Raw genomic sequence first — 57671 nt, forward strand, 5'->3', positions numbered from 1 at the left:
GCAGGATCATGACGCAGGATGCGTGGTTTTGGCATTCCAAGCGGGTCTGCTTTGTCCACGACTTAGCAGGCGTGATTGGATGTCAGCGGTATGAGCGTTTGGCCCTCCAACGCTTACGGACCCAAATAGACGCTATGAACCTGCCTCAACCGTCAGGTTCGCGGCTGAATCTAAAAATAATGAGGAACGGTCATGAGCACCGACGCGAAAACCATATCCCCGGTCGAGAAGGCTGCCGTGCGCAAAATGATGCTGCGGCTTTTGCCTTTCTTGATGTTCTGCTACTTCATTGCCTACATTGACCGCGTCAACATTGGCTTCGCCGCACTGACAATGAACAAAGACGTTGGTCTGACCGCGAGCATTTTCGGTTTCGGAGCCACATTGTTTTTCGTGGCATACGTGCTGTTTGAAATGCCTAGCAACGTCGCCATGGAGAAATTTGGCGCGCGGCGCTGGATCGCTCGGATCATGATCACCTGGGGCATCGTCGGTTTTTGTACTGCGTTCATCACCGGTCCGATTTCCTTTGGTATTTCTCGCTTCCTGCTCGGTGCCGCTGAGGCCGGTTTCTTTCCAGGCGTACTCCTTTACCTCACTACTTGGTTCCCCAAGGCTTACATGGCGCGAATCGTGGCTGTGTTTATGGTCGCGGTACCGCTATCCAATTTCATCGGCTCGCCCCTGTCAGTTCTTTTACTGAAATTGGATGGCCTCTGGGGCTACCGTGGCTGGCAGTGGTTACTCATGCTGGAGGCACTGCCTGCTGTAATCATGGGCATTGCTACGCTGTTCTTTCTTCCTAGCAAACCATCCGAAGCTCGCTGGCTAACCGATGACGAGAAAAACTGGCTTTCAGGCCGTCTTGAAGATGAAAGAAAAGAGCGCGAGCACAGCGAGAAAAACAAGCCACACAAACACGGTGCAAGCAAGATCTGGGCTGCTATGAGCAATAAGTGGGTACTGCTGCTCGCCGTGATCTATATGAGCATATCGGCAACCAGCAATACTCTGTCACTCTGGATGCCTCAGATCCTTAAGTCGTTCCACCTGACTGATACGCAGACCGGTCTGTTGAACATGATTCCATTCGGGCTGGGCGCTGCCTTCATGATTTTCTGGGGTATGCGTGCTGACAAAACTGGCGACCGAATCTTCAGCACTGCGGTTCCTATGGCGATCATGGGATTGAGCTTCGTCGCCACCCTGATGACTGACTCCCTTGTAATCACTCTGATCTTGCTGTCCATGGTACTGATCAGCAATTTTGCCTTGAAAGGGCCTTTTTGGGCCCTTACAGGTGAAACGCTTCCTCCGGGGGTTTTGGCTGTGGGTATTGCAGCAGTCAACACCTTGGGGCATTTGGGTACTGGTACGCTGAACTACTTCGTGGGCGTTATTCGGGACAAAACGGGTAGCTTCCCGCTGGCGTTGTTGCCAATCGCCGGGATGTGCTTTGTGGGCGTGATATTGGTGTTCTACATCGGTAGCCAAAACGCAAAGTCTCAGAAGCTCGCTGAAGCCATTAGATAAACAGCAAGCGCTAAAAAAAGCCCGGGTACGGTCTCCAGTTCCCCGGGCTTTTTGCTGCATATTGAAAAGAGACAGAGATATAGAGAGAGAGGTAAAAGTCGGCATGGTATGGCGATCCACCAAGAGCGCAACATGCTAGGGGCCTTGGCGTAGGTTGCATCGTCCGAAATGAAAGTGGTGTTCATCCACGAGGTTCTTGGTGCTCTCGCGGATGAACGGGTGATGCTTACACTGCCAGAGCTCGCTCACGCAGTTCGTAGTTCAGGATACGGTCGTTATCGCTGTAGTCGATAGGGCAATCGATCACGTGCACGCCAGGAGTCTTGATGCAGTGCTCAAGCAACGGCAGAAATCCTGCGGCGCTTTCCACACGGTGACCATTGGCACCGTAAGCTTCGGCATATTTGACAAAGTCCGGGTTACCGTAGTCCAGGCCATAGTCAGCGAAGCCCATATTGGCCTGCTTCCAACGGATCATGCCGTACCCGTCGTCACGCAGGATCACTACAGTAATGTGCATGCCCAGACGGACTGCGGTTTCCAGCTCTTGGCTGTTCATCATGAAGCCACCATCGCCACATACCGAGATCACCGAACGGTCTGGGTATACCAAGTGCGCGGCCATGGCTGAGGGTAGACCCGCTCCCATGGTCGCCAGGGCGTTGTCGAGCAGCACAGTGTTGGGCTTGTGCGCCTTGTAGTTGCGCGCAAACCAGATCTTGTAGATCCCGTTATCAAGCGCAACGATGCCTTCGGACGGCAGGGCGCGACGAACGTCGGCTACCAGACGTTGCGGGTAAACCGGGAAACGGTCGTCGTCGGCGCCTTCGACGATCTGCGCCTCGTTGGCTTCGCGTATGGCCAGGAGCCGAGTGAAGTCCCAGTGGCTGACGTCGGTCAGGGCTTCGCCGATCTGCCAGACGGCATTGGCGATATCGCCGATGACTTCGATCTGTGGGAAGTACACAGCATCAACTTCGGCAGAGCGGAAGTTGATGTGAATTACTTCGGTGCCGCCTCGGACCATAAAGAACGGCGGCTTCTCGATGACGTCGTGGCCGATGTTGATGATCAGGTCAGCAGCCTCGACGGCACGGTGCACGAAGTCGCCGGACGACAGCGCAGCATTGCCTAGGAAACGTGGGTGACGCTCATCGACGACGCCCTTACCCATTTGAGTCGTGATGAACGGAATCCCCGTCTGGTCGATCAGCTGCTTGAGGACTTTAGCGGTCATTTTGCGATTTGCACCGGCGCCAATCACCAAAATCGGGCTACGCGCGATATTAAGTTTTGCGACTGCAGCTTCGACGGCCTTGTGCTCGGCCAGCGGACGACGTGCGAGGCTCGGCGGGATCGGTAGGCTGTCGGTCTGCTCAGCAGCGATGTCTTCCGGCAGTTCCAAATGTACAGCACCTGGCTTCTCTTCTTCGGCAAGGCGGAAGGCCTCACGCATGCGGGCCGGGATGTTGTCCGCCGAGGCAAACTGGTGCGTGTATTTGGTGATAGGACTCATCATGTCGCAGACATCAATGATCTGGAACCGACCCTGTTTGGACTTCTTGATCGGCTTTTGCCCTGTGATCATGAGCATTGGCATCCCGCCCAGATAAGCGTAGGCGCCGGCGGTCACGAGGTTGGTTGCACCTGGTCCAAGGGTAGAGAGGCTAACCCCGGTCTTGCCTGTCAGACGGCCATAGGTCGCTGCCATGAACCCGGCAGACTGTTCATGGCGGGTCAGCACCAGCTTAATTGGTGATTTGCGCAGGGACTCCAGGAGGTCCAGGTTTTCTTCGCCGGGAATACCGAAAACGTATTCAACGCCTTCGTTCTCCAGACATTGCACAACGACATCTGCGGCCTTGGCCATGGGTGTAAACCTCTTGGGGGGGAGAAGACAGAAACGCCTGTCCTGGGGGGCCAGCGCTGCCACAGTGGAGCCTGCCAGCTCCACCACAAGCGCCGGCGACTATCGACAAGAATGCAGCCATGAAACAACACTGGGTAATCATGGACTACCCATTGTAGTTATGACGATGCAGAGCTGCGCCCCTGGGGACGCAGTGGGTAACTTTGTCAGGGAACAGTCACGCCAGTAATGGAGTGCCGTAAAAGTGCGTCATGAATAAAGCCTTCGGCAATCAGGTTCCTAATAAAATCGTCGAGCCACACGGATGCTTGCTGCCCTCGCGCTTTGGGCACGCCCATGGCCTGCCGGATCTGCATGAAAGGCTCTTGGATCAGCCTAAGGCCAGGATTCGAGTTCCGGTCGGTCTCCAATTGCTGGCGAACGCCGGCAGCAACCTCTAAATCGTGCTTGATGAAGGTATTGACCACGGCGGGTGAAGACGTGGCGCGAACCAGCGTCGCGTGCTGTATTTCACGAGTCAGGAATAGGTCATACGCGCTACCTTCACCCACCGCGATGCGATTGCCAGCCACATCGATATCGCTCAGTGCGTGTGCAGGAAAGCTATCGCGCACCAGGTAGCAGCCCTCGATGATGACGTAGGGGGAGGTGAATGCGATCTGAGCACCTCTCACAGGATCAATGGCAAAAAAGCCAACGTCAGCCTCACCGTTCTCGACGGCCTTGACTGCGAATCCTGCTGTGTCGACCGTTACCAGATGCAAGCGCAGGTTCAATGCCTGAGCCAGACGCCGAGCGATATCCACAGAAACTCCCTGGGGTTCATCGCCCGATAACGGGCGATGAGCCAAAATAGGGTTTCCATAGTTGATCACCACCCGTAGCTCTTCTGTGAGGGCAAAGGACCGACGCAACTCAGAGCTGATCGCTTTCATATTGATAACGTGTCCGAGGGAACGAGAACGCTACCTTCCATGAGCCGGCGTGCCGAACGGCTCATGACCGCCTTTGAAACTACCCATGTGCCTTCAACCTGCCGAGCTTCTGCACCGACAGCAAGGCTCCCGGACGGATGCCCGAAGCGAATTTGGCGGCCGGCGGAATCTGGCACCAGACGATTGATGACTGTGCCAGGAATGACCGCTGCAACAGCGATTGCAACAGCGCCGGTTCCGGTCATGGCGTGATGCAGTTTGCCCATGGAAAAAATACGCGCATTGATATCGAGCGTTGCCGGATCCACAACCTTGCCATTAGACGCGGTGTAACCTTCTGGTGCTGCAACGAAAGCCAGTTTTGGGGTGTGGGGGCGTAACTGTGTTGCTTGTTCGGGAGACTGCGCCAGCCCCATTTTCACAGCTGCGTGAGAGCGGATCGCCTCGGCTTTAGCCAGCAACTCGGGATTGCTGTTGAGGTGCTGCTGCAGCTCGTTGCCTCGCAGGCCCAGAACATCCGCATGTACGAAGATGGCTGGGTTTCCGGCATTGATCATGGTGAGTTCAACGTCGCCCACGCCGGGCACAGATAGAGTATCTATCGCATTCCCTGTGGGAAACATGCCACTCACCCCTTCTTCTTCGGCGTCGCCACTTGGGTCGAGAAATTCGATTTTTATCTCCGCTGCCGGGAAGGTCACACCATCAAGTTCGAAGTCACCTTCTTCAATCACCTGTCCGTCGCGCATTGGGACGTAGGCAATGATCTTTGCATTGATATTGGCTTGCCAGATTCTTACTACTGCGATGCCATCCGCCGGCGCGGCCACAAGACCTTGTGCGATCGCGAAGGGGCCCACGGCAGAGGTCAGGTTACCGCAGTTGCCGGACCAGTCGACGATCGGCCGGTCTATCGCAACCTGGCCAAAGCGATAGTCCACATCGCAGTCAGGCTCGTTTGATTTACTGACCAATACGACTTTGCTGGTACTGGACGTAGCCCCGCCCATGCCATCGATTTGCTGACCATAAGGGTCCGGACTGCCAATCACGCGAAGCAAAATGCGATCTCGGGTTTCAGGATCGTCAGGCAGCCAATCAGTACAGAAAAAGACCCCCTTACTGGTGCCGCCACGCATGTAAATGGCTTTGAAGGACTTTTGTGGCATGGGAACCTCAGCGAACTGTCAGGGATTTATGCGTTTATTCGACAACAAACGCAAAAATACCGCAAGGGCAAATTTTGTTAACATTTGCGCTTTATCCCTGCATCAGTTCGCCGGGTGTATATTCCACGCTCTGCCAAGCCTTTTAAGCTCATAAGACATGACCCAGGACCTGACCAAAAGCCAGCGCAAGGCGTTGCGCGAGATCATCAGCTACGTTCGTCGAGAGCGGTTGCCCATGGGCACCCATCTACCGGAGTGGACGTTAGCCAAACTTATCGGAACGTCTCGCTCACCCGTTAAGGTGGCATTAGAGTGTCTAGTGGGAGCCGGATTGATGCGGTTCGACAGAAACCGTGGCTATCATCTACACGGGGACGTGGACAATCTGCCACCGGAGTTGCAGGTTCATTTTCAGGAAATTGACGATCCGCTTTACCTTCGTTTGGCAGACGCGCGCTTTGATCGTTTGGTTGCTGATTCTGTAACGGAGGCTGATCTGACTCGCCTTCTGGGCGTGTCGAGAAGCGAGATTGGCAAAGTGCTTTCGCGAGCACAAAGCGAAGGATGGGTTGAAAAGGAAGTAGGCTACGGTTGGCGTTTTCTTCCGATGATTGACTCGCTGGAAGCCTACGAGGACATGTACTCGCTGCGATTGGCTATTGAGCCAGCCGGCATTTTGAATAGCAAGTTCAGGCCTGACTTGGCGCAGCTGGGCTTGCTACGCGAAGAGCAGCAGGCGATTTTAGACGGCGGTTATCTGACCATGACCGCCATTGAGCGGTTTGAGTCCAATGCGCGTTTCCATGAAACGATAGCCGAATGGTCGGGTAATCGATTCGCGCTCCAGACGCTTCGTCGGCTTGACCAGGTGCGCCGATTGGCCGAATACCGCCAAACGCAGCTGGATCTGCCGCGCCAGGCGCTCGCGGTAGAGCATCTACAAATTCTGGATGCTATCGAAGCCGGTGATAACCTCGGTGCGGCCAGCTATATGCGTCAGCATATCGAAGGCGCTTGGCGCAAGAAGGCGGTTTCCGCTGTATTCCAGTCGCCTTCAAAGGCTCAGCCGGAAACTGACGCGAGCTGACTCTCAGCGCGTATCGCCTGTTTAGCTAAAGCCACCGCATGGTGGTTTTTTTATAGGTTGGATCTCTGGTTGCGTTTTTTGTTTGACAAGCGCAATTAGGCGGATTTAGTCTGGCTGTGCTTTCGGCATAAAATAAACAATGTCCAGTTGTCATGGACTCAACGTCGCCGGACGACAGGTGCCCTGATGAGCTCTGAAAACCTTCGTTTTATCGATACGCATGCCTATGTTTTTCATCGACAGCTGCCCTTCATTGAAAGCCGCAGATTCACACCTGCGTCCGATACAGCGTACGAGTCTTTTATCGACAAACTCGACAGCCACGCAATAGACAGAGCTGAACTGAGCGCCGTGAGCATCGCAGCTTCATTGCTGTCATCGGCCTTCGGCCCTGAACGCCTGCTTTGGGCCAGCGACTGGCCTTTTATCCAACATGAAAGCACTCAGCATAATTCAACCCAGCTGGCGCATCTGGAGCGCTGGCTGCCGGATGTCGCTGACCGAAAAAAAGTGCTGGTGGACACCCCGACCGAATTGTTCGAGTTCTAAACGTGCACCTGATGAGTTGCCCTAGAGAGAATTACATGACCGACGCCAACAAGCTTTCCAAAACAAGTCTGCGGTCGTTCAAGACGTCCGATGGCCGTGAACACCACTACTATTCATTGCCTGCGCTCCAGACAGCGGCCTATCCGAACTTGAGCCGTCTGCCTGTAGTGATTCGGATCCTGTTGGAGTCGGTATTGCGCAACTGCGATGGCAGCAAGGTGCTCCAATCTCATATCGAAGATCTCGCAAACTGGCAGCCACACGGCAGCAGGGAGCGGGAAATTCCGTTTGTAGTCGGTCGCGTCCTTCTTCAGGACTTCACGGGCATCCCGTTATTGACCGACCTGGCCGCCATGCGCAGCCAGGCAAAGAAACGTGGTGGTAACCCCAAAGCTATCGAGCCGCTCGTACCCGTTCACATGGTGGTAGATCATTCTGTACAGACAGAGTTTTCGAACGTGCCTGGCGCGCTTCGCAAGAACATGGAGGTCGAATTCCAGCGTAACCGTGAACGCTATGAGCTGATGAAGTGGGGCATGCAAGCGTTCGAGACATTCAAGGTCATTCCGCCAGGCATCGGTATCTGCCACCAGATCAATCTGGAGTATCTGGCTCAAGGTGTGATCGAGAAGGACTCAGTCGTATACCCAGATACGCTCGTGGGCACCGATAGCCACACGACGATGATCAATGGCATCGGCGTGCTGGGTTGGGGTGTGGGTGGTATCGAAGCCGAAGCCGGCATGCTCGGTCAGCCTGTTTACATGTTGATGCCGGACGTTGTCGGGGTTGAGCTCAAAGGCAGTCTGCGTCCTGGCGTCACGGCGACAGATGCTGTGCTGCAGATCACCCAGACGCTGCGTGCTGCCAAAGTGGTCGGCAAGCTTGTCGAGTTCTTTGGCGAGGGAGCAAGCTCCCTGAGTGCGACTGACCGTGCAACTATCGCCAACATGGCGCCTGAATATGGCGCAACGACTGGCTTCTTCCCGGTCGACGACAAGACGCTCGACTACTACCGCCAGACCGGGCGTAGTGCTGAGCAGGTTGAGCTGATCCGCAAGTACTTTGAAGCCCAGGACATGTTCGGCACACCTGCTGCTGGCAGTGTTGATTACTCGACCGTGATCACGATCAACCTCGATCAGATTGTTCCGTGTGTATCCGGCCCCAAGCGTCCTCAGGATCGCGTTGACCTCACCGGGCTCGCGCGCCGGTTCGATGAGGTCATGGTTCAGGATGCCAAGAGCGGCGGCTACGCCAAGAGCAAGGGTCAGCTTGAAGAGTTGTACCCAGTCACTGCTAAACCTGCTGGCGCGGCTGGCCCGGAACAGACTTACGAAGTAGGTCACGGTCACGTGCTGGTCGCAGCGATTACCTCGTGCACCAACACCTCAAATCCCGAACTCTTGATCGCCGCTGGCTTGCTGGCCAAAAAAGCAGTCGAGAAGGGGTTGGTCGCCAAGCCATGGGTGAAGACGCTTTTTACCCCTGGCTCCCGAGTCGTAACGGCGTACCTGCAGGATGCCGGACTTACGGAACCCCTCAGCCAGCTCGGCTTTGACATCGCGGCCTATGGCTGCGGTGCTTGTGTCGGCAATATCGGCCCGCTTGATCCTGCTTTGGAAAAGGTAGTCGTCGGTGAGGACCTGGTCTGCAGCGCAGTGCTGTCAGGCAACCGGAATTTTGAAGCGCGCATCCACGGCAACCTGCGTGCGAACTTCCTTGCCAGCCCACCTTTGGTGGTTGCTTTTGCGCTGGCAGGCTCCACGCGGTGTGACCTGACCACCGAACCGCTGGGCTATGACCACGACGGGAAGCCGGTACTGCTGGCCGATCTTTGGCCAACCAACGATGAAATCAAAGCGCTGAGCGTAAAGGCTGCAAACGCCCAGCTGTACAAAGATCTCTATGCTGATTTGACCAAGGATCATGACCTCTGGAACTCGATCAAGACCAGCGAGGGCGAGGTGTATGACTGGCCTCAGTCAACTTACGCCGCTGAGCCCGATTTCTTCGACACCACCCAGGCTGCTCGCCCTATCCTTGGCGCGCGTGCGCTGGCCATTCTGGGCGACTCCATCACCACCGACCACATCAGCCCGGCCGGCTCGATCACCCCTGATTCAAGTGCCGGAAAATGGCTCGCTGAGCATGGGGTAGAGCGCAAGGACTTCAACACCTATGGTGCTCGCCGAGGTCACTTTGAGGTCATGGTACGTGGCACCTTTGCCAACGTGCGCCTGAAGAACCTGATGCTTGCGACAAAGGCAGATGGATCGGCAGACGAAGGCCCATACACGCTACTTCAACCTTCCGGCACTCGGACAACCTTGTTCGATGCGTCGCGCAGCTACATCGCTGCACAAACCCCGACATTGATCTTCGCAGGCGAGGAGTACGGGTCGGGTTCCAGTAGGGACTGGGCGGCGAAGGGCACACGCTTGCTGGGGGTACGCGCTGTTATTGCCAAAAGCTTCGAGCGTATTCACCGCAGCAATCTGGCCGGGCTAGGAGTGCTTCCATTGCAATTCAAGGACTCTGATGATGTGAGATCTCTCGCGTTGGATGGCACCGAAACCTTCGACATTCTTGGCGTGGAAAGCGGCGTAATGCCTACTCAGGATGTAACGCTTCGGATCACGCGCCGGAACGGTAGCCAGCAAGACGTTACCCTATTGGCCCGTATCGATACCGCGATCGAAGCGACCTACTTCGCTAACGGAGGAATTCTGCCTTTCGTATTGGCAGGCCTGCTTTCTTCCGAGAACAGGCACCCAGTCAAACAACGAACGCCAACGGAGGCTTAATAATCTAAGAGTCGACTAGTTTCAAAATTAATCAATATTCCGTAACTATTACAAGTAAAAAAGCGAGCCTGACGACAGCCAGGTTCGCCGCAGGAGACGGAAATGAGCCTGACTGTAGTAGATGCTGTGGCATTGATATAACCAATCAACAAGCCTTACAACGGAGTACGGTTAACAATGCGCATAGCAACTGATGCCCATCCTTATCTTGGCTTTTGTTTTCAATTACATCTATCGTACCAGTGCAGGGTTTGTGGCTCTGACCATAAATGCCGATCTGGGCATGACCGCGACGCAGTTAGTCGGGGGTATGAATCCTCTATGCGAGTTTCCATTGCTGCACTGGGTGCAACGTCCGTTCGGACAAACTTCTGCGACATTCCTACCAGGCCTATTTTGCATGGCTGTTATGCTGCTCTTATCCGCAGTTATGACATTGATTCTGACTTTTCCTTAAAGCCGAATAAATAGATACGCTTAACATCTAGGCATTCAATATCCTGCTGACGGCCTCCCTATGATAAAAATAATGAATGAGGAGGTTTTGCTGCTCGCGCTAAAACTTTGCGAAATGCTAGATCGCCGGGGAGGGGGAATAGATTTTATCTTTGGGGGTGAGCGTTCTAGCACTCACCTGTGTAGTCAACATTGCGAGCGGGATCATAAACATCTAGCCATGGGGAGGCCCTACCGCGCGGGCAGTTGCAGCGCTGCACGTCGGTGCGCTGGATATCTTCATGCCAATGATTCCGGCCGTGCTCCTGGCTTATGCTGTGCTGACTCTCACCGCAGTCATCAGGCTTGAAACCGTTGGCGAGGTTGATCGGTTATGCCCATGCTGGAGTCGATCCTGGTTATATGGGCATAGGCTCATTGGCCGCGACGCCGCTGTTGCTTCATCGAACGGGTCTGAAAAAAATCGATCTGGATGTGATCGAAGCCAATGAAGCCTTTGCTGCGCAAGCGTGTGCGGTTAATCAGGATCTGGGACTGGAGCCGCAAAAGGTCAATCCCAACGGTTCCGGCATATTCCTGGGGCACCCGTTCGGCATCACTGGAGCACTAATCTCCACCAAGCTATCCACGAGTTGCAGCGCATCGGTGGACGCTGCACGCTGGTGACCCCGTGTATTGGTGGCGGGCATGCCCACGGCTCCACAGTCATGACGTCGAGCAAAGTTATTTACAGCAATCGGTTTTGAGTACACAATTCAGTCCATCAATGAAATTTAATCTTATGAAAAACGTAGAATTTCAAAGACTTGGAAGGTGAGTTATGATCCCGTCCGCTGCGCCATATTCCGCTTCAAGGCCCTTGAACTCCTTGAAGCAACAGAAAGCCCGCCTAGTGCGGGCTTTTTGTTGTATGGGTTTTTTGCTTCTGCGATTTGGTCAGGCGTCAGCCCGGGAATCTGCAGGAGCTGCCGAAGGCTGCGATGGCGGTGTGTCAGGATGAATGCTTCGCAGCCTTCGGTAGCTCCTACAAAGTAAACAGCAGGTAGAGCCTTTTACGATTACTCGCGCGTCAATTTTCGTATTGGTTCGTCTATTGCTGGATTGTGTCCCCCATCCTTGGTGCAAACGCCGGATCCGTGTAGCCTGAACGCCGCAGATGAACAGAAAGTCGTCGACCAGTGTCTGCTCTCAAGAGAATGGGGCGGCTCGTCCTGACGACCCGATTAAACTTCCCAGCCTTAGTGTCGGCCCACCAGGTTACGTCGGCGAGCGGTATTGGATAAAGGCAGGATGTAGGTCCTGAGCAGGACCAGGAGAATCTACGATGTTTGCCAGGCAGGATTTATTAGAGTCTTTTGATGTAGTCGATGAAGACAGTTCTGGGCATCTTTTTTTTCAGTATGATTTTCCAAAGAAAACTTTTCGATACTGTTTGAAAAGCTGTGCTCATCATTATGCTGTCGTTGGGTCTGAAGATGTAGATGACCGCAAGTTTGCATCTGCTGTATTGGATCAATTGCCAGAGCTTCTGTCTCCCGTTAAGCCTACCCTATATAGTCTGCAAGAAAACAGTTATGGCTTTACTCATGCGATAGCGGTTCCAAAGGATTATCACGGGCATTTGAAAGGGGATTTGCGGGATAAACGTGATGGGCTATTTCTCTGCGTTCCGATTTTCAAGTGTGAATTTTCCGGGAGTGAGAGTGAAGTTGAATTCAAGCAATTGGTACGTATGCTGCCGATTTTTGAATGGAATAGAGACGTTTTTCCCAAATTAAATGTTTACTTTGATAATCCTTCGACAGGGGCAGGGACGGATGAAGAGGGTGCGCTGTTTAAATTTTCGACATTGGTTTTGGAAATTGAAAACTTAAATGGTGTCGTCAGTGGTTTTATTGAAATAACGAACTATAAGGCCGATGTGATAGAAGTTTTGTCACCTGCTATCGATGCGTATACGTTGATAAGAAATCGTTGTGATGATGAGGCTGAGACACCATTGAGTTTTTCCGTGCTTATGAAAAAGATTGCCGAGTTCTCCCAGCTTTAGTTGAGCTGTTGATGACACCGGACCGGAAGCAAAGTCGAACTTGATTGTGGGTGGTGACGCCTGTTTTCAGGTTCCACCTCCTCAAGGCCCTTGAACTCCTTGAAGCAACAGAAAGCCCGCCTGGTGCGGGCTTTGTTGTCTGGCTTTTAGTGATATGCCCGGCCGGTCCTACGAGATCCCGCCAAAGCCCTTGAGATGAGCGTACGGATGGCGGGGCCGGCATTGCCCGTTGATGCCTCGACACCGGAACTGGCTCGTGAGCGGGTGGCGCGCTTGCGCGGCACGCTGCGCTGACTGTCCGTCGCAACAACACCCGCAACACCCGCAGCACGGTGCAATGCCGGCTGCGGCACAGGCTGAAACAATCTCTCACTTAATCATAATTATTCTCATCCCCCCTTCGTCTTATTGGAAAGCAGGTAAGAAGGCTGACGTAAAAGGCCTTCTACCGATCTATTCGCTGGCGACAGGAGAGTAAGTCCGATGGCATTTGATCGCGAAGACGCGCTGTACAAGGTTCTGATCAATCAGCAAGAACAGTATTCGCTGTGGCCCGACTACAAGGCCGTGCCGGCCGGCTGGCGTGAGGCGGGCAAGCAGGGCAGCAAGGCTGACTGCCTGGCCTACGTCGAGCAGGTCTGGACCGACATGCGGCCCCTGAGCCTGCGGCAAAAGATGGACGGGCAGACGGAGGCGCGTTAAGCCATGCAGCGTCCTGCCCTGCGACTGTTCTGTCTACCTTACTCCGGTGCCAGCGCCATGGTTTATCTGCGCTGGCGTCGCTCGCTGCCAGCATGGATAGAGGTCTGTCCGCTTGAGTTGCCCGGTCGTGGCCGACGTTTTAACGAGCCGCTGCAAACCGATATGCCAGCGCTGGTGGCGCAGCTTGCCGTCGAACTGGAAGGTCGCCTTGATCTGCCTTACGTCCTGTTCGGTCACAGCCTGGGAGCGTTGCTCGCTTTTGAGTTGGCTCACGCCTTGCGGCGCAAGGGTGCACCGCCTGCGCGCACGCTGTTCGTCTCCGGCGCACCGGCTCCCGCCCACCGTGAATACCACACTGACTTGCAGGCAGAGCAGAGCGATGAGCAGTTGCTGGCCCGTTTGCGTCAGTTGGGCGGAACCGACGAGGCGGTGTTCGCGGACCCGGAAATGCTGCTCCTGACTCTGCCGGTACTGCGCGCCGATTTTCTCTTGTGTGGCCGTTATCGCTATGACCGCCGGGCATTGCTCAGTAGCCCGATTCATGTGTTTGGCGGCAAGCAGGACCGCATGTCGGTAGAGGCTTTGTCGGCGTGGCAGAACGAAACCGCTGAAGGCTTCTCCCTGGAGATGTTTGACGGCGACCACTTTTTTATCAATGCCCATGAAGCGCACCTGCTCGAGCTGATGGTCGAGCGCCTGCAGCCAGTCGGGCCAGTGCAACAGCCGGTCACGGCTTGAGCGGAGAATGCGCGATGGATTCCAGTCAACTGTTTACCTTTGAGACATTGCCCGGCGTTCGCGGCGACCTGCCGTTGTTGGTCCAGGCGCGCCACGAAGGCATCGATCTGCAGGATGCGCTCGCCGATTTGCGCGTGTTGAGCACCGAGCGCCTGGAAAAGTGCGGCGGCCTGTTGCTGCGTGGTTTTCACGTCGGCGGTGCCGAGCGCTTCAGAGAGTTCGCGGCAGGCTTTGGTCATCCGCTGCTCAACTACGAGTTCGGTTCAACGCCGCGCAGCAATGTGACCTCCGGTGTTTATACGTCCACCGAGTATCCGGCCCATCAGCACATTCCGCTGCACAACGAGCAGGCCTACACCCGCGAATGGCCGATGAGAATCTGGTTCTATTGCGTGCAGGCCGCGCTGGTCGGCGGTGAAACCCCGGTGGCGGACAGCCGCGAGGTCTATCGGCGTGTGCCGCAGGCTATTCGCGAGCGCTTCACCGAACGCGGCCTGATGTACGTGCGCAATTTCGGCAACGGTCTGGATGTGTCGTGGGAACAAGTGTTCAACACCGATAACCAGCAGGAAGTCGAAGCCTACTGCCGTCAGCACTGTATCGAGTGCGAGTGGAAAGACGACGGCGAACTGCGCACGCGCCAACTCTGCCAGGCGGTGGCGCGTCATCCGCGCACTGCGGAGTGGGTCTGGTTCAACCAGGCGCACCTGTTTCACATCTCCAACCTGCCACAGGAAGTACGGGAAAACTTGCTGGAGGTGGTCGACGAGGAGGACTTGCCGCGCAATGTGTACTACGGCGACGGCAGCCCTATCGAAGATTCGCTGCTCGATGAAGTGCGCGGTGTCCTGGAGGAAACCAAAGTGGTTTTCCCGTGGTACAGCGGCGACGTCCTGATGCTCGACAACATGCTGGCTGCCCACGCCCGCTCGCCATTCAGCGGACCGCGCAAAGTAGTGGTGGCTATGGCTGAAGGTCATCAAGTCAGCACGCTTTCCTGACGCGTTGATTACCGCGTCAGCTTTTTAGCCCTGGCTCTTCAGCGCTTGAGGCAAGGCTGACGCGGCCTTTTTCTTTTTCAGAACTGCCCCGGCGGGCGGGCCACTGCCCGTCGTCCATAACAGGTGATGCCATGAATGACCCCTACGAAGCCGTCAACCTGGTTGAGGTGTTGCAGCAGCGTGCCTGCCAGACACCTGAAAAGATCGCACTGCGTTTCATAGCCGAAGACGGCGATCAACCGCTCAGTTACCGGGAGCTGGACGAGCGTGCACGAGCCCTGGCTGTACAGATGCGCCAGCATGCCGCTTCGGGAGCGCGGGCGGTGTTGTTGCTGCCGAGTGGTCCAGATTACGTCACCGCTTTTTTCGCTTGCCTCTATGCGAACATTATTGCCGTTCCGGCCTATCCGCCAGAATCGGTACGCCCGCAGCATTTGATGCGCCTGCGCGCTATTCTCGACGATGCCGAGCCGAGCCTGGTACTGACCGATTCGACTCTGATCGAGGCTCTGCGCCCAGCCTGCGAGCGTAGCAACGGTGAGTCGCCACTGCTGCTGGCGGTCGATCAGGTGCCGAGCGCGCTGGCCGAACAATGGCAACTACCAACGCTGCGTGACGACGACATAGCCTTTCTGCAATACACCTCTGGCTCCACGTCGACTCCCAAGGGGGTACAGGTCACTCAGGGCAACCTGTTGGCCAATGAGCGGCTGATTCGCCACGGGCTGTCGATTAGCGATGACGATGTGATGGTGAGCTGGCTGCCACTGTTCCATGACATGGGCCTGATTGGCGGTCTGCTGCAACCGATCTACAGCGGCTTTCCCTGCGTATTGATGTCGCCCCGTTACTTTCTCGAACGGCCGCAGCGCTGGCTCGAAGCGATCAGCAAGTACCGGGGGACCATCAGCGGCGGCCCTGACTTTGCCTATCGTCTGTGCTGCGAGCGACTCAAGGAATCCGCGTTTAAAAGCCTCGACCTGAGCTGCTGGCGACTGGCGTATTCCGGCTCCGAGCCGATCCGGCCCGACACGCTGGAACGCTTTGCCAGCCAGTTTGCCGTGGCCGGATTCGACGAAAACGCCTGGTTCGCCAGTTACGGCCTGGCGGAAGCCACGTTGTTCGTCAGCGGCAGTCGGCGTGGTCAAGGTATTGCCCAGATTGAGGTGGATACCCGCGCGCTGGCCGATAACCTCGGTCGCCTGGGCTCCGGCAGCCGTCTGGTCAGCTGTGGCTGGGGCCAGCCAGAGCATCCGTTGATGCTGGTTGATCCGGTCAGCACTGAGCCAGTAGCGGAGGGCGGTGTCGGCGAAGTCTGGAGCTCTGGCCCGAGCGTGGCCAGCGGCTACTGGCGCAACCCACAAGCCACCGCCAAGAGCTTCATCGAGCGTGACGGCCGTGTCTGGCTGCGCACCGGCGACCTGGGTTTCATGCACGGCGGAGAGTTGTTCATCACCGGTCGCCTGAAAGACATGATCATTATTCGTGGCCAGAATCTGTACCCGCAGGATCTCGAACGCTGCGTTGAAGAAGAAGTGGACGTGGTGCGCAAGGGCCGTGTTTCGGCGTTCGCCATTGAGCATGATGGCAATGAAGGGATTGGCATCGCGGCAGAAATCGGCCGCAGCGTGCGCAAGCTGGTGCCTGCCGAGGCGTTGATCAAGGCCATCAGTGAGGCTGTGGCAGAGCGTTTTCAGGAAGTCCCTGTGTTGATCGCGTTGCTTGAGCCGGGTGCGTTGCCAAAAACGTCTAGCGGCAAACTGCAACGCTCAGCCTGTCGCCAGGGTTTGGCCGACGGCAGTGTCGCCAGCTATGCCGTACAGCGTGCCGGGCAGATGCTCGACTACTCGAAGCAGGACAATACGCCGCTCAGCGCTGCCGAGCAGGCCATGGCCGAGCTGTGGGCGCAGGTACTGGATGCGCCTGTGACGCAACGTGAAGCTAACTTCTTTGCCTTGGGCGGTAACTCGATCAAGGCCGCGCAACTGATGGCTCGACTGCGTGAACTCGAAGGTCGCGCAGTGGAGTTGCGCCTGTTGTTTGAGGCGCCACAACTGGACGCTTTCGTCGCCGCGCTGGACAGCCAGCCGCAGCACTCGGTCGTCCCCGTCGCGCTGCTCGACCGTCAGGGTCCATTGCTGCCATCTGCTGCCCAGCAGCGTTTGTGGTTCCTGTGGAAGCTCGAACCACACAGCGCCGTGTACAACATTGGCGGCCGCTTGCGGCTGCGTGGTCAGCTTAATCTGGCCGTATTGCAGGAGGCTTTTACGGCCTTGTTGCAACGGCATGAAGTGCTTCGCAGTCGTTTTGTCGAGTCCGAAAACGGCGAGGTAACGCTGCAGTTTGCCGCGCCCGGTGCGGTCCCGCTCAGCGAGGTCAACCTCGGTTCCCTGGCCGACGCCGAGCTTGAAATCGAAGCCCGTGCCGATGCCGAGCGTTTTATCGCTGAGCCCTTCGATCTGGCCAACGGTCCGTTGCTGCGTCTGCGTTTGCAGCAGCTGGACACTGACCGCCAGCAGCTGTTGCTGTGTGTGCATCACATCGTGGCCGATGGCTGGTCGCTGAACCTGCTGCTCGGGGAATTCACCGAGCTGTACAGTGCCCGTCTGCAAGGTCGTGAAGCCACTATCGCGCCCTTGTCACGCCAATACCTGGACGTCGCCGAGGCCCAGCGCCAGCAACTGCAAGCCGGTGAGGGCGAGCGTCAGTTGCAGTGGTGGAAAGAGCGCCTCGGCACCCGGCATGTGCCGCTGGAGCTGCCTTTTGCCTTGCCTTACCAGCCACAGCAAAGCCGCCGTGCCGCGTTCATTGACGATGAACTGGGCGCTGATTTGAGTGCCAGACTCGGCCAGTTGGCACTGCGCCATGGCGTTACCCCGGCAATGCTGCTGCTGGCCGCCTTCAATCTGTTGTTGCAGCGCTACAGCGCAACCCACGACTTGCGCGTGGGCCTGACCCAGGCGGGACGCGAAAGTCTGGACAGCGAAGCGTTGATAGGTTTCTTCGTTAATCTGCTGGTTTTGCGTTGCGAACTGCCTGCGGGTCTTACCCTGGCAGACCTGCTGCATCAGGTGCGAGAGAACGTGCTGCAGGCACAGGCGCATCAGTCGTTGCCGTTCGAGCAATTGGTGGAGGCCTTGCACCCGGAGCGTGGTCACGGCCGTCATCCGCTGTGCCAGGTGGCCTTCGATTATCAGTGGCAAACCCGTGCCGCGGACAACCTCAGCGGCTTGCAGGTCGAAGCGCTGGAGCAGATCGACCTGCAAACGCCGTTCGATCTGGTGTTGCGTGTGCGTGAAAGCCAGGATGGCCTGCGTTTGAACTTCTGCTATGCCAGCGAGGGCTATGCCGCCGCAGGCATGCAGCGTCTGGCGAGTAACTTCCGGCGCCTGCTGCAAACCCTGCTGCAGCAGCCTGCTGATCAGCCGCTGCAAGCCTCGGCATGGCTGCCCGAAAGCGAATGGCGTGACACCGCCGATTGGCCAGTGCAGGTTTTTACCCCGCTGAGCGAACGGATTGCCGAGCAGTGTCTGGCGCTGGGCGACCGCCCAGCCCTGATTGATCCGCAGCATCAGCTCAGTTTTACCCAGTTGGAAACGCGTTCCAACGCACTGGCGAATCACCTCATCGCCCAAGGCATTGGCGCCGAAGTACGCGTCGGTGTGGCCCTGCCGCGTGGAGTGGAAATCCCTCTGGCCCTGCTGGCGGTCATGAAAGCCGGGGGCGCCTATGTACCGCTGGATATCGACTACCCGCGTGAACGTCTGACGTGGTTGATACAGGACGCCGGTATTCACTGGGTACTGACCCACAGCAGCTTGCGCGACCGGTTGTCTCTGCCGGACGGGGTGCTGAGTCTGGAGCTTGATCGACTGGACCTGAGCCGCGAATCGACGCAGCGCCCGGTAGTCACCGTCGAGGCGCAAAACCTCGCGTACCTGATCTACACCTCGGGTTCGACTGGCCAGCCAAAAGGGGTAGCGGTCGCCCACGGTGAAATCGCCATGCATTGCCAGGCGATTGGTCAGCGTTATGCGATGAGCGCTGCCGACCGTGAGCTGATTTTCATGTCCTTTGCGTTCGACGGTGCTCACGAGCGCTGGCTGACGGCGCTGTCGCACGGGGCCAGTGTGTTGATTCGTGGTGACGAGCTGTGGACCGCCGAGCAAACCCTCAATCAACTGCGTGAACATTCGGTCAGCGTGGCAGCTTTCCCGCCAGCTTACCTGTTGCAGTTAGCCGAGGAGGCCGCGCGCCAAGGCCCTGTGCCGAGCATGCGGATCTATTGCTTTGGCGGCGACGCCGTGCCCGAAGCCAGTTTCGAACTGGCCCGGCGACACCTCAAGGCTGAACATCTGATCAACGGCTACGGCCCCACCGAAACAGTGGTCACGCCTCTTTTGTGGAAGGCTGATGCCAGCACCAAGTGCGGCGCGGCGTATGCGCCAATTGGCGAAGTGGTCGGCGCGCGTCGCCTGTATGTGCTCGATGATCAGTTGCAGCCTCTGCCACGTGGCGTCGCGGGTGAGCTGTACATCGGCGGTGAAGGCTTGGCTCGGGGTTATCACCAGCGTCCGGCAATGACCGCCGAGCGTTTTATTGCTGATCCGTTCAGCGCTGCTGGCGGCCGTTTGTACCGGACCGGTGACCGGGTTCGCCTGCGTGAAGACAACGCTATGGACTATTTGGGGCGTGTCGACCAACAGGTGAAAATTCGTGGCTTCCGGATCGAGCCGGGGGAAATCGAAGCGCGCCTGCAAGCGCTGCCGGGCGTTCATGCGGCGGCGGTATGCGCCCGTGAGTCGGTGCAGGGCCTGCAACTGGTGGGCTACGTAGTTGCCGTGAGCGGTCAGCCATTGAGCACCGACAGCTTGAAAACAGCCCTGCGCGATCAGGTGCCGGACTACATGGTGCCTGCACACATTCTGTTGCTCGACAGCCTGCCGCTGAACATCAACGGCAAGCTGGACCGCAACGCGCTGCCGGAACCGCAAGGGCAGGGTGCCGAATTCGTTGCGCCACTGGACGGCATCGAATGCCAGGTCGCTGCGATCTGGAGTGAGGTGCTCGGCGTGGCGCGTGTCGGTCGTCAGGATGATTTCTTCGATCTGGGTGGGCACTCGCTTCTGGCGACTCAGGTGGTGTCGCGGATCAAGCGTGACCTGGGCCTGGAGTGCCCGCTGCGTACCCTGTTCGAATGCTCACGGTTGAACGAGTTCGCTGCGCGACTGGCTGCCCAGGATGTCTCGGTCAGCACCCACTCAGTGCTGCGAGCCCTGCCGCGCAATGGCACCATGCCGCTGTCAGCCGCCCAGAGCCGCCTGTGGTTCTTCTGGCAAATGGAACCGCAAAGCGCGGCCTACAACGTGCCCGGTGCGCTGCGTTTGCGCGGTGCACTGGATCTTGCAGCGCTGCGCCGCGCTTTCGATGCGCTGGTACAGCGTCACGAGACCCTGCGCACCCGTTTCGACGAAATCGACGGCCATCCATTTCAGGTAATCGAACCTGCGCAAGCTTTGCCGCTGGTCGAACACGACCTGTCTGGCGTCGTTGATGCGGAACTGCAAGCACGACAGTTGGCGGCAACCGAAGCGATGCAACCCTTCGATTTACGCCAGGGACCGTTGCTGCGTCTAAGCCTCATTCGTTTGGGTGACGATCACCACGTGTTGCTGTTGACCATGCACCACATGGTCTCCGATGGCTGGTCGATCCGGGTACTGGTCAATGAGTTCAGCGAGCTTTATGGCGCATTCACGGCGCAGCGCGAACCGGTTCTGGCTCCGTTGTCGGTGCAATACGCCGACTATGCCCAGTGGCAACGCGAGCTATTGGCCAGCGCCGAGGGCGCGCGGCAGCTTGCCTGGTGGAAGGAGCGTCTGGGCACTGACCAGATCGTGCTCGAACTGGCGACCGATCGTCCGCGTCCTGCCGTACAAAGCTACCGTGGCGCGAGCCTGGGCTTTGAACTGGACGGCGAGCTTGGTACTCGCCTCAAGGCGTTGGCCAAGGCGCATGACGTGACGTTGTTCATGCTGCTGCTGGCCGCTTACGGTGTCTTGCTGAGGGGCTACAGCGGTCAGCGTGACCTGCGTATTGCGGTGCCGGTGGCCAGTCGGCAGCAGATGGAAACCGAGGGCCTCATCGGCTTCTTCGTCAACACTCAAGTCATGCCGTGCCACATAGACGACTCAGCCAGCTTTGCTGCGCTGCTCGCAGAAACCCGTCAACTGGCACTCGGCGCCCAGGCCAATCAGGACTTGCCGTTCGAACAACTGGTAGAAGCCTTGCAGCCCGAACGCAGCCTGGCGCATAACCCTTTGGTGCAGGTGAAATTCAACTTCGGCTTCGATGTGAGCGTCCTGCCGAATGCCGGCGACCTGCGGCTTGAGCTGTTCAGTGAAGAGCAATACGGCGCACGGTTCGACCTCGCGCTGGACATGGCCGAAGGGCAGGACAATGTGCTGCGCGGCAGCTTTGTCTATGCCAGCGACTTGTTTGATGCAACAAGCGTGGCGGCCATCGCGCAGACCTTCCGCCAGTTGCTCGTCCGTCTCTGCGAAGCACCGACACGTCCGTTGTCCGAGCTGCCGCTGGCGGCATTGGGCGAGGCTGACGAGTTGCGCGGCGAACTGCAGCAGTGGCCGTTCAGCGATGTGTTGGCCGGGTTCGCCGCTCAGGTCGTGACACGGCCAGAGGCGATTGCCGTGCAGGCCTGGGATGGTCAGTTGAGTTATGCCCAGCTTGATGCCGCGAGCAATCGGCTGGCGCACCGCTTGCAGGCTGCCGGCGTGCAACCGGGCGACCGCGTGGCGCTGTGTCAGGCGCGCAGCAGCCAGTGGGTGCTGATGTTGTTGAGCGTCATGAAGGCGGGGGCGGCGTACGTGCCCCTGGACCCGGCGCTGCCGTTGGCGCGGCTGCAACGTCTGGTGGTCGAGAGCGACGCACGCTGTGTGTTGCTCGGTGATCCTGCGCGGCTGACCAGCTTCGGCGATGCGGCACTGTTGGTCGATGCTGGCAGCGAGAACGGTTTCTCCGACGCCGCACTGTCACTGCCTGTCGATGTTACCAACGCAGCCTACGTGATTTTCACCTCCGGCTCGACCGGACAACCCAAGGGCGTGGTGGTCAGCCACGGCGCATTGGCCAACTACGTTCAAGGTATTCACGCACGTCTGGATCTGCAGCCCGGGCAGGGCATGGCGATGGTCTCATCGGTGGCCGCCGACCTGGGCAACACCACGCTGTTCGGGGCACTGTGCTCCGGTGGCCGCCTGTGTCTGGCCAGCCAGGATGATGTAGCGGATGCCGAATGTTTTGCCGCCTTCATGCAACAGCATGCGGTGGATGTACTGAAGATTGTTCCCGGTCATCTCAGTGGCTTGCTCGCCGCACTGCCCGAAGCCCGGCTGCTGCCGCGTCAACTGCTGGTAGTGGGCGGCGAGGCGTGCGACCGCAGTCTGTTGCAACAGGTGCGGGAGCTGGCACCGGCTTGCCGCATCGTCAATCACTATGGCCCGAGCGAAGCGACGGTCGGTGTCTTGACCCATGAACTGGCGCATGACGCCGAACTACCGTTGGGCGCGCTGGCAATCGGTCGCCCATTGCCCAACTGCCACGTGCGGGTTGTGGACGAGTACCGCAACCCGTTGCCGGTTGGCGTGCCGGGTGAGCTGTTGATTGGAGGTGCCGGGCTGGCTGATGGCTACCTGAGCCAGCCCGAGTTGAGCGCCGAGTATTTCGTGCACATCGACGGTGAGCGTCTGTACCGCAGCGGTGACCGGGTGCGCCTCCGACACGATGGGCTGATCGAGTTCCTTGGGCGTCTCGATGAGCAGGTCAAGATTCGCGGTTACCGGGTTGAGCTGGGGGAAATTACCCAGGCCCTGAAAGCGCTGCCCGGCGTCAGTGCCGCGCTGGTACTGGCCGAGCGCGAAGCCGAGGGGCCATTGCGCCTGTTGGCATGGTGCGTCAGCAGTGCTGGCAACGCTGAAAGCCTGCGTCAGGCACTGGCGGAGCAAGTCCCTGAATACATGCTGCCCGCACAGTTGATGCTGCTGCCTGGCATTCCCTTGACCCCCAACGGCAAGGTTGATCGCCAGGCACTGCCGCGTGGCCCGGTGGTGGAGGCTGGCAGTACGCAGGAAACGGCGATGAGCGAACTGGAAAGCCAGTTGGCCGACATCTGGCAAGCCGTGCTGAAGATCGAAGCGGTGTGTGCCGAAGACAACTTCTTCGAACTGGGCGGCGACTCGATTCTCAGCCTGCAAATCATTTCGCGCATTCGCAAGCTGGGTTACAAACTCAGCCCCAAACAGCTCTTCGAGCGTCAGAGTGTTCGCCAACTGGCGCAGTGGCTGGAAAGTCGCGGCCCGGCCAAACCGGTGGCAACAGCAGCCGCAGCTGCGGTGGCCGTCAGTGGCGAGTTGCCGTTGGCGCCGGTGCAGGCGCGGTTCTTCGAGCGTGTTCACAGTGATCAACGCAATCACTGGAACCAGGCAATCTTGCTGCAGCCCAAATCGCCGCTGGACCTGGACAACCTGACGCGTGCGCTTCACTGGCTGCTCGGTCAGCACGACAGCCTGCGCTTGCGCTTCGACAGTCACACCCAGCCTGTGCGGCAGGTCTATGCCGAGCCGGGTTTGCTGGACCTGACGCTGCTGTGGCGTCGCCGTGCCAGTGATGAGCAGACTCTGGAACGCCTGTGTGACCAGGCGCAACGCAGCCTTGACCTGAACGCAGGCCCGTTGCTGCGAGCAATGCATGTCAGCCTGGAAGATGGCAGCGAGCGCCTGTTACTGGTTATTCATCACCTGGCGGTAGACGGTGTGTCGTGGCGGGTGCTGCTGGAAGACCTCGAAAGCGCCTACCGTCAATTACTGGCAGGCAAGGCTCCGGCGCAACTGGTTAAAAGTGACAGCTATCAGGCCTGGACCCAGCGTCAGCATGCCTTCGCCAACAGCGCCGAGTTGCACGCCGAACTGGGGTACTGGCAGGCGCAGTTGCAAGACGCTCCGGCGTTGCCGCAGACGCGTAGCGATGCCCGGACCACTTGGCGTGAAGCTGCGCAGGCGAGTTTCAGCCTGGACAGCGAAGCTACCCGGCAACTGCTTGGCCCGGCTCAGCAGGCGTACCGCACCCAGATCAACGACCTGTTACTTACCGCACTGGCCCGTGCGCTGTGCAGTTGGAGCGGTGCCGAACAGGCTCTGATCGAACTGGAAGGTCATGGCCGAGATGCTTTTGATCAGCATGCGGCACTGGACCTGAGCCGCAGCGTGGGCTGGTTCACCAGTCTTTACCCTGTGCGCCTTAGCCCTCAAGGCGATGCCGCTGCATCGTTGAAAGCCATCAAAGAGCAGTTGCGTGGCGTGCCACGTGCCGGCATCGGTTACGGCTTGCTGCGCTACCTCAGCCCACTGGGGGCGCAGTTACAAGAGCTGCCGCCAGCACGAGTAACCTTCAATTACCTGGGGCAGTTCGACCAGCAGTTCACTGATTCGGCATTCCTCCCGGCCAAAGAGTCGGTCGGCCGCAGCCATGCCGATGACGCGCAATTGGGCAATTGGCTGGTGTTCAACGGCAAAGTGCTCGGCGGTTGTCTGCAGTTGGAGTTGCATTACAGCCGCGAGATGTTCGACGCCGCACTGATCGATCAATTGTTGAGCGTGCTGCAGGCAGAGCTTCAAGGTTTGTTGCAGCACTGTCTGCAAGCCGCTCCGGCGTTGACCCCGAGTGACGTACCACTGGCGGGCCTGGATCAGGCCATGCTGGACAGCTTGCCAGTCGACGCCAGCAACCTGGAAGACCTGTATCCGCTGGCTCCGATGCAGCAGGGCATGCTGTTCCACGCCCTTGATGTGCCGGGCTCGGCGCTCTACGTCAACCAACTGCGCGTGGACCTGGACAACCTCGACGAAGCCCGCTTCGTGGCGGCCTGGCAGCAGGTTCTGAGTCGCCATGCCACGCTGCGCAGTGGCTTCCTGACTGAAGGCCTTGAAGTGCCGTTGCAGTTCGTGTTGCGCCACGCCGAACTGCCGGTGGAGCATTTCGACTGGCGCGAGCGCAGCACCGACCGGGCAGCGCTCGACGCATTGGCTGACAGTCAGCGGCAACGCGGCTTTGACCTGACGCGTCCGCCCTTGCAGCGTCTGGCACTGGTACGTCTCGGTGAGCGGCGCTTCCACTTGCTGTGGACCTGTCATCACCTGTTGCTGGACGGCTGGAGCAGCGCCCGCTTGATCGGTGAAGTGCTGGCCGCTTATCAGGGCAGCAGCCTGCCGCCGGTAGCGGGCCGTTACCGTGATTACATCGCGTGGTTGCAGGTGCAGGATGCCAGCCTCGGTGAGCGCTTCTGGCGTCAGCGTCTGGCGGGTTTTGACGAGCCGACGCTGTTGGCGACTGCCTGCGCGGGCAGCTATGTCGTGGAACCGACGCGCGAGGTGCGCAGCCAGTTCGATGCCGTCGCCAGTCAGCGTTTGCAGCAGTTTGCCCAGCAACAGCGCGTGACCCTCAATACCCTGTTGCAAGGGGCGTGGCTGTTGCTGCTGCAACGCTACAGCGGTCGGTCGCGGGTAGCCTTCGGGGCCACTGTGGCCGGGCGTCCGGGAAATCTACCGGGTGCCGAGGACATGCTCGGGCTGTTCATCAATACCCTGCCCATCGTCCAGCAACCGCAGGCCGCTCAGTCACTGGGTGACTGGCTGCGTGAATTGCAGGCCTACAACCTGGAGGTGCGCGAGTTCGAACACAGCCCGCTGTACGACATTCAGCGCTGGGCCGGGCGTGGTGGTCAGGCGTTGTTCGACAGCATTCTGGTGTTCGAGAACTTCCCAATGGATGCCGCACTCACGCATTCGACGGCAGGTGAAGACGGCCTGCGTATCCTCGGTCATCAGCCGGTGGACTCCACCAACTACGCGCTGACCCTGGTCGCCAGTGCCGGTGAGTGCCTGGATGTGCGTTACGGCTACCGGTCCGAGCGCTTCTGCGCCAGCCAGGTCGAGCGTCTGCGTGAGCATTTCGAGTGCCTGCTGCTGAGCTTTTGTGGCAGCGCCGAGCAAGCAGTGGCGCACTTGCCGATGCTGGCCGCGACTGAGCGCGAACAGTTGCTCCACGGCTGGAACGACACCGCTGCTGACTTCCCTGATCAGGTGCAACTGCAAAGCCTGATCGAACAGCAAGTCGCTGCAACGCCGGATGCTTTGGCCGTGCAGTTCGGCAATCAGCAACTGAGCTACCGCGAACTCAACGCACGCGCCAACCAACTGGCTCGTTGGCTGCGCGAGCAGGGTGTAGGCCCGGACGTGCTGGTCGGTGTGTGCGTCGAGCGTTCGCTGGAACTGGTGCTGGCCTTGCTGGCCATCGTCAAGGCCGGTGGTGCTTACGTGCCGACGGACCCGGACTACCCGCGTGAGCGTCTGGAACACATGCTCGGCGACAGCGGTGTGCAACTGTTGCTGACCCAGCAGCACTTGCTTGAGCAACTGCCCGCCAGTGCCGCGCAGACCTTCTGCCTGGACAGCCAGTGGCCTGAGTTGCAGGCGCTGGATACCGGCGACCTGCCAACCCTGGGCAGCCCGCAAAACCTGGCGTATCTGATTTACACCTCCGGCTCCACCGGCAAACCCAAGGGTGCAGGCAACAGCCATGCGGCGCTGATCAACCGTCTGCACTGGATGCAGAAGGCATATCAGCTGGATCACACCGACCGTATCCTGCAAAAGACCCCGTTCAGTTTCGACGTGTCGGTCTGGGAGTTCTTCTGGCCGTTACTGACCGGCGCTGCGCTGGTGGTGGCAGAACCGGGTGCGCATCGCGACCCGCTGGAATTGCGTCGTGTGATCAACGAAGGTCAGGTCAGCGTGCTGCACTTTGTGCCGTCGATGCTGCAAGCCTTTGTCATTTCTGGCGAGCTGGAAAACTGCCCGTCACTGAAACAGGTGATGTGCAGCGGCGAAGCGCTGCCTTACGAGCTGCAACAGCAGTTCCGCCAGCGCCACAGTGCACAGTTGCACAATCTGTATGGCCCGACCGAAGCGGCCATCGACGTGAGTTACTGGGCCTGCGATGAAGAAAATGATCGGCATCAGGTACCGATTGGCCGACCTATCGACAACTTGCGGCTGTACATCCTCGACGCATTCCTGGAACCCGTGCCGCAAGGTGTAGCGGGCGAGTTGTACATCGGCGGCGTGGGCCTGGCGCGGGGTTATCACCTGCGTCCGGGGCTGACCGCAGAGCGTTTCGTGGCCGACCCCTTCACGTCGGGCGAGCGCCTGTACCGTACCGGCGACCTGGCTCGCTGGCGCGCAGACGGCGCTATCGAATACGTCGGGCGCATCGACCATCAAGTGAAGATCCGCGGATTGCGTATCGAACTGGGTGAAATCGAAGCCCGCCTGCAAGGGCTGGAATCGGTCGAAGAGGCCGTGGTGATTGCCCGCGACACCCCACAAGGCAAGCAACTGGTGGGTTATGTGGTGGTTCATGGCACTGAAGGCAGCGACAGCGAGAGCCTGCGCCGTGAACTGCTGGAGCACCTTCCGGAATACATGGTGCCTGCGCAGATTCTAGTGCTGCCCGCCATGCCGCTGTCGCCTAACGGCAAGCTGGACCGCAAGGCCTTGCCGGCACCGGAATTCGCTTCCGGCCCGCGTGGTTATGTCGCGCCGGGCACTGAGCTTGAGCAGCAACTGGTTGATATCTGGCAGAGCGTGCTGGGGATCGAAAAGGTCGGCATCACTGACGACTTCTTCGAACTGGGCGGGCACTCGCTGCTCCTCACTCAGGTCGGCATGACCCTGCGCAAGCGTCTGAATGTGGAGTTGCCGCTGCACCGTTTGTTCGAATTGAGTTCCATCCAGGCGTTGGCCGCTCACCTGCAGGCTCAGCCTGACGCTGCGCAAAATAAACAGGTTGATCTGGACCTGATGGACGAGTTGCTGGGCGAGTTGGAGAATTTTTGATGAGTAACACCGAACAACAGAAGTTGCAGCAGGTTGCCGAACGCCTGGCCGCTCTGCCGGAAGACCGCCAGCTGATTTTCCTGCGTCAACTGGGCGAAAAAGGTGTGCGCCTGGAGCGCCTGCCGATTGTGCGTCAGCCGTGTGAACAGGCACCGCTGTCGGCTGCGCAAAGTCGCTTGTGGTTTCTGTGGCAGATGGAACCGCACAGCGCGGCCTACAACATCCCGGCGGCAGTCCGGCTGCGCGGTGAGCTGGACGAAGATGCGTTGCAACGCAGCTTTGCGGCGCTGATCGCCCGGCACGAAAGCCTGCGCACGCTGTTTCGCGAAATAGAGGGAGAGCACGGCTCGCAAGCGGTTCAGGTAATACTGCCGAGCCTTGATCCCGAGCTGCAACGCTTTGATCTGAGTGCGCTGCCCGTTGAACAGCGCGAGCCGCGTGCCCGTGAACAACTGGAACAAGCGGCCCGCCAACCCTTTGATCTGAGCACTGGGCCGCTGCTGCGTCTGGCGCTTATTCGGCTCGATACTCGCGAGCACATCCTGCTGCTGACACTGCACCATATCGTTTCTGACGGTTGGTCAATGGGCGTGCTGACTGACGAGTTCGCCACTCTGTACACCGCGCACGTCAGCGGTGCGGCAGCACAATTGGAAGCCTTGCCGGTTCAGTACGCCGACTATGCGCGCTGGCAGCGCTTGTGGATGGCGGCCGGTGAAGGTGACCGCCAGTTGGATTACTGGACCCGTCAACTGGGCGGCGAAGCGCTGGTGCTGACCCTGCCCAGTGACCGCCCACGCCCGGCGGTGCAGAGCTACCGTGGCGCGGCGCTGGACTTCCAGCTGCCGGCAGCCTTGAGCAACGGCCTGCGCGAACTGGCTCGCAGCCAGGGCGCAACGCTGTTCATGCTGTTGCTGGCGGCGTATCAAGTGCTGCTGTTTCGTTACAGCGGCCAGCGTGAACTGCGGGTCGGTGTGCCCGTGGCCAACCGTGGTCGGGGGGAGAGCGAACGGCTGATCGGCTTCTTCGTCAACACTCAGGTGTTGGGCACGGAGATGAACGAGCACGAAACCTTCGTCGCGTTTCTGGACCGCACCCGGCAGGCGGTACTCGGTGCTCAGGCCCATCAGGACTTGCCGTTCGAACGTCTGGTGGAGGCTTTGCAGCCAGAGCGCAGCCTCAGCTACAACCCGTTGTTTCAGGTGGCCTACAACCATTTGCCGAGTCAGCGCGACGGCTTGCGCGAACTGCCTTCAGCCGATGGTCGCGGGTTGACCCTGGAAAGCCTCGAACTGGACGTCGGCATCGCCAAGTTCGACCTGATGCTGAGCACCGAAGAGAGCCGTGATGGCTTGGTGCGCGGTCAGTTTGGCTACGCCACCGATTTGTTCGATACCGCGAGCATTGCGCAGATGCGCGAGCATTTCCTGCACCTGCTGCAGGCGCTGCTCACAGATCCACGCCAGGTCGTGGGCCGCTTGCCGATGCTCTCGGGCAATGATCGCGAACAGTTGCTCCACGGCTGGAACGACACCGCTGCTGACTTCCCTGATCAGGTGCAACTGCAAAGCCTGATCGAACAGCAAGTCGCTGCAACGCCGGATGCTTTGGCCGTGCAGTTCGGCAATCAGCAACTGAGCTACCGCGAACTCAACGCACGCGCCAACCAACTGGCTCGTTGGCTGCGCGAGCAGGGTGTAGGCCCGGACGTGCTGGTCGGTGTGTGCGCCGAGCGTTCGCTGGAACTGGTGCTGGCCTTGTTGGCCATCGTCAAGGCCGGTGGTGCTTACGTGCCGACGGACCCGGACTACCCGCGTGAGCGTCTGGAACACATGCTCGGCGACAGCGGTGTGCAACTGTTGCTGACCCAGCAGCACTTGCTTGAGCAACTGCCCGCCAGTGCCGCGCAGACCTTCTGCCTGGACAGCCAGTGGCCTGAGTTGCAGGCGCTGGATACCGGCGACCTGCCAACCCTGGGCAGCCCGCAAAACCTGGCGTATCTGATTTACACCTCCGGCTCCACCGGCAAACCCAAGGGTGCAGGCAACAGCCATGCGGCGCTGATCAACCGTCTGCACTGGATGCAGAAGGCATATCAGCTGGATCACACCGACCGTATCCTGCAAAAGACCCCGTTCAGTTTCGACGTGTCGGTCTGGGAGTTCTTCTGGCCGTTACTGACCGGCGCTGCGCTGGTGGTGGCAGAACCGGGTGCGCATCGCGACCCGCTGGAATTGCGTCGTGTGATCAACGAAGGTCAGGTCAGCGTGCTGCACTTTGTGCCGTCGATGCTGCAAGCCTTTGTCATTTCTGGCGAGCTGGAAAACTGCCCGTCACTGAAACAGGTGATGTGCAGCGGCGAAGCGCTGCCTTACGAGCTGCAACAGCAGTTCCGCCAGCGCCACAGTGCACAGTTGCACAATCTGTATGGCCCGACCGAAGCGGCCATCGACGTGAGTTACTGGGCCTGCGATGAAGAAAATGATCGGCATCAGGTACCGATTGGCCGACCTATCGACAACTTGCGGCTGTACATCCTCGACGCATTCCTGGAACCCGTGCCGCAAGGTGTAGCGGGCGAGTTGTACATCGGCGGCGTGGGCCTGGCGCGGGGTTATCACCTGCGTCCGGGGCTGACCGCAGAGCGTTTCGTGGCCGACCCCTTCACGTCGGGCGAGCGCCTGTACCGTACCGGCGACCTGGCTCGCTGGCGCGCAGACGGCGCTATCGAATACGTCGGGCGCATCGACCATCAAGTGAAGATCCGCGGATTGCGTATCGAACTGGGTGAAATCGAAGCCCGCCTGCAAGGGCTGGAATCGGTCGAAGAGGCCGTGGTGATTGCCCGCGACACCCCACAAGGCAAGCAACTGGTGGGTTATGTGGTGGTTCATGGCACTGAAGGCAGCGACAGCGAGAGCCTGCGCCGTGAACTGCTGGAGCACCTTCCGGAATACATGGTGCCTGCGCAGATTCTAGTGCTGCCCGCCATGCCGCTGTCGCCTAACGGCAAGCTGGACCGTAAGGCCTTGCCGGAGCCTGACTTCAGCCAGCAACAGAAGCAATACAAGGCGCCGCGTGATAAGCGCGAGACCCTGCTGGCAGGGATCTGGCAGTCGGTCCTGGGCATTGAGCGGGTCGGTATCGACGACAATTTCTTCGAGTTGGGCGGCGATTCCATTGTCTCGATTCAGGTGGTCAGCCGTGCCCGTCAGGCTGGTCTGCAACTGAGCCCGAAAGACCTGTTCCTGCACCAGACCCTCAAAGCCCTGGCCGCCGTTGCGCGTCAGGGTGACAGTGTGGCCGTGGTCAACGCACCTGCCAGCGGCCGCACGCCGTTACTGCCGATCCAGCACTGGTTCTTCGAACAGCAACTGCCACATCGCGCACACTGGAACCAGTCGGTATTGCTTGGTTGCCAGCAAACACTGGACAGCACCGTGCTGGAGCGCGCCCTCGGGCACGTCTGCCAACTGCATGATGGTTTGCGCCTGCGTTTCGGCACTGAGCCGAGCAGTGCCGAATATGCCGTCTACGAACACGATCCCGAGCTGCTGTGGATTCGTCAGGCCGCAGATGCCGACGAATTGCTGATGCACTGCGAGGCGGCCCAGCGCAGCCTGGATTTGAGCCAGGGCCCACTGTTGCGTGCGCTGCTGGTGGAATTGGCTGATGGCAGCCAGCGCTTGCTGTTGGTGATTCATCACTTGGTGGTAGATGGCGTTTCCTGGCGAGTACTGCTGGAAGACCTGCAGACGGCTTACCGGCAACTGGCGAGCGGAGTCAGCGTGCAACTGCCACCGCGCAGCAGCTCGTTCCAGCAATGGGCCGAGCGGCTGGCGGCCCATGCCCACAGCGCCGAAATGAGCGCCGAACTGAAATACTGGCAGACCAGCCTGCAAGGTCCGAGCGGTGATTTACCAGCGCGTGACCCACAGGCCAGCCTGAGCGGACGCCATGCGCGCACGCACCGTGTTGAACTGGATGCCGCGACCACCGCCGCCTTGTTGCAGCAGGCCCCTGCGGTGTTCCGCACGCAGGTCAACGACCTGCTGCTCACCGCCCTGACCCGCAGTCTGTGCGCCTGGACGGGCGAAACCTCGGCGCTGGTGCAGCTCGAAGGACATGGCCGCGAAGCACTGTTCGACGACCTCGATCTAAGCCGTACGGTCGGCTGGTTCACCAGCCTGTTTGCCCTGCGCCTGCACGACGGAGGTGAGCCGATAGCAACGCTGAAGTCGGTCAAGGAACAACTGCGTGGCGTACCGCAGCGTGGCGTGGGCTATGGTCTGCTGCGTTACTTGGGTGGCGAAGGGCAAAGCCTGGCCGCACTGCCCCAGGCACGAGTCACGTTTAACTATCTGGGGCAGTTTGACCACAGTTTTGGCAGCGATGCTTTGTTCCAGCCTGCCAGCGAAAAATCGGGCGCCAACCGTGATGCCGAGGGTGCGCTGAGCAACTGGCTGAGCGTCGATGGCCAGGTCTTTGGCGGCAAGTTGAGCCTGCGCTGGACGTACAGCGCAGCGATGTTCGATGACACAGCTATCGAGGCGCTGGCTCAGTCTTATCTCGAGCAATTGCAGGGTTTGATTGCACTGTGCCTGGAGGAAGGCGCGGGCGGTGTCACACCGTCTGACTTCCCGTTGGCAGGCGTGGAGCAAACGCAGCTTGATGCCTTGCCGCTGGCCGCTCGGCAAATCGAAGACCTTTACCCACTGGCACCAATGCAACAGGGCATGCTGTTCCATGCCTTGTATGAAAACGAGGGTGGGGTTTATGTCAACCAGTTACGCGTCGACATCGACGGTGTTGATGCCGAGCGCTTCCGTACGGCGTGGCAGGCTGCGCTGGACAGCCACGACAATTTGCGCGCGAGCTTCCTTTGGGAAGGTCTGGCGCAACCGCTGCAATTGATTCATCGGCAACTCAAACTGCCGCTGGAAGTGCTCGACTGGCGCCATCGCGACGATCAGGCCATCGCCCTTGAGGCGCTGGCCCAGGCGCAACGCGCCGCAGGTTTTGCCCTTGATCAGCCGCCATTGCTACGGCTGGTGCTGGTGCGGTGTGACGAGCAGCGTTACCAGTTGATCTATACCCATCACCACATCCTCATGGACGGCTGGAGCAACGCGCAGCTGTTTGCCGAAGTGTTGCAGCGCTACGCCGGGCAAGCCGTCGTAGCCAGTGGTCATTACCGCGATTACATTCAGTGGCTGCAGGGCCGTGATGCGTCCGCCAGCGAGGCTTTCTGGCAGACGCAACTGGCGGTGCTGGACGCGCCGACCCGCTTGGCAGAATGTGTGCCGCAGAGCACTGCGCAGGACGGTTTTGGCCAGGTACAACGCTTGTTGACCGTTGAGCAGGGCGCACGCCTGAGTGCGTTTGCCCGTCAGCACAAAGTCACCGTCAACACCGTGTTGCAGGCGGCCTGGGCGTTGCTGCTACAGCGCTACAGTGGCCAGTCCACTGTGGTCTTTGGCGCGACCGTGGCCGGGCGTCCGGCTGAGCTGGCCGGGATCGAGCAACAATTGGGCCTGTTCATCAACAGCCTGCCAGTGGTGGTCAGCCCGCGTGCCGAACAGCCATTGGCAGATTACCTGCAAGCTTTGCAGGTACAGAACCTGCAACTGCGTGAACACGAACACACCCCGCTGAGCAACATCCAGCGAGCCTTTGCACAGGGCGGCGAGGCGCTGTTCGACAGCCTGCTGGTGTTCGAAAACTACCCGGTTGCCGAGGCCTTGCGTCAGGCTCCGGGCGGTTTGAGTTTTTCCGGCATGCAGGCGCAGGAAAACACTAACTACCCGTTGACGCTGATGGTTGCTCAGGGCGAGCGACTGCGCTTGAACTTTGACTACCGTTGCAGCCATTTCCACGCGGACACCGTGCAGAGCATCGGCGACCAACTGTTGCACCTGCTTTGGCAGTTCTGTGCCGACGGTCGCCAGCCGCTGGGGGAAATCGGCTTGCTGGACAGCAGCGCACGTCAGCGCGTGCTGCGTGATTTCAACGCCAGCGCCATGGACTATCCGCGTCAGGCCTGCCTGCATCAGTTGATCGAGCAACAGGCTGCGCTCAGTCCCCAGGCGCTGGCGCTGGATGACGGCGGTGCCCGGCTCAGCCACGCTCAGTTGAATGCGCGGGCCAATCGTCTGGCCCGCTGGTTGCGTGCTCAGGGTGCAGGCCCGGATTGTGCGGTCGGCGTTGCACTGGAACGTACTGTGCAGTTGCCGGTGGCGTTGCTGGCGGTGCTCAAGGCTGGCGCTGCGTATGTGCCGCTGGACCCTGAGTTTCCTGCCGAGCGTCTGGCGCACATGCTGGCCGACAGCGAGGTGCGCTTGCTGTTGACCCAGGAGCATTTATTGAGCGAACTGCCGGACAGCCAGGCGCAGGTATTCTGCCTGGACCGCGACTGGTCGCAACTGGACAGTCTGGCCGAGCACGACCTGCGCCCGGACGAATTGCAACGGCCAGTGAACATCGACGACCTGGCGTATGTGATCTACACCTCCGGTTCCACGGGCAAGCCCAAAGGCGTGGCCGTGCGTCATGGCGGGGTGGTCAACTTCATGTCAAGCATGGCTCGGGAACCGGGCCTGACAGGCCGCGACCGGGTGCTGGCGCTGACTTCGCTGTCCTTCGATATTTTCGCCCTGGAACTGTACCTGCCGTTGCTGGTGGGTGGCAGCGTGCAACTGGTGGACCGTGATTGCGCCCGTGACCCGACGCGGCTGCTGGCCACCGTGCTGGAAAAAGGTGTGACAGTGATTCAGGCGACGCCGTCAACCTGGACGCTGCTCAGCGCCCATGAGGATTTCTCGCGCCTGCAGGGCTGTCGTTTCTTCTGCGGTGGTGAGGCGCTGTCAGTCGAGTTGGCGGCGGTGCTCAGTGCCCAGGCGGATGAGCTGTGGAACCTCTATGGTCCGACCGAAACCACCATCTGGTCAGCGGCCTGGCGTATCCCTCGTGGCGGTCGGGCGTTGCTCGGCAAGCCGATTGCCAACACCCAACTGTACGTTCTGGATGCGGCACTGCACCCGCTGCCAGCAGGTGTCGCCGGGGAGCTTTATATCGCCGGTGACGGCCTGGCACGTGGTTATCACGCACGGCCGGGGCTGACTGCCGAGCGCTTTGTAGCAGATCCGTTCAACGCGCAGGGCGGTTGCATGTACCGCACCGGTGATCTGGCGCGCTGGAGTCAGGACGGTGTGCTGGAGTATTTCGGGCGTATCGACCATCAGGTCAAGGTGCGTGGTTTCCGTATCGAACTGGGCGAAATCGAGTCGTGCCTGCTGGCGTGCGACGGGGTGCGTGAAGCGGTAGTGATTGCCCGCGAAACCCCACTGGGCAAGCAACTGCTGGGCTACGTCGTCGCTGACGGCGAGGCCGCTATCGGGCCCGAAGAGCTGCGCGCTGCGTTGCAGGCCCAATTGCCGGACTACATGGTGCCTGCACAGGTGATGGTGTTGACACGCATGCCACTGACGCCGAATGGCAAGCTCGACCGCAAGGCCTTGCCAGATCCGGATTTCAGCAGTTTGCAACAGCGTTATCAGGCGCCGCGCAGCGAGCTGGAACTGCGTTTGGCTGAGCTGTGGCAACAGGTACTGGGTCTACAACAGGTTGGCATCGACGACAACTTCTTCGAGCTGGGTGGCGACTCCATCGTGTCTATCCAGTTGGCTGGGCGCGCACGCCAGGCCGGGCTGCAATTCAGCCCGCGACAACTGTTTGAGCACCCCACCGTCGCCCAGCTGGCACAGGTGATCACTGCTGTGGGCGCGCCTGCAGCGAATAGTGTCAGCGACTCGACGCCTGCACACACTGGGCACTTCCCGCTGGCGCGTCTGGACGCCGGGCAGATCGAGAAGCTGGGACTGGACCTGACTCAGGTCGAGAACCTTTACCCGCTGTCACCGATGCAGCAGGGCATGTTGTTCCATGCGCTGGACAATCCGGGATCCGGTCTGTACGTCAATCAGATCAGCGTGCCGGTAGAAGGCCTCGACAGCATGCGCTTCGCCCAGGCCTGGCGCCGCGCCGTAGCTCGCCACGACACGCTGCGCAGTGGTTTCATCTGGCAGAGCGGCCTGCGTGAACCGTTGCAGGTGGTGTATGCCACTGCCCCGGCGCAGTTGCGCCTGCGTGACGATGTGCAGGATATCGTCGCCTTCGCAGAAGCGGATCGTCTGGAAGGTTTCGACCTGGCCCGGCCGCCACTGCAACGCCTGACGCTGATCGATCTGGGTGAGGGTCGCCAGCATCTGATCTGGACCACTCATCACTTGCTGATGGACGGCTGGAGCGGCGCGCAACTGATCAAAGAGGTGCTGCAACTGTATGCAGGCGCTGAATTGCCAGCCGTCAGTGCGCGCTATGCGGACTACATCGGCTGGCTGCAACACCAGGATGGTATGGCCGCCGAAGCGTTCTGGCGTGCTCGTCTGGCCCAGGTGCAGCAGCCGACACTACTCGCCGACAGCCTCTCGCGCCCGGCAGAAGGTGACGGTCACGGCCTGAGTTACAGCCACTACGGTGCGACCGCTACCGAACGCTTGAAAACCTATGCGCGCAGCCAGCGCATCACCCTCAATACCTTGCTGCAAAGTGCCTGGCTGTTGCTGTTGCAGCGTTACACCGGGCAGCAACAGGTAGTGTTCGGTGCCACGGTGGCAGGGCGTCCGGCACAACTGCCGGGTATCGACAGCCTGCTCGGGCTGTTCATCAATACCTTGCCGATTGCCCAGTCACCCCAGGCTCAGGATGATTTGGGCGAATGGCTGCGTCAGCTGCAGGCTTACAACGCCGAAGTACGCGAGTTTGAACACACGCCGCTGTATGACATTCAGCGTTGGGCCGGGCACAGCGGTCAGGCCTTGTTTGACAGCATCATCGTGTTCGAGAACTACCCGGTAGACGAGGCTCTGCGCCGTGGTGCCGGTAACGGCCCGCGCTTTGGCGAGCTGAGCCTGAAAGACGTGACCAACGTGCCGATGGACCTGGCTATACGTGTGGGTGAAGGCCTGGAGATTGAGTACCAGTACCTGCGCAGCCATTTCGACGCGGTGGCGGTCGAGCGTATTCGCGGCAACATGGAGCAGATACTCGACGCCATGGTCGCTGGTCAGGCGCGCTTTATTGGCGATCTGCAATGCCTGTCCGAGGCTGACCGCAGTGCCTTGAGCAATTGCCGTGGCCCGCATCAGGCTCGCTTGCCAGCGCCGCCTGTGCATCTGGCGATTGCAGATCAGGCGCGCCTGCGTCCGTCGTCAACTGCCTTGCTGTGCGGCACCGAACAGCTTGATTACGCTGCGCTGGAGTTTGGCTCCAATCGATTGGCGCATCATTTGATCAGCCTGGGTATCGGGCCTGAAGTGCGGGTTGGTGTGGTGTTGCCTCGCGGGGTTGCGATTCCGTTGGCACTGCTGGCGGTGCTCAAATCGGGCGGGGCTTACGTGCCGCTCGACGCGGATTACCCGCGTGAGCGTCTGGCGTTCCAGATGGCCGATGCCGGAATTGCGTTGCTGATTACCGACAGCCGACTGCGTGAGCGCTTGCCGCTGCCCGACGGCGTGCTGTGTCTGGAGCTCGACGCGCTGGATCTGAGCACCGAACGCAGCGATGTGCCGTCGGTAAAACTGGAGCCTGAAAACCTCGCTTACATCATTTACACCTCAGGCTCCACGGGGCAGCCGAAGGGCGTCAGCGTGGCCCACGGACCGTTAGCGATGCATTGTGCCGCGATTGGCGAGCTATACGAAATGGACAGCTCGACGCGCGAGCTGCACTTCATGTCGTTTGCGTTCGACGGTGCTCACGAGCGCTGGCTGACCACGCTGGTACACGGGGGCAGTCTGGTGCTGCGTGGTGAAGAGTTGTGGACACCGGAGCAGGTCTACACGGTGTTGCACGAACAGCGCATTGATGTGGCTGCCTTCCCTCCGGCCTATCTGCAACAACTGGCCGAGCACGCCCTGCGTGACGGTAATCCGCCGCCGGTGCGGATCTACTGCTTCGGTGGTGATGCTGTGCCAAACGCCAGCTTTGAACTGGCCAAGAAGGCGCTGCGTCCACAGTGCATCACCAACGGTTACGGGCCAACCGAAACGGTGGTGACCCCGCTGCTCTGGAAAGCCGACGCAAACACGGCTTGCGATGCGGCGTATGCGCCGATTGGTAAAAGCGTAGGTGCGCGTCAACTGCATATCCTCGATCCGGACCTGCGCCCGGTGCCATTAGGTGTGGCGGGTGAGCTGTACATCGGTGGCGAAGGTCTCGCTCGCGGTTACCATCAGCGTCCTGACTTGACTGCCGAGCGTTTCGTGGCTGACCCGTTCAGCACAGACGGCGGCCGCTTGTACCGCACAGGCGATCTGGTGCGTGGCCGCGTCGATGGCGTGATCGACTATGTCGGGCGTATCGATCATCAGGTAAAAATTCGCGGGTTCCGTATCGAACTCGGGGAAATCGAAGCGCGTCTGCAGGAGCACCCGCAGGTTCGTGAAGCGCTGGTCGTCGCCCGCGACGGCCATAGCGGCAAGCAACTGATCGGCTATGTGGTCAACCACCCAGGCGTTGCGCTGAGTGGCGACGACTTGCGCAGTTACCTGCGCGCACGGCTGCCGGACTACATGGTGCCGGTGCAGGTCATGCTGCTGGAACGCATGCCGTTGTCGCCTGCCGGCAAGCTCGATCGCAAAGCGCTTCCGGAGCCGCAATGGAACAGCGGCAGCTCGTATGTTGCACCACGTAATGCCACCGAGCAGGTTCTGGCCGCGATCTGGCAAGAAGTGCTGCAGGTTGAGCTAGTCGGCATTCACGATAACTTCTTCGATCTGGGTGGCGACTCGATTCTCAGTCTGCAAGTGATTTCCCGGGTGCGTCAGGCCGAAGACCTTGGGCTTGATATCCGTCTGCGTGATCTTCTGCAATACCAGACCATTGCCGGTCTGTTGGAGCGCGCCCAAGGGAGCACCGAAGCGGATGCTGCCGAGCCACAGGCGGTGGCCGAAAGTGTCGGTGATGAAGCGTTCGGGCTGATCCCGATTCAGCAATGGTTGTTCGAGCAGGACCTGCAAGCACCTGAGCACTTCAACCAGGCGATCCTCTTGCAGTGCCGCGAACCGCTGGACGTGGTGCATCTGGCTGCGGCGTTGCAAGCGATGCTCAGCGAGCACGCCAGCCTGCGCCTGGCGTTTGTTCGCGGCAACGATGGCCAGTGGCGCCAGCGCTACTGCGAGCTGAGCGAACTGCAGGACGGACTGCGCGCCGACCCGGTGTTGTGGCTGCGTGATGCACTGGACAGCGAGGCCGCGCTTGCGATTGCCAACCAGGCCCAGCGCAGTCTGGACATTACCAACGGACGTTTGCTGAGGGCGGTTTACAGTGAGTTGGCCGACGGCAGTCAACGGCTGTTGCTGGTGGCTCACCACTTGGGTATCGACGGTGTCTCGTGGCGGATCCTGCTTGAAGACCTGCAACAGGCTTACACACAGCTGTGCAACGGCCAGGAGCCGCGCTTCAGTGCGCGTACCAGCAGCTATCGGGCCTGGGCGCAAAGTTTGCGCGAGTATGCCGCGCATCCGCGTCTGCTGGCCGAGCTGCCGTACTGGTTGCAGCAAACCGAGCCTGCAGGCCTGGGCGAGCCGCCGCAGGACAACCCGCGTGGCAGCCAGCGTGTAGCGCATATGCAACAGGTGCAGTTACGCCTTGACCGCGACTTGACGGGGCAATTGCTGAAAGTTGCACCCGAGGCGTACCGCACCCAGATCAACGATTTGCTGCTCACGGCGTTGGGCCGCGTGCTGTGTCGTTTCAGTGACAGCGAGTCGGTGTTGCTCGGTCTTGAGGGCCATGGCCGCGAGGACATTTTCGAAGGACTGGATCACAGTCGCACGCTTGGCTGGTTCACCAGTCTGTTCCCGTTGCGCCTGACGCCGGGGCAGGGCGGTTATGCCGAGTCGGTTGTTGCCACTCGCGAGCAACTGCGTGCGGTGCCTGATAAAGGTATCGGGCATGGCGTGCTGCGTTACCTGGGTGATGCCCAGACGCGCCGCTTGCTGGCCGGCAGGGTGCAACCGCGTGTGACCTTCAACTACCTGGGGCAATTCGACCAGAGCTTTGATGACAAGGCGCTGTTTGCGCCGCTGCAAGAGCGCCCCGGCGATGCGTATGCCGCCAGTGCACCGCTGAACAACTGGCTGGAGATCATCGGTCAGGTTTACGACGGTGAGCTGGCATTACGTTGTCTGTTCAGTAGTCGGGTATTCCGCACCACGACCGTCGAACAACTGATGGCGATGTACCGCCAGGAACTGCAAGGCCTGATCCAGCACTGTTGCGCACAGGTCGCTGAACGCGAGCAGATGCCTGTATGAGCCGGACACTAGTTAATGAGGTGAGTATGTTGCACCCGGATATTTCTGCCTTTCTCGATATGGTTGACGACGGCCGCCAGGCCGGACGTCCGGCGCTTCATGAGCTGAGCGTCGCGCAGGCGCGGGAAGAGTTCGAAGCCTCTTCGCAGGCGCTCAAGGCCAGTGCGCCGCTGATGCCGGTCGAGAGTTTGCTGTTGCCTGGGCGGCAAGGGCATGAATTGCCAGCGCGTCTGTACCAACCGGTATCCGACGCGTCGGCACTCAGGCCGGTATTGCTGTATCTGCATGGGGGCGGTTACACGGTGGGCAGTCTGGATTCTCACGACGGTCTGTGCCGTTCGCTGGCCCAGGCCTGTGGCTGTGCGGTGCTTGCACTGGGTTACCGGCTGGCGCCTCAAGCGCCATTCCCGGCAGCGCTGGATGACACCCGCGACGCCTGGGACTGGCTGCAAAAGAATGCCGCGTCTTACGGCCTCGACGTGCAGCGCATTGCTGTCGCCGGTGACAGTGCCGGGGCCACTCTAGCCAGTGTGCTGGCCGCCCAATTGGCCAGCGAGGGTGGGCCGCAGCCGCGAGCGCAGTTGCTGTTCTACCCGGCAACTGACGCAACCCGGCGTAGCGAATCTCAAGAGCTGTTTGCGGAAGGTTATTTGCTGGAAACCGCCAGCCTGGACTGGTTCTATCACCACTACGCAGCGGATCTGGCACAGCGTCATGACTGGCGTTGTTCACCGCTGTATGCGGCTGATGCATTGCGCGGCAGTGCGCCTGCCTTGCTGTATGCCGCGGAATACGACCCGCTGCTGGACGAGGGCCTGGCCTATGCCGAGGCGTTACGTGAACAGGGCGTCTCGGTGCACGCGCAGCTGTGTCATGGCATGACCCATGACTTTTTGAGGATGGGCGGGCTGGTGTCCGATGTGGACAGCTACTTCCGGCAAGCGGCGCAGTTTCTCTCGCGTCACTGGTAAATATCGAGTGAAGCCTGAACAGGGCTCTGTTCAGGCTTCACCACGATTGGCAGCGCAACCGATCAGCGCCGCTGGCGGTGCATGAGCCAGAGGAAGTACGGGCAACCGATAAAGGCTGCCAGCAACCCTGCAGAAACCGGCCATGGGTAAGCGATATTACGTCCCAGCCAGTCGGCTACGAGCATGATCAGGCCGCCGATGATTGCACTCAGCAAGATCTGCGGCGCAGTACGGTGCACGCCGAGCTGGCGGGCGATGTGGGGCGCGATCAAACCAACGAAGCTCAGCGGGCCGACGATCAGCGTGGCGGTCGCGGTCAACACTGCTGCCACGCCCAGAATCGCCAGGTGGCTGAGACGCAATGGCAAGCCGAGGGCTGAGGCCGTGCCGCCACCCAGGGTCAGCAAGTCCAGCGGCCGCGAAAGCAACAGGCTGACCAGCAGCATGACGCCAGCGATCACCAGCGCCGTCAGCGCGGCCGGACCGTCGACGTGATAGGTCGAACCGGTCATCCAGCTCAACAGCAAGGTCATGCGCGGGTCTCCGCTGGCCATCAGCAGCGTGCTCAATGCCCCCATCAGCGTGGTCAGGCAGACCCCGGTCAGTAACAGGCGCTCCGGGCTCAAGGCGCTGCGCCAGTTGAACCAGAACAGTGCGCCGAGTGTGAGCAGGGTACCGGCGCAGGCTGCTGGCACCATCAAAGCCTGTGGCTGTGGCACCAACAGGAACAGCACCATCACCCCCAACGCTGCACCGGAGCTGGCACCCAGTACTTCCGGGCTGGCCATCGGGTTGCCGGTCAGGCGCTGGATCAGCAAACCAGCCACCGCCAACATGACTCCCGCGCTGAGCGAACCCATTACCCGTGGCAATCGCCATTGCAACGCGCCGTCGAATTGCTCCGGGCCGCTCCAGTGCCAGCCGTGCAAGCCGATACCCAGGCTGATTGCCGGTATGACCAGCAACAAGAGCAGTACTGCACCGACGCTGATGTACCGGCCAGGGTTGTGAAGCCTGCGCCACGTGCTGCCCTGCTGCGCGACGATGCCGCCGTTGCGCTGACGCTTGAGAAGCCAAAGCAACAGCGGCACGCTAAACACGGCGGTGAGAATGCCGGCCGGCACTTCACCGACAAATCGTGAAAGCTCACGCGCGCACTGGTCCACCAGGCACAACAGCGCTGCGCCCATCAACGGTGCCCATATTAGCCTTTGGCGCAACGTGCGCGCGCCGCTGAGGCGGGCGATGGCTGGCGCTGCGAGGCCGACAAAACCGATGATGCCGACGGCACTGGTAACGAAGGCGCTGAGTGCCACGGCGACTACTAGCCCCAGGGTGCGCGTGGTCCGCAGCGAAACCCCAAGGCTGGCCGCGCTCTGGTCTTCAAGCCCCAGCACGGCCAGAGGCCTGGCGAGCAAACCGGCAATCAGTGCGGCGACGGCCAGACGAGGCGCCAGGTAAGTCACGCCTTCCCAGCCACTCTGGTTGAGTGAGCCGGCTTGCCAGAGCAGCAGGTCGACGAGGTAGTCATGGTTGAACAACACCAGCAGTGAATTGATGGCGTTGCAATACAGGCTGATCACCATGCCCGCGAGGATAAAGCGCAGCGAAGACATCGTGCGGCTCCAGGCGAAGGCGAACAGCGCCAGCGTGGCCAGCCCGGCACCGACCAGGGTCACTCCCTCCAGGCCATGCAGCAGCAGGGCAGGTGCAGCGATAGTGGCAATCGACAGGGCCAGATTGGCTCCGGCCGCCACGCCGAGCGTGACCGGCTCGGCAAGCGGGTTGCGCAGAATCTGCTGAAACAGCGTCCCCGCCAGCCCTAGCGCAGCCCCTACCATCAGGCTGACCAGCAGGCGTGGTGCGAAGCTGAAATGCAGCAGGACCTGACGGCCATCGTCCAGGTCTGGGGTCCACAGTGCCTGCCACCACAGCGCGCTGGGCAGCAGGGCCTGTAAGCCATGCACCGCGATCAGCATCGCCAGCAAGGTCAGCACCAGAACCCAGGGCAGAGGTCCCTGGAACAGCGCAGGGCGAGGGGCCGCCAGGCCGATAGCCGGTTCAAGCATGCTCTTGTTCTCCGCGATGGCTCAGGTACGTGCCGATCAATTCGGCCAGGTTGAGTGCCGAGGCAGCCGCGCCGTACGGGAAGAATTTGCCCAGCGCCAGGGTGTTGCCGCGTCGTACTGCGGGCAGGTTTTCCCACAGCGCGTTGGTCTGGCGCAGGCTCTGCAGGCGCGCCGACGTCGTCGGAATTTCGATGTACAGCAGGTGCGCGTCCGGGGTTTCGGCGAGTCGTTCGACGCCAATCAGGGAAATGCCCATGGCGCTGCTTGGGCCTTGCCAGGCATTGACGAGACCAAGCCGGTCGAGCACGTCCTGAATCATGCTGTTCTTGCCGTAGACCGTCGCATGGCGACCGTCCTGATTGAGCACTGCCACACAGATCGGCGGCTGAGGGCATTGCGCCAGTTGTGCGCGCAGTTGAGCGAGACGGGTTTCACCTGCCGCGATCCAGCTTGCGGCCTGTTGCTGGCGGTCGATACGGGCTGCCAGCCGGGTCATGAAGCCCGTGGCGCTGGTCCATACGCTAAGGGCGCTGGGGTAGACATCGACCACTTCGGTGGGCGCAATGCCCTGCAGCGAGCGGGCGATGGCAGGCGGCATTTGATCGCTGAGGATCAATTGCGGGGAGAGTTCTTTGATCAATTCAAGATTGGGTTCCCAGTAGGGACCCACGTCGAGGACTTCGGGAGGCAGTGGCGCAGTGGGCATGCGTCGGCTGTAATAACTGCCGTCGGAGATCGCCAGTGGCGTGACTCCCAGCGTCAACAGCGTTTCGGCGGCAGCCCAGTTGATGGCGATGATACGTTGCAGCGGGGCGGCGAAAAGGCTCATGGTGGGCAGACCGCTGGTCAGCGCAAGGCCGCCGACGGCAAATCGCTGTAGCAGGTGACGGCGGGTCAGAGGCATGTTCGTCCTCCTCGGTGGTAACGGCTCATCGTGATCCTCCAAAAACGACACCGGGCCCCTTGATTCAAGGAGCCCGGCTGAGGGTTCAGCAACGCACTGACAGATACTGTCTGCCCGACGCAGCATTGCGCGGCTCGGACAGACGCATACCTGTGAAAGATCAGGCGTTGATCACCATTTGTATTTCACGCTGGTCAGCAAGGTGCGGCGCATGCCCGGGTAGCACTCGTACGAGTCATCGCAAGTGGCTGAGTATTTCTCGTCCAGCAGGTTTTGTGCATTGAGCGAGACAGTCACGCTCTTGTTGAGCGGGTAGCTCGCGCTCGCGTCGAACAGGGTGTAGTTGTCGATGTGGAAGGTGTTGGCGTTATCGCCGTAGAGCACGCCGGTATAACGTGCGCCGCCACCCAGGCTGAGGCCATTGAGGATCGTGTCGTGGAAGGTGTAGTTCAGCCAGGCTGAAGCCATGTGCTTGGGCACGTTGGCCGGACGATTACCCTCGTCGCCACGGTTGCTCTTGGTGATCTCGGCCTTGGTGTAGGTGTAGGACGCAATCAGGTCCCAGTTCTGGTCAAGTTTGGCCTTGACCTCGGCTTCGATACCGCGCGACTGCTGTTCGCCATTGGCGACCGAGAAAGCGGTATTGCCCGGATCCTGGGTCAGTACGTTGGTCTTGGTCAGGTCGTAGGCTGCCAGGGTCATCAGGATCGCGTCGGTAGGCTGGTATTTGACACCCGCTTCCCACTGGTGCGCTTCGCTCGAATCAAAGGCGTTACCGCTGCTGTCCAGGCCAGTATTAGGCGCAAAGGACTCGGAATAGCTGACGTACGGCGCCATGCCGAACTCGGTCAGGTAGGTCAGGCCCAGACGGCCAGTGAAGGCATTGTCTTTCTGGTTCGTCGGGTCAGCGACGTGGTTGTCAAGGTCATTGCGCACATAGTCGTAGCGACCGCCTGCTGTCAGGATCCAGTGATCGTCGAACTTGATCTGGTCCTGAATGTAGCCACCGATCTGCTCGATGGTCTGGTCATAGTCGATCGAGCCGATGCTGTTGGCCTTGGTTGGGCGGGTCACCGGCTGGCCGTAGATCGGGTTGTAGACGTTCAGGTCCGGGCCGCGCACGCGCCAGCGAGTGACGTCGGCGTCCTGCCAGGTGTAATCCACGCCGGTCAGCAGCTTGTGCGTGAACGGGCCGGTCTGGAAGTCAGCCTGCAACTGGTTGTCCAGCGCAAAAGTGTTCATGTGCTGATCAAAACGGTCTGCGCCACGAATGGTGTTTCCGGTGCTGGTATCAACACTGAACGGCAGCAGGTTCTGGAAGATCACGTCTACCTGACCATAGCGGGCGTTCTGGCGGAATTCCCAGGTGTCGTCGAAACGATGACGGAACTCATAACCGAAGCTGTACTGATCCTGATTCAGGTGGTTGAAGCTGTGATCACCCATCAGCGTATCGGTGGTGTGCCCGTTTGGCGTGCTGTAAGCAAACAGCGAGCCGCCGTTACGGTCACGCAGGAAGTCGCTGAGGAACGTCAGGCTGGTGTCTTCGTCCGGTGCCCAGGTGAAGGATGGCGCGATGTACAGGCGGTCGTCTTTGACTTCGTGGCCATCGTCGTAGTCCACCTGCGTGTTGGAGTCCCGTACCGAACCGACGACGCGATAGAGGAAGTGTTGCTGATCGTCCAGTGCGCCACCGAGGTCGAACTGGCCTTGTCGGCGGTCATAGTTGCCGACTGAAAGCTGTACTTCGTTGACATGGTTGACTTCGGGTTTCTTGCTGACGCGGTTGATGATGCCGCCAGCGTCACCCTGGCCGAACAGAGTCGAAGAGGGGCCTTTTACCACGTCGATACGGTCAAACGCATAAGGTTCGCTGCGGAAGAACGCATAGCTGTTGTTCTGCTGACGCAGGCCATTGAGGTAGTCGCTGGTGGACTGACCGTTGAAGCCGCGAATGTACAGCCAGTCGAAACCTTTCGGATCCAGACCATAAGCTTCGACTTTGACGCCCGGGACGTAACGCAACGCATCCGTGACGGTTTGCGCGCCCTGGTCTTCCATCTGCTTGCGGGTGACCACGGAGATGGACTGCGGGATCTCGATCAGCGGCGTATTGGTCTTGCTGGCGCTGTTGCTGGTTTTCGGAACGTAGCTCTCGTAACCCTCTGGCACCGCCGCGCGACCGGAAATGATCTGGTCGGGCATGGTCAGTGGGCCGCTGGTTGGTGCCGCTGCAAGCAAGGTGACCCGGCTGCCTTCTATCTGATACTGGATGCCCGTCCCACGGAGCAGCGAGTTCAGTGCTTGCGTTGGTTCAATTTCGCCGTGCAGCTCGGGGCTGCGCAGGTTCTGCAATTGATCCGGGTTGAACACGATCTGCAAGTCAGACTGTGTGCCGAGACTGATCAGCGCCGAACCCAGAGGTTGTGCCGGAATATCGATGCGCACCGGCGCGGCAATTGCGTTGGTGGCGGTCAGCGCCAGACCCAGGGCGGCGCTGCTGATCAACATTGCCAGATGGCTGGTCGGGTGTTTGAGGGTTGGGGTCTTGCTTTTACCAATCAAATTTTGCGCTCCTGAATACTGGTTTTTAATAAAACTTTTTTAGTTTTTTTAGTTTTTTGTGTTGGCGATGACAGACAGCTTTTTTACAACTACGGCGCCACTGTAATCAGGGGCGCCGTGACGGATCAGGTGAGTGCGACGTCGGGGCTGGTTGACGAGGTGTCCTTGTTCTTGCGCTGGACCTCGACGATTTTTCCCGCGCTCATCCGCAGTAATCGGTCGGCGACATCGAAGTAGCGATCGTCGTGAGAAATCACGATCAAGGTCTTGCCCTGGGCGCGCAGCTCCGGCAGCAACTCGGTGTAGAAAATGCGCCGGAACTCAGGGTCCTGGTCTGCGGCCCATTCATCGAACACCAGCACCGGGCGCTTCTCGAGCCAGGCTTGAACCAAAGCCAGACGTTTGCGCTGCCCGGTGGACAGGTCGGTGGTGGAGTAGCTGTGGTCGTTCAGTGAGACCTTGTGGGCAATTTCCAGCCGTTCCAGATAGCGGTTGGCTTCGGCGGGGATTTCAGCGCTGTCCTTGAGCAGGTCTTCGAACAGGAAGTAGTCGGCAAAAATAGTCGTGAACAGCTGGCGATAGTCGTCGCGGTTGCTGTCGTCGACAGGTTTGCCATCAATCAATACCTGGCCGCTCTGTGGCACATAAAGGCCCAATAGCAATTTGATCATGCTGGTTTTACCGCAGCCGTTTTCGCCCGCAATAAACAGAATCTCACCGCGCTGGATGGTCAGGTTGAGCGGACCGACACCAAAACCAGTGCTGCCGTCTTCGGTAGGGTAGTGGTAGCTCAGGTCACGCAGTTCGATCTGCTCAATGTCCAGGGTCTTGCGCTCATCGTCGCGCAACAGCAGGTTGGGCTCCGGAGAAGAGAAGCGAATCGACAGCTCGGCAATGCGCCGGAAAGCCACTTGGGCACGACTGACGATGGGCAGGTTGCCGACCAGATGCTCGAGCGGACCTTTCATGTACAGCAACACCAGAATAAAGCCGCTGAGGGTGGCTCTATCGGTGCTCGGCCAGATTGACTCATAGGCCAGAGCCAAGCCTATGACGATGAAGAACAGGGTGGAGCCGAAGCCTTTGGCGACCACAAACAGGTTGATCGAACGAACCTGGATATCGCAGATGCGATCAATGGTGCCTTGCAGGCGCTCGTTGTAGTGCTGGAAGCGGCGCGGGCGGCTGATACGCAGCTCCTTGGCGCCTTCAGCCAGGGCACGGTAGTGCTTTTGCAGTTCGTCTTCTTCTTCGCGGGCCTGAAAGAACCCACGGATACCACGGCTGCGCACCAGAAACTGGATGGCGCTGCCAATGATGATGGCGACCGCCGTGGTGAGGAACATCGGCAGAGACAAGACCGCCAGGTAGCCCAGGCAGCTCAGGCAGACCGTCAGCGATACCGCCAGCGGTGCAAAGGCGAACACAAAGTCGCTGATGGTATCGATGTCGTGCGTCAGTACCGGGATCAGGCGATGACTGCGATAGCGCTCGATCTGCTCGATAGGGGCGGAGATGATCTTGCTGCCCAGCTCTTTACGTAACCGTGCAATGGAGTGCTGCCCGACATAGTTGGTGCCGATGTCAGAAATGATCGATCCCACCAGCGCCAGCACGCAGAGGCCGGCAAACCCTGCCAGCAAGCCTGATTGCATGCCACCTTCGGCATTCAGGCTGTGGTTGATGGTGGCAAGTAGCGCAGTGATGCTGGCGCCGCCGATGATGCCGAGGACCGTCGCCATCAGCAACTGTGGCCAGAACGGCCGCAGTAGCTTGAAAAGCTCACCAAGGGTGCTTTGTGGGGGAGTCTGCATCATTTTTTCCTAGGCTCTGCGGCCACCGTCGGGCACGCTGGAATTCAAGGGCTGATCGGTGCTTTGGCCCTGAGAGGCAAAGCCAATCCGAATCATTTTTGTTAAGACGAGTGAGCGAAGGAAAATTTAAGAAAAATTGCATACTGGCAATTAGCCTTTTTTGGTGCGGGATTCTTCGTCTGAGCCAGCCCTGTCATGAGCAGTCTCGCTGCTGCAAGAAAACAGCATTAATTCAAAGGCTTATGCTGTGTTTGATAAGCGGGGCAGCGGCGTCTTTGACTCCGCGCTGTTGCGCAGCCGGCACTGCCCTGACCGGGACCGAATTCATCCGGGAAGTCGGCATTTCCAGTGATAAAGCGAATCACTTTCCGATACTGCCTGCGAAGGGCGGGTCGACTGCGCTTTGGCTGAGCGCTCCACTTCTGCGTCCCGATACGCAAATGAGAAACATTACTAAAGTTTTTCTGAGCGCTCTCGTCACTACCTTTGAATGCACTTTTGAAAGCGCTTCTTCTGGCCGATGCGCAGGTGTTGGAAAAGGCAGGCTGCGCCGTGAAGGCGGAGTAACGCCACCCTCAGGGTGAGGACGATTTATTCCGGCCCGCGTCGTGCTCCACAGCTACCGTGAAACAGGACACTGGCATCATGACTCAGTTGATCTCACCGACCTACGACGTACTTGGCATTGGCTTTGGTCCGTCCAATCTGGCGCTGGCGATTGCTTTGCAGGAACAGGCTCTGCAGCAGGGGCGCAATTATCAGGCGCTGTTCCTCGACAAGCAGCACGACTACCGCTGGCATGGCAACACCCTCGTCACCCAGAGCGAGTTACAGATTTCCTACCTCAAGGATCTGGTCACCTTGCGTAACCCGACCAGCCCTTTCAGTTTCGTGAATTACCTGCACAAACACGACCGACTGATCGACTTCATAAACCTGGGCACACTTTATCCGTGCCGTATGGAATACAACGACTATCTGTGCTGGGTAGCCCGACAATTTTCCGAGCAGTGCGCCTATGGCGAAGAAGTTTCCCGCGTTGAGCCCGTGCAAGGTCCTGATGGCATAGAACTGCTCAAAGTGCTGTCCACCGATGTGCGGGGTCAGGAGCGTTTCCGTCTGACGCGCTCCGTGGTCGTCAGTACCGGTGGGACGCCGCGCATCCCGTCGGCGTTCAGTCATTTGCGTAACGACGCGCGCGTGTTCCACCACTCGCGCTACCTGGAAAGTATCGCCAAACAGCCATGCCTGAAGAACCCGTCGATGCGCATTGCGGTGATTGGCGGCGGGCAGAGTGCGGCCGAGGCGTTCATTGACCTTAATGACAGCTACCCGTCGGCGCAGGTCGACATGATTCTGCGTGCAGCGGTGCTAAAACCAGCGGATGACAGCCCTTTCGTCAACGAAATCTTCGCGCCGAGCTATACCGATCTGGTGTTCAACGAGCCGCAGGCAGAGCGTGAAAAGTTGATTCAGGAATACCACAACACCAACTATTCAGTGGTGGACCTCAACCTGATCGAGTCGATCTATTCGATTTTTTACCGCCAGAAAGTTGCCAATCAGCAGCGTCATGCGTTTCTTAGCCGGCGCACTGTCGAGTTGGCCGGTGCCGACAGCAATGGCATCGAACTGACCCTGCGCGACAGCGCCACCGGCGCGACCGAGCAACGCCGTTATGACGTGGTGATTCTGGCTACCGGTTATCAGCGCAGCTCCCATCGCGAGCTGCTCGCGCCGCTCAAGGATTACCTTGGCGACTATGAAGTGGGTCGCGATTACCGTTTGCAAACCGATCCGCGTTTGCGTGCGGGCATCTACATGCAGGGCTTCAGCCAGGACAGCCACGGCCTTAGTGACACGCTGCTGTCGGTGTTGCCGATGCGTGCTGCGGAAATCGCTGCGTCGATTTTCGAACAGCCACAGGGTGGCAAAAGCATCAATCGCGATACGACGAGCCGGGCGGCACAAAGTGCCTGAGCGACTGTAATTGCGGTGTGATTTACATCCGGACTAAATCCTCAGCGCCCCTGAGCGTTATACGAACCGGTGGCGCTGTTTTTCAATGCGCATTACTTCGCGGCCCGAGGTGGTTCTGCCATGTCCTGCAACTCTACCAACGGAACGTTGTTACTGCCCGACGGGCGCCGGCTGTTCGCCGATGCAGGCGAGCGCTTCCTTATGTTGCTGGTCGACGATAAGCCGCTGCTTGAAGTGGCGCGTGGCGGCGATGTCTGGCGGGTGCCGCATGATCGCGAGCCGTCACAGCTTGATTTCGCACTGTGGGCATTGGCCGCGCTGATGGTGCAGAGCCGCGAAGTGTTCTTCGAGCAATGCCGGTTATGTTGACGTTATTTCCCCCGGCCGTGATCACTCCCGACTCCAGGCAGCGCGGGGCACACGTATGATTGCTGCCCTTGCGCCGCTGTTCATGGGGCCGTTCGCAAGCTATCGCGACGTGCTGGTAACGCGTGATGACCCTCGGCCCTCGATTGCTTCCACGCGCCTGTTGCAGCCTGAGTATCTGGAGCCTGTGCTGCAGCGTTTTTCACCGGAACACGCGGGCCAGGACCGTCGCGCCCTGGCGTCACAATGGTCGAAGTATTATCTGGTCAAACTGATTCCACCGGTGGTGGCTGCTGCTCTGGTACTTGGCCGTCGCCTGCCGTTGGACTTTGCTGACGTCGAGGTGGTGCTTGATGCACAGGGCTTGCCTGAAGCCTTCAAACTGAAGGGCGACGGCGAGGTGTTCAGTAGCCCGCCGAGCGATCCGTTCCAACGTTTCAGTGACCTGATCGACGCCCATTTGCAGCCTTTTGTGCATGGCCTGGCCAGTGAGGTCAAGCTCTCACCCAAAGTGCTGTGGAGCAACGCCGGTAACTATTTCGAGTGGTTTATCGGTGAAATGGCGCGAGTGCCGCTGCCGCCGCATCTATTGGCGGATGGCAAGGCACTGTTGGAAACCGAATGGCGCCCTGACGGCTCACGCAATCCGCTGTTTTTACCGATTCGCTACGAACCCGTGTCCTGTGACCTGCGCGCCGACGGACGCTGGCGTCAACGGCGAGTCTGTTGCATTCGCTATCGTCTGGACACGCTGGCTCATTGTGATAACTGTCCTTTGATCGACGAGCCGCCGCCGGAAATGATCACCCTCTAGCCGCCCTTGGCGCTGCCGGGCGGTAAACTACCGCGCAGCGCTCAGTTGTTCACGTCAATCAGTCACCTCAATCGGTCAGATTGGGTAGCTGATCGGTGAGCCGTCGACAGGGTTGGGCAGCACGCCCATCGCAATGCCATAAATGTCTTGCAGGATTTCACTGCGCATCAGTTGGCCTGGACTGCCCTGGGCCAGCAAACGTCCACCGTGCAGTGCCAGCAGATGGTCGCAATAACGAGCTGCCATATTGACGTCATGCAAGACCACCAGCACCCCAAGGTTGAGTTCGCGGCTAAGGGTCTTGACCCTGCCGAGCACTTCCACCTGATGGGCGATGTCCAGTGCAGACGTCGGCTCGTCGAGCAGCAGGAAACGGCTGTTTTGCGACAGCAACATGGCCAGCCAGACCCGTTGGCGCTCGCCACCGGACAACTGGTCGACCATCCGTTCGGCAAAGGTGTCGGTGTCGGTCAATTCCAGCGCGCGATCAATGTGCATGTTGTCTTCGCGCGTCACGCGACCCAGCGCCCCATGCCAGGGGTAACGCCCAAAAGCGACCAGTTCGCGGACATTCAAGCTGTCGGTCTGCGGCAATTGTTGGGGCAGGTAAGCGACCTGACGGGCGAAATCGCGACTGTTCCAGCTGCTCAGCGGCTTGCCGTCCAGGCTGATCGTTCCTGAGGACGGTTGCAGCTGACGGGCCAACAGTTTGAGCAGGGTCGATTTGCCCGAGCCGTTGTGACCGATCAGGCCGATCATCTGGCCATGGGGCAGTTGCATGCTGAGGGGTTGGAGCAGAGTGCGCTCGGTGACGTTGAGGCTGACGTTTTCCAGATCGAACATTAAGTCACCCTGAGACCGATTGAATCGCGGGGGGAGGAGTATAGGTTTTAATGCTAATGAGAATCAATGTTGAAAATGGGAGTCGGGTATGCCGAGCGACAATGAGGCACCCAGTGGTGGGGCAAGGGCGTTTTGCTTACTTTTGGCTGGGCCGGCTTCCGGCTCCATCAAAAGTGAGGCGCTGAGGAAGCGCAACCAATATTAAGCCGTTACCCCAAAACGGATCTGTACACCAAAATGCACTATCCGAAGGTGAGGTCTCTGCCAGCCAGATTGTCGGCCAGACCTGAACCCCAACTGAACATCCCGTGCTCTTGCCAAGAAAACCTTTGGATACCTGAACTTATCTGCATTTTCTGCCTCTCATGCCGGTAGCCATTGATCGCGGCACCCTGATAAGCTCGCGGCTTTACTCGTTTGCCCTATTGGCGCATGAACAAGGAATCAGAATGAAACAGCATCGGTTGGCAGCGGCGATTGCCCTGGTCGGTCTGGTACTCGCAGGTTGTGATAAGCAAGCCAGCACTGTTGAGCTGAAAACCCCGGCACAAAAAGCGTCTTACGGCATTGGTCTGAACATGGGCAAAAGCCTGGCTCAGGAAGGCATGGATGACCTTGACTCCAAAGCAGTAGCCCTCGGTATCGAAGATGCCGTTGGCAAGAAAGACCAGAAACTGAAGGACGAAGAATTGGTTGAAGCCTTCGCAGCGCTGCAAAAGCGTGCCGAAGAGCGTATGGCCAAAATGAGTGAAGAGTCGGCAGCAGCCGGCAAGAAATTCCTCGAAGAAAACGGCAAGAAGGCAGGTGTAGTAACTACCGCTTCTGGCCTGCAGTACGAAATCGTCAAGAAAGCCGATGGCCCTCAGCCTAAGCCAACTGACGTAGTGACTGTTCACTACGAAGGCAAGCTGACTGATGGCAAGGTTTTCGACAGCTCTGTTGAGCGTGGCAGCCCGATTGATCTGCCGGTTAGCGGCGTGATCCCGGGTTGGGTCGAAGGTCTGCAACTGATGCACGTTGGCGAGAAGATCAAGCTCTACATCCCGAGCGATCTGGCCTACGGCGCACAGAGCCCAAGCCCGACAATCCCTGCCAACTCGGTTCTGGTTTTCGATCTGGAACTGCTGGGCATCAAGGACCCTGCTGCTGCAGGTGCACCTGACGCCGAAGAAGAGCCGGCGGCTCCCGCTTCCAAGTAAGCGACGCACCGGTTTGACCTCAACGCCCCGTTTCGACGGGGCGTTGTCGTTTCTGGTCGAACGGATTCGGATGAGCGCAGTCCGAGTAAGATGAACGGGCTGTAGAAGCCGAGTGCTTTGTCTGACGATCCAACATTTTTGTGACAGTGGCTGTGGGTAACTTCTGGGCAGGCTTAAGTCAACGATTTTTATAGCTTTTTTTATGTGACTAAAAAACGCCCGATTTGACTCCGGACCCCGTAAAACAAGGGTTGTGGCCAGAAAAAACGCCTCTGTTCACAAGGTTATCCACAAGATGTGTGGATAACCTTTTTGAGTATCAGGCACCGACTTTTGTAGGGACGGTGTTTATCGGCGACAAACGTCGTTCAACGGGAGTGGACATGAAAGCACCGTGGAATTTGCTTCGATATCTACCTATGGCGCGACGATTGATCGCTGCCGGACGCTTGTCGGCCTTGCTATTCGCCGTTGCACGCAAAGGCTCTGCTGAAGGCAGTCGCCTTGGCAAGATAAAAGATGACCTGCGTCTGCTGCAGGCTCTGTGTCTGGCGTACTGGCGCGGCGAGTATCGATCTATCAGCCCCAAAGCGCTCCTGTCCATCGTGGCAGGGCTGATGTACTTCCTGAGCCCACTGGACGCTATACCTGACTGGATCCCCGGGCTGGGCATGTTCGATGACATTGCCGTTCTGGCCTGGATCATGAAAAGTCTTGATGGCGAGTTGAATGCGTTCCGCGAGTGGCGTGCACGTCAATCACCGGAAAAGCTGATTGTGGTCGAGCGCCTGCCTGCCACTGCTGCTTTGCTTGAACAGGAAAAAGCCAAGGATTGACCGATCAGTCCTCTCAACCCGATCAGATGCTGGGGGGCACATTCGGGGTGGGCAAGTCGCCTATGACCGCTGTTAAACTGCGGCCATGGGAATAAACCTACTCGATGTGTGTAGTTGTCCTACATGGGGGTTGTATGGATTTGCAGGTTATTTCTCGCGATGGTGAGCCGGAGTACGCTGTTCTGCCGTGGGCTCAGTATCAAGCGTTGCTCAAGGCCGCCGGTATTTCCGGTCACTCGCAGGCTCAGCCAAATCCCGCCCCGGCCGTTTCTGTTGGCGAGGTTGCCGAACTGCCGGGTCTTGATCAGTTAGCGGTGTTACGTGCCGCCAAAGGGCTTGAAGTCGCGCAATTGGCGAGAACCGTCGGCATCAGCCCGTCGTATCTGGAAATGATCGAACGTGGCGAGCGTATACCTGACGCCGCGATTCTTCGCAGCCTGGCGTGGGAAATGGGTTTGACGGGCTGGCGAGGTGAGCAATGAGTGTGCGCATCAGCCGTCAGCATTGGGACGGGTTGCTGGCCGAGCTTGATCAAGCGCGCCGCCAGCGTCATCTGTTGACCTATCGTGCATTGCTGGAGCGCTTGCAGTTGCCAAGCCCGGCCATGCAGACCCTGACCGCTGCGCTGGAACACCTCGCGGCTATCGACGCCAAGGCCGAGCAGCCGTTGCGCAGTTCGCTGGTGATCAGCCAGGGCGCGAGCCGGTTGCCGCGTACCGGTTTCTTTGAGTGCGTTGAGCGTCTGGGGCGGTTTTCAGGGCCTTCGGATGGCGTTGCTGCCGCGTCGTGGCATGCTTCGGAAGTGGTTCGGGTGTTTGAGTTCAGTTATCCCGAGTAGCGATCTGGATTTGCCACGCTGGAATGAGATCCATCTGTGGGGAATTCTGTATTGGCCTGAAAATACAGTTCTTGTGGGAGCGAATTCATTCGCGAAGAGGCCGGAACATCCGCAGCCTGTGTATCGCCTGGAGTGTCGCCTTCCCGAATAAATTCGGTCCCACTGGATAGCGTAGGTCCATGTAAGCACCGCCTCCGCAGGGCATTTTGCGCAGCCCATCAGCCCACCTGAGCCAAACCCAATTCCCGCGTATCAATCACATGCACGCTTGCCCCGACAATGTCTTTGGCGTGATGCTTGGCTTCTGAAGCCAGCTCCGCCAACTGGCTTGCATCGAGTTCACTGCAGGATTCGCTGTGTAAATGAATCACGCCGATGGACAGCGACAGCAGGGGAAACTCCTGGCGCTGGCCCTGGCGATTGGAGGCAATGAAGCAGCCCGCTTCCAGGTGCTCGGCGCGATAGAAGCGGCGGCACTGATTCTGAAAGTCTTCCAGCAGCAAATTCAGGCGCTTGCGCCAGTCCTCGGAGCCCAGGACCATCAGGAAGTCGTCGCCGCCGATGTGGCCCACGAAGTCCTGGCTAGGGTCGATGCGGTCATTCAGGCACTGCGCCAGGCACAGCAATACCTCATCACCACGCCCGTAACCGTAGATATCGTTGAAAGGTTTGAAGCTGTCGATGTCCACGTAGCAAATCATCGACTCGCGCCCTTGCTGCAGTAGGCGAGTCAGGCATTGCTGGATCGGGACGTTGCCTGGCAGCAGTGTCAGCGGATTGGCATAACGGGCCTGCTGGATCTTCAGCTCGGTAATCAGCTTGAGCACATCGATCACCCGGCCAAGCCCTAGGTAGCTGCCGTTCAGGGTGATGATGAAGTCCTCCTCGATGCGCTGTCGGGCGCGGCTGGTCAATAAACGACTGACTTTTTGCAGTGACTGGTTCAGTTCAACCGCGAGGAAGTCATCGCTCATCAAACGGCTGATCGGCTTGCGCGCGAACAGCTCGGTGCCGAAGGGTTTGAGCAGCACTTCGGACAACGAATGCCGGTGCACGATGCCACACGGTCGACCCTGGTCATCCAGTACGGCCATGGAGTTCAAGGCCGCCTGCTTGCGAAAGGCTTCGAGCACCGAAGCGGTCGGAGTGCTTTGCTCGACGGCCGGTTGCTCATTGAGTAAAGCGCTCAGGTCGCTGCCTTCGTCGTTCAACGTGGGCATCGCCACAGCGTCCAGTTTTGGCAGGAGCTTGCGGGTGTCGCGGGGAGGTTGTTCCTGCGGACGGCACAGCAGATAGCCCTGGACCAGATCTACACCCATTTCGCTCAATACCGCGAGTTCTTCCGGCAGCTCGATACCTTCGGCGATGACCGAAGCGCGTGAGGCCTTGGCCATTTGCAGCATGGAACCGACGAATTCACGCTTGACCGCGTCCTGATGAATGCCGTCGATGAAGTGACGGTCGATCTTCACGTACTCGGGGCGCAACTCTGACCATAGGCGCAGGCTGGAGTAGCCCGCCCCGAGATCGTCCATGGCGATGGAAAACCCCATGTCCCGGTAGTGATGCAGAGCGGTATACAGCAGCTCGAAATCTTCCGTGGGGGTTTGCTCGGTCAACTCGATCACCACCTTGTTAGGCGCAATGCCGTAGCGTTGCAGCAACTCCAGCGTGCGGCCGGGTGGGTGTGAGGACTCCAGCAGGGATTCCGGCGAGATATTGAGAAACAGCTTGCCTTCAAGTCGCTGTTCGCTGAATCGACGGCAGGCACTTTCGCGACAGGCCATTTCCAGCTCGCTCAGGCGTCCGGCATGACGGGCCACCGCGAACAGGTTGACAGGGGAGTGCAGGGCGCTGTTGGAAGGGCCGCGCGTCAGGGCTTCATAACCCAGAATTCGTCGTTCGGTCAGCGACACGATTGGCTGGAACAGGCTGTGCAGATCGCTATGAGCGAGAATCGAGCTCAGTGCGCTCAGCTGTTCTGTCATGGTCATGGCAATCTCGAGGCAAGAAAAAGGGGGCCAAGCGACGGTACGCTTGAGCCCCCTATTTCACGACAGCTTCATGACTGTTTGATGACGATTGCCATCAAATAGCCATTTCGAACCGTGACTTCCCGTGGGAGCGAATTCATTCGAGAAAGCGTCCTGCAAGGCAATGATGGTTTGCCTGCTCTGCCAATTCGCGAATGAATTCGCTCCCACACTGCATGCCCTATATCACCGGGCTG

27 protein-coding genes and 1 pseudogene are annotated in these 57671 nt (G+C 59.3%); 19 read left to right on the forward strand and 9 right to left on the reverse strand.

What is annotated here, in order from left to right:
- Window positions 1–192 precede the first annotated feature (192 nt).
- Window positions 193–1533 carry an MFS transporter gene (locus KDX30_RS04820; protein WP_231675147.1) on the forward strand — a complete coding sequence of 447 codons (1341 nt, stop codon included), beginning with the start codon at window positions 193–195 and terminating at the stop codon, window positions 1531–1533.
- Between the two features lie 226 nt (window positions 1534–1759).
- Here the strand turns inward: KDX30_RS04820 and KDX30_RS04825 are convergent, their stop codons facing one another.
- The 3 genes from KDX30_RS04825 to prpF form a co-directional block, all read right to left on the reverse strand.
- Window positions 1760–3403: an acetolactate synthase large subunit gene (locus KDX30_RS04825; RefSeq protein ID WP_231675148.1), complete on the reverse strand. Its 1644-nt coding sequence runs from the start codon at window positions 3401–3403 to the stop codon at window positions 1760–1762.
- Window positions 3404–3609: 206 nt separating this feature from the next.
- Complete coding sequence (locus KDX30_RS04830) at window positions 3610–4338, reverse strand: transporter substrate-binding domain-containing protein (protein WP_231675149.1); 729 nt, start codon at window positions 4336–4338, stop codon at window positions 3610–3612.
- On the reverse strand, window positions 4335–5507 hold the full coding sequence (prpF, locus tag KDX30_RS04835; RefSeq protein WP_231675150.1) for a 2-methylaconitate cis-trans isomerase PrpF: 1173 nt from the start codon (window positions 5505–5507) through the stop codon (window positions 4335–4337). Before prpF ends, KDX30_RS04830 begins: the two co-directional genes overlap by 4 nt.
- A gap of 157 nt (window positions 5508–5664) precedes the next feature.
- Here prpF and KDX30_RS04840 point away from each other — a divergent pair, with 157 nt between their 5' ends.
- From KDX30_RS04840 to KDX30_RS04890, 11 genes and pseudogenes are all read left to right on the forward strand, one after another.
- On the forward strand, window positions 5665–6594 hold the full coding sequence (locus KDX30_RS04840; RefSeq protein WP_231675151.1) for a GntR family transcriptional regulator: 930 nt from the start codon (window positions 5665–5667) through the stop codon (window positions 6592–6594).
- Window positions 6595–6780: 186 nt separating this feature from the next.
- Complete coding sequence (locus KDX30_RS04845; RefSeq protein ID WP_231675152.1) at window positions 6781–7143, forward strand: amidohydrolase family protein; 363 nt, start codon at window positions 6781–6783, stop codon at window positions 7141–7143.
- A 35-nt stretch (window positions 7144–7178) separates the two neighbouring features.
- Window positions 7179–9950: an aconitate hydratase AcnA gene (gene acnA / locus KDX30_RS04850; RefSeq protein ID WP_231675153.1), complete on the forward strand. Its 2772-nt coding sequence runs from the start codon at window positions 7179–7181 to the stop codon at window positions 9948–9950.
- A 789-nt stretch (window positions 9951–10739) separates the two neighbouring features.
- Window positions 10740–11152, forward strand: a pseudogene (locus KDX30_RS04855) (hypothetical protein); the annotation flags it as partial.
- Between the two features lie 578 nt (window positions 11153–11730).
- A complete protein-coding gene (locus KDX30_RS04860) occupies window positions 11731–12456 on the forward strand; it encodes a hypothetical protein (RefSeq protein WP_231675154.1) in 726 nt (241 codons plus the stop codon).
- Between the two features lie 483 nt (window positions 12457–12939).
- A complete protein-coding gene (locus KDX30_RS04865; protein WP_122708425.1) occupies window positions 12940–13158 on the forward strand; it encodes an MbtH family protein in 219 nt (72 codons plus the stop codon).
- A gap of 3 nt (window positions 13159–13161) precedes the next feature.
- Window positions 13162–13896, forward strand: coding sequence for a thioesterase II family protein (locus KDX30_RS04870; RefSeq protein ID WP_122807890.1), 735 nt, complete (start codon window positions 13162–13164; stop codon window positions 13894–13896).
- A 14-nt stretch (window positions 13897–13910) separates the two neighbouring features.
- Window positions 13911–14897 carry a TauD/TfdA family dioxygenase gene (locus tag KDX30_RS04875; RefSeq protein ID WP_231675155.1) on the forward strand — a complete coding sequence of 329 codons (987 nt, stop codon included), beginning with the start codon at window positions 13911–13913 and terminating at the stop codon, window positions 14895–14897.
- 131 nt (window positions 14898–15028) lie between these two features.
- Entirely contained in the window at window positions 15029–27865 is a 12837-nt protein-coding gene (locus tag KDX30_RS04880; protein ID WP_231675156.1) for a non-ribosomal peptide synthase/polyketide synthase, read from the forward strand.
- Window positions 27865–40242, forward strand: a complete 12378-nt coding sequence (locus KDX30_RS04885; protein ID WP_231675157.1) for a non-ribosomal peptide synthase/polyketide synthase — start codon at window positions 27865–27867, stop codon at window positions 40240–40242. The genes KDX30_RS04880 and KDX30_RS04885 overlap by 1 nt, the downstream gene beginning before the upstream one ends.
- 26 nt (window positions 40243–40268) lie before the next feature.
- A complete protein-coding gene (locus KDX30_RS04890; RefSeq protein ID WP_099269555.1) occupies window positions 40269–41213 on the forward strand; it encodes an alpha/beta hydrolase in 945 nt (314 codons plus the stop codon).
- 62 nt (window positions 41214–41275) lie between these two features.
- On the opposite strand, the gene fhuB is transcribed toward KDX30_RS04890, so the two are convergent.
- The 4 genes from fhuB to KDX30_RS04910 all read right to left on the reverse strand — a co-directional run bounded on the left by fhuB (window position 41276) and on the right by KDX30_RS04910 (window position 48565).
- Window positions 41276–43282, reverse strand: a complete 2007-nt coding sequence (gene fhuB, locus KDX30_RS04895; protein ID WP_231675158.1) for a Fe(3+)-hydroxamate ABC transporter permease FhuB — start codon at window positions 43280–43282, stop codon at window positions 41276–41278.
- The gene (locus tag KDX30_RS04900) at window positions 43275–44186 is read right to left on the reverse strand and encodes an ABC transporter substrate-binding protein (RefSeq protein WP_231675159.1); all 912 of its coding nucleotides are present in this window, start codon (window positions 44184–44186) and stop codon (window positions 43275–43277) included. The genes fhuB and KDX30_RS04900 overlap by 8 nt, the downstream gene beginning before the upstream one ends.
- 171 nt (window positions 44187–44357) lie before the next feature.
- Window positions 44358–46697 carry a TonB-dependent siderophore receptor gene (locus KDX30_RS04905; protein WP_231675173.1) on the reverse strand — a complete coding sequence of 780 codons (2340 nt, stop codon included), beginning with the start codon at window positions 46695–46697 and terminating at the stop codon, window positions 44358–44360.
- 179 nt (window positions 46698–46876) lie between these two features.
- Entirely contained in the window at window positions 46877–48565 is a 1689-nt protein-coding gene (locus tag KDX30_RS04910; RefSeq protein WP_164581711.1) for a cyclic peptide export ABC transporter, read from the reverse strand.
- 645 nt (window positions 48566–49210) lie between these two features.
- Here KDX30_RS04910 and KDX30_RS04915 point away from each other — a divergent pair.
- The 3 genes from KDX30_RS04915 (at window position 49211) to fhuF (ending at window position 51725) form a co-directional block, all read left to right on the forward strand.
- The gene (locus KDX30_RS04915; RefSeq protein ID WP_231675160.1) at window positions 49211–50545 is read left to right on the forward strand and encodes a lysine N(6)-hydroxylase/L-ornithine N(5)-oxygenase family protein; all 1335 of its coding nucleotides are present in this window, start codon (window positions 49211–49213) and stop codon (window positions 50543–50545) included.
- 120 nt (window positions 50546–50665) lie between these two features.
- The gene (locus tag KDX30_RS04920) at window positions 50666–50914 is read left to right on the forward strand and encodes a hypothetical protein (RefSeq protein ID WP_231675161.1); all 249 of its coding nucleotides are present in this window, start codon (window positions 50666–50668) and stop codon (window positions 50912–50914) included.
- Between the two features lie 55 nt (window positions 50915–50969).
- Window positions 50970–51725, forward strand: a complete 756-nt coding sequence (gene fhuF, locus KDX30_RS04925; RefSeq protein WP_231675162.1) for a siderophore-iron reductase FhuF — start codon at window positions 50970–50972, stop codon at window positions 51723–51725.
- A 75-nt stretch (window positions 51726–51800) separates the two neighbouring features.
- Here fhuF and KDX30_RS04930 read toward each other — a convergent pair whose 3' ends face one another.
- Entirely contained in the window at window positions 51801–52568 is a 768-nt protein-coding gene (locus tag KDX30_RS04930; protein WP_099269562.1) for an ATP-binding cassette domain-containing protein, read from the reverse strand.
- A 449-nt stretch (window positions 52569–53017) separates the two neighbouring features.
- On the opposite strand from KDX30_RS04930, the gene KDX30_RS04935 reads away from it, so the two are divergent.
- The 4 genes from KDX30_RS04935 (at window position 53018) to KDX30_RS04950 (ending at window position 55441) form a co-directional block, all read left to right on the forward strand.
- The gene (locus tag KDX30_RS04935) at window positions 53018–53767 is read left to right on the forward strand and encodes an FKBP-type peptidyl-prolyl cis-trans isomerase (protein ID WP_087265420.1); all 750 of its coding nucleotides are present in this window, start codon (window positions 53018–53020) and stop codon (window positions 53765–53767) included.
- A gap of 383 nt (window positions 53768–54150) precedes the next feature.
- Window positions 54151–54603, forward strand: coding sequence for a YkvA family protein (locus tag KDX30_RS04940; RefSeq protein WP_231675163.1), 453 nt, complete (start codon window positions 54151–54153; stop codon window positions 54601–54603).
- A gap of 134 nt (window positions 54604–54737) precedes the next feature.
- The gene (locus KDX30_RS04945; RefSeq protein WP_099269563.1) at window positions 54738–55085 is read left to right on the forward strand and encodes a helix-turn-helix domain-containing protein; all 348 of its coding nucleotides are present in this window, start codon (window positions 54738–54740) and stop codon (window positions 55083–55085) included.
- Complete coding sequence (locus tag KDX30_RS04950) at window positions 55082–55441, forward strand: hypothetical protein (protein ID WP_027899633.1); 360 nt, start codon at window positions 55082–55084, stop codon at window positions 55439–55441. Before KDX30_RS04945 ends, KDX30_RS04950 begins: the two co-directional genes overlap by 4 nt.
- A gap of 218 nt (window positions 55442–55659) precedes the next feature.
- Here KDX30_RS04950 and KDX30_RS04955 read toward each other — a convergent pair whose 3' ends face one another.
- Complete coding sequence (locus tag KDX30_RS04955) at window positions 55660–57435, reverse strand: bifunctional diguanylate cyclase/phosphodiesterase (protein WP_027899632.1); 1776 nt, start codon at window positions 57433–57435, stop codon at window positions 55660–55662.
- Between the last annotated feature and the right edge of the window lie 236 nt (window positions 57436–57671).

Origin of the sequence: Pseudomonas quasicaspiana (assembly GCF_021147825.1) — a bacterium.
Lineage (GTDB): Bacteria > Pseudomonadota > Gammaproteobacteria > Pseudomonadales > Pseudomonadaceae > Aquipseudomonas > Aquipseudomonas quasicaspiana.

What these genes read in the sequence shown, in the direction of transcription:
- KDX30_RS04885 (WP_231675157.1), top strand. Translation starts at nt 27,865, where the DNA reads ATGAGTAACACCGAACAACAGAAGTTGCAGCAGGTTGCCGAACGCCTG.
- KDX30_RS04950 (WP_027899633.1), top strand. Translation starts at nt 55,082, where the DNA reads ATGAGTGTGCGCATCAGCCGTCAGCATTGGGACGGGTTGCTGGCCGAG.
- KDX30_RS04845 (WP_231675152.1), top strand. Translation starts at nt 6,781, where the DNA reads ATGAGCTCTGAAAACCTTCGTTTTATCGATACGCATGCCTATGTTTTT.
- KDX30_RS04875 (WP_231675155.1), top strand. Translation starts at nt 13,911, where the DNA reads ATGGATTCCAGTCAACTGTTTACCTTTGAGACATTGCCCGGCGTTCGC.
- fhuB (WP_231675158.1), bottom strand. Translation starts at nt 43,282, where the DNA reads ATGCTTGAACCGGCTATCGGCCTGGCGGCCCCTCGCCCTGCGCTGTTC.
- KDX30_RS04930 (WP_099269562.1), bottom strand. Translation starts at nt 52,568, where the DNA reads ATGTTCGATCTGGAAAACGTCAGCCTCAACGTCACCGAGCGCACTCTG.
- KDX30_RS04860 (WP_231675154.1), top strand. Translation starts at nt 11,731, where the DNA reads ATGTTTGCCAGGCAGGATTTATTAGAGTCTTTTGATGTAGTCGATGAA.
- KDX30_RS04890 (WP_099269555.1), top strand. Translation starts at nt 40,269, where the DNA reads ATGTTGCACCCGGATATTTCTGCCTTTCTCGATATGGTTGACGACGGC.
- KDX30_RS04830 (WP_231675149.1), bottom strand. Translation starts at nt 4,338, where the DNA reads ATGAAAGCGATCAGCTCTGAGTTGCGTCGGTCCTTTGCCCTCACAGAA.
- acnA (WP_231675153.1), top strand. Translation starts at nt 7,179, where the DNA reads ATGACCGACGCCAACAAGCTTTCCAAAACAAGTCTGCGGTCGTTCAAG.
- KDX30_RS04920 (WP_231675161.1), top strand. Translation starts at nt 50,666, where the DNA reads ATGTCCTGCAACTCTACCAACGGAACGTTGTTACTGCCCGACGGGCGC.
- KDX30_RS04915 (WP_231675160.1), top strand. Translation starts at nt 49,211, where the DNA reads ATGACTCAGTTGATCTCACCGACCTACGACGTACTTGGCATTGGCTTT.
- KDX30_RS04825 (WP_231675148.1), bottom strand. Translation starts at nt 3,403, where the DNA reads ATGGCCAAGGCCGCAGATGTCGTTGTGCAATGTCTGGAGAACGAAGGC.
- KDX30_RS04905 (WP_231675173.1), bottom strand. Translation starts at nt 46,697, where the DNA reads ATGTTGATCAGCAGCGCCGCCCTGGGTCTGGCGCTGACCGCCACCAAC.
- KDX30_RS04865 (WP_122708425.1), top strand. Translation starts at nt 12,940, where the DNA reads ATGGCATTTGATCGCGAAGACGCGCTGTACAAGGTTCTGATCAATCAG.
- KDX30_RS04820 (WP_231675147.1), top strand. Translation starts at nt 193, where the DNA reads ATGAGCACCGACGCGAAAACCATATCCCCGGTCGAGAAGGCTGCCGTG.
- KDX30_RS04880 (WP_231675156.1), top strand. Translation starts at nt 15,029, where the DNA reads ATGAATGACCCCTACGAAGCCGTCAACCTGGTTGAGGTGTTGCAGCAG.
- KDX30_RS04945 (WP_099269563.1), top strand. Translation starts at nt 54,738, where the DNA reads ATGGATTTGCAGGTTATTTCTCGCGATGGTGAGCCGGAGTACGCTGTT.
- KDX30_RS04840 (WP_231675151.1), top strand. Translation starts at nt 5,665, where the DNA reads ATGACCCAGGACCTGACCAAAAGCCAGCGCAAGGCGTTGCGCGAGATC.
- KDX30_RS04870 (WP_122807890.1), top strand. Translation starts at nt 13,162, where the DNA reads ATGCAGCGTCCTGCCCTGCGACTGTTCTGTCTACCTTACTCCGGTGCC.
- KDX30_RS04900 (WP_231675159.1), bottom strand. Translation starts at nt 44,186, where the DNA reads ATGCCTCTGACCCGCCGTCACCTGCTACAGCGATTTGCCGTCGGCGGC.
- prpF (WP_231675150.1), bottom strand. Translation starts at nt 5,507, where the DNA reads ATGCCACAAAAGTCCTTCAAAGCCATTTACATGCGTGGCGGCACCAGT.
- KDX30_RS04940 (WP_231675163.1), top strand. Translation starts at nt 54,151, where the DNA reads ATGAAAGCACCGTGGAATTTGCTTCGATATCTACCTATGGCGCGACGA.
- KDX30_RS04910 (WP_164581711.1), bottom strand. Translation starts at nt 48,565, where the DNA reads ATGCAGACTCCCCCACAAAGCACCCTTGGTGAGCTTTTCAAGCTACTG.
- fhuF (WP_231675162.1), top strand. Translation starts at nt 50,970, where the DNA reads ATGATTGCTGCCCTTGCGCCGCTGTTCATGGGGCCGTTCGCAAGCTAT.
- KDX30_RS04955 (WP_027899632.1), bottom strand. Translation starts at nt 57,435, where the DNA reads ATGACCATGACAGAACAGCTGAGCGCACTGAGCTCGATTCTCGCTCAT.
- KDX30_RS04935 (WP_087265420.1), top strand. Translation starts at nt 53,018, where the DNA reads ATGAAACAGCATCGGTTGGCAGCGGCGATTGCCCTGGTCGGTCTGGTA.